At 58.7% G+C, this 44,497-nt stretch carries 56 protein-coding genes, 1 tRNA gene and 6 pseudogenes; 25 read left to right on the top strand and 38 right to left on the bottom strand.

The features are described from left to right. Positions 1 to 50: 50 nt before the first annotated feature. A tRNA-Met gene (locus DMO26_RS31220) sits at positions 51 to 127 on the top strand. 410 nt (positions 128 to 537) lie between these two features. Here DMO26_RS31220 and DMO26_RS31215 read toward each other — a convergent pair. The 10 genes and pseudogenes from DMO26_RS31215 to DMO26_RS31175 form a co-directional block, all read right to left on the bottom strand. Next, positions 538 to 1,068 (bottom strand): DUF4142 domain-containing protein, encoded by a 531-nt coding sequence (locus DMO26_RS31215; protein WP_117196198.1) that lies wholly within the window; start codon positions 1,066 to 1,068, stop codon positions 538 to 540. Positions 1,069 to 1,189: 121 nt separating this feature from the next. Beyond that, positions 1,190 to 1,633 (bottom strand): BA14K family protein, encoded by a 444-nt coding sequence (locus tag DMO26_RS31210; protein ID WP_117196197.1) that lies wholly within the window; start codon positions 1,631 to 1,633, stop codon positions 1,190 to 1,192. Positions 1,634 to 1,739: 106 nt separating this feature from the next. Continuing rightward, the gene (locus DMO26_RS31205) at positions 1,740 to 2,651 is read right to left on the bottom strand and encodes an NAD(P)/FAD-dependent oxidoreductase (protein WP_226951481.1); all 912 of its coding nucleotides are present in this window, start codon (positions 2,649 to 2,651) and stop codon (positions 1,740 to 1,742) included. A gap of 9 nt (positions 2,652 to 2,660) precedes the next feature. Next, a complete protein-coding gene (locus tag DMO26_RS31200) occupies positions 2,661 to 3,836 on the bottom strand; it encodes a zinc-dependent alcohol dehydrogenase (protein WP_117196196.1) in 1,176 nt (391 codons plus the stop codon). Next, positions 3,833 to 4,213 (bottom strand): SPW repeat domain-containing protein, encoded by a 381-nt coding sequence (locus DMO26_RS31195; protein ID WP_117196195.1) that lies wholly within the window; start codon positions 4,211 to 4,213, stop codon positions 3,833 to 3,835. The genes DMO26_RS31200 and DMO26_RS31195 overlap by 4 nt, the downstream gene beginning before the upstream one ends. Before the next feature lie 69 nt (positions 4,214 to 4,282). After that, positions 4,283 to 5,194: a PhnA-like protein gene (locus DMO26_RS31190; RefSeq protein ID WP_117196194.1), complete on the bottom strand. Its 912-nt coding sequence runs from the start codon at positions 5,192 to 5,194 to the stop codon at positions 4,283 to 4,285. 258 nt (positions 5,195 to 5,452) lie between these two features. Then, the gene (locus DMO26_RS33980) at positions 5,453 to 5,599 is read right to left on the bottom strand and encodes a hypothetical protein (RefSeq protein ID WP_162895138.1); all 147 of its coding nucleotides are present in this window, start codon (positions 5,597 to 5,599) and stop codon (positions 5,453 to 5,455) included. A 571-nt stretch (positions 5,600 to 6,170) separates the two neighbouring features. Beyond that, a pseudogene (locus DMO26_RS31185) lies at positions 6,171 to 7,184 on the bottom strand (fatty acid desaturase); the annotation flags it as partial. Continuing rightward, the gene (locus tag DMO26_RS31180; protein ID WP_264319380.1) at positions 7,181 to 7,423 is read right to left on the bottom strand and encodes a DUF4167 domain-containing protein; all 243 of its coding nucleotides are present in this window, start codon (positions 7,421 to 7,423) and stop codon (positions 7,181 to 7,183) included. The pseudogene DMO26_RS31185 and the gene DMO26_RS31180, both read right to left, overlap by 4 nt. Before the next feature lie 81 nt (positions 7,424 to 7,504). Continuing rightward, positions 7,505 to 8,578 carry a sensor histidine kinase gene (locus tag DMO26_RS31175; protein ID WP_226951480.1) on the bottom strand — a complete coding sequence of 358 codons (1,074 nt, stop codon included), beginning with the start codon at positions 8,576 to 8,578 and terminating at the stop codon, positions 7,505 to 7,507. A 183-nt stretch (positions 8,579 to 8,761) separates the two neighbouring features. Here DMO26_RS31175 and DMO26_RS31170 point away from each other — a divergent pair, with 183 nt between their 5' ends. Beyond that, entirely contained in the window at positions 8,762 to 9,502 is a 741-nt protein-coding gene (locus DMO26_RS31170) for a Crp/Fnr family transcriptional regulator (protein ID WP_117196192.1), read from the top strand. 18 nt (positions 9,503 to 9,520) lie between these two features. Here DMO26_RS31170 and DMO26_RS31165 read toward each other — a convergent pair whose 3' ends face one another. From DMO26_RS31165 to DMO26_RS31150, 4 genes are all read right to left on the bottom strand, one after another. Next, positions 9,521 to 9,916 carry a DUF6894 family protein gene (locus tag DMO26_RS31165; protein WP_117196191.1) on the bottom strand — a complete coding sequence of 132 codons (396 nt, stop codon included), beginning with the start codon at positions 9,914 to 9,916 and terminating at the stop codon, positions 9,521 to 9,523. 8 nt (positions 9,917 to 9,924) lie between these two features. After that, a complete protein-coding gene (locus DMO26_RS31160; RefSeq protein ID WP_117196190.1) occupies positions 9,925 to 10,425 on the bottom strand; it encodes a sigma-70 family RNA polymerase sigma factor in 501 nt (166 codons plus the stop codon). 45 nt (positions 10,426 to 10,470) lie between these two features. After that, on the bottom strand, positions 10,471 to 10,704 hold the full coding sequence (locus DMO26_RS31155; RefSeq protein ID WP_117196189.1) for a molybdopterin-binding domain-containing protein: 234 nt from the start codon (positions 10,702 to 10,704) through the stop codon (positions 10,471 to 10,473). A gap of 79 nt (positions 10,705 to 10,783) precedes the next feature. Beyond that, positions 10,784 to 11,152, bottom strand: coding sequence for a hypothetical protein (locus DMO26_RS31150; protein ID WP_117196188.1), 369 nt, complete (start codon positions 11,150 to 11,152; stop codon positions 10,784 to 10,786). Between the two features lie 199 nt (positions 11,153 to 11,351). Between DMO26_RS31150 and DMO26_RS31145 the strand changes: the two genes are divergently transcribed. The 3 genes from DMO26_RS31145 to DMO26_RS31135 all read left to right on the top strand — a co-directional run bounded on the left by DMO26_RS31145 (position 11,352) and on the right by DMO26_RS31135 (position 13,134). Next, a complete protein-coding gene (locus DMO26_RS31145) occupies positions 11,352 to 11,864 on the top strand; it encodes a ferritin-like domain-containing protein (RefSeq protein WP_117196187.1) in 513 nt (170 codons plus the stop codon). Between the two features lie 11 nt (positions 11,865 to 11,875). After that, positions 11,876 to 12,121 carry a DUF6894 family protein gene (locus DMO26_RS31140; protein WP_117196186.1) on the top strand — a complete coding sequence of 82 codons (246 nt, stop codon included), beginning with the start codon at positions 11,876 to 11,878 and terminating at the stop codon, positions 12,119 to 12,121. A gap of 86 nt (positions 12,122 to 12,207) precedes the next feature. Beyond that, positions 12,208 to 13,134, top strand: a complete 927-nt coding sequence (locus tag DMO26_RS31135) for a manganese catalase family protein (RefSeq protein WP_117196185.1) — start codon at positions 12,208 to 12,210, stop codon at positions 13,132 to 13,134. 151 nt (positions 13,135 to 13,285) lie between these two features. Here DMO26_RS31135 and DMO26_RS31130 read toward each other — a convergent pair. Next, a pseudogene (locus tag DMO26_RS31130) lies at positions 13,286 to 14,021 on the bottom strand (SDR family NAD(P)-dependent oxidoreductase). A gap of 228 nt (positions 14,022 to 14,249) precedes the next feature. Between DMO26_RS31130 and DMO26_RS31125 the strand changes: the two are divergent. Next, positions 14,250 to 15,143 (top strand): annotated as a pseudogene (locus DMO26_RS31125) (LysR family transcriptional regulator). Positions 15,144 to 15,305: 162 nt separating this feature from the next. Beyond that, positions 15,306 to 15,576 (top strand): annotated as a pseudogene (locus DMO26_RS34610) (type IV toxin-antitoxin system AbiEi family antitoxin domain-containing protein); the annotation flags it as partial. 19 nt (positions 15,577 to 15,595) lie between these two features. Here the strand turns inward: DMO26_RS34610 and DMO26_RS31115 are convergent. Together DMO26_RS31115 and DMO26_RS31110 are read right to left on the bottom strand one after the other, a co-directional pair. Beyond that, a complete protein-coding gene (locus DMO26_RS31115; RefSeq protein WP_117196184.1) occupies positions 15,596 to 15,847 on the bottom strand; it encodes a hypothetical protein in 252 nt (83 codons plus the stop codon). Positions 15,848 to 15,993: 146 nt separating this feature from the next. After that, positions 15,994 to 16,392, bottom strand: coding sequence for a BA14K family protein (locus DMO26_RS31110; RefSeq protein WP_117196183.1), 399 nt, complete (start codon positions 16,390 to 16,392; stop codon positions 15,994 to 15,996). A gap of 386 nt (positions 16,393 to 16,778) precedes the next feature. On the opposite strand from DMO26_RS31110, the gene DMO26_RS31105 reads away from it, so the two are divergent. Then, complete coding sequence (locus tag DMO26_RS31105) at positions 16,779 to 17,051, top strand: hypothetical protein (RefSeq protein ID WP_117196182.1); 273 nt, start codon at positions 16,779 to 16,781, stop codon at positions 17,049 to 17,051. Positions 17,052 to 17,056: 5 nt separating this feature from the next. Beyond that, on the top strand, positions 17,057 to 17,296 hold the full coding sequence (locus tag DMO26_RS31100; RefSeq protein ID WP_117196181.1) for a DUF982 domain-containing protein: 240 nt from the start codon (positions 17,057 to 17,059) through the stop codon (positions 17,294 to 17,296). Positions 17,297 to 17,725: 429 nt separating this feature from the next. Here the strand turns inward: DMO26_RS31100 and DMO26_RS31090 are convergent, their stop codons facing one another. The 3 genes and pseudogenes from DMO26_RS31090 to DMO26_RS31080 form a co-directional block, all read right to left on the bottom strand. After that, positions 17,726 to 18,100, bottom strand: a complete 375-nt coding sequence (locus DMO26_RS31090) for a hypothetical protein (protein ID WP_117196199.1) — start codon at positions 18,098 to 18,100, stop codon at positions 17,726 to 17,728. Positions 18,101 to 18,120: 20 nt separating this feature from the next. After that, positions 18,121 to 18,985: pseudogene (locus DMO26_RS31085) on the bottom strand (SDR family oxidoreductase). A 90-nt stretch (positions 18,986 to 19,075) separates the two neighbouring features. Further along, positions 19,076 to 19,582, bottom strand: coding sequence for a YciE/YciF ferroxidase family protein (locus DMO26_RS31080; protein WP_117196179.1), 507 nt, complete (start codon positions 19,580 to 19,582; stop codon positions 19,076 to 19,078). 211 nt (positions 19,583 to 19,793) lie between these two features. Here DMO26_RS31080 and DMO26_RS31075 point away from each other — a divergent pair, with 211 nt between their 5' ends. From DMO26_RS31075 to DMO26_RS31065, 3 genes are all read left to right on the top strand, one after another. After that, positions 19,794 to 20,891, top strand: a complete 1,098-nt coding sequence (locus DMO26_RS31075; RefSeq protein ID WP_117196178.1) for an extracellular catalytic domain type 1 short-chain-length polyhydroxyalkanoate depolymerase — start codon at positions 19,794 to 19,796, stop codon at positions 20,889 to 20,891. A gap of 887 nt (positions 20,892 to 21,778) precedes the next feature. Further along, positions 21,779 to 22,867 carry an AI-2E family transporter gene (locus tag DMO26_RS31070; protein WP_117196177.1) on the top strand — a complete coding sequence of 363 codons (1,089 nt, stop codon included), beginning with the start codon at positions 21,779 to 21,781 and terminating at the stop codon, positions 22,865 to 22,867. A 437-nt stretch (positions 22,868 to 23,304) separates the two neighbouring features. Next, the gene (locus DMO26_RS31065; RefSeq protein ID WP_117196176.1) at positions 23,305 to 24,327 is read left to right on the top strand and encodes a sensor histidine kinase; all 1,023 of its coding nucleotides are present in this window, start codon (positions 23,305 to 23,307) and stop codon (positions 24,325 to 24,327) included. A 43-nt stretch (positions 24,328 to 24,370) separates the two neighbouring features. On the opposite strand, the pseudogene DMO26_RS31060 reads toward DMO26_RS31065, so the two are convergent. The 3 genes and pseudogenes from DMO26_RS31060 to DMO26_RS31050 all read right to left on the bottom strand — a co-directional run. Continuing rightward, positions 24,371 to 24,688, bottom strand: a pseudogene (locus tag DMO26_RS31060) (Na+/H+ antiporter NhaA); the annotation flags it as partial. Positions 24,689 to 24,887: 199 nt separating this feature from the next. Beyond that, positions 24,888 to 25,322 carry a hypothetical protein gene (locus tag DMO26_RS31055; RefSeq protein ID WP_117196174.1) on the bottom strand — a complete coding sequence of 145 codons (435 nt, stop codon included), beginning with the start codon at positions 25,320 to 25,322 and terminating at the stop codon, positions 24,888 to 24,890. Beyond that, the gene (locus tag DMO26_RS31050) at positions 25,291 to 26,679 is read right to left on the bottom strand and encodes an MFS transporter (RefSeq protein WP_117196173.1); all 1,389 of its coding nucleotides are present in this window, start codon (positions 26,677 to 26,679) and stop codon (positions 25,291 to 25,293) included. Before DMO26_RS31050 ends, DMO26_RS31055 begins: the two co-directional genes overlap by 32 nt. A gap of 122 nt (positions 26,680 to 26,801) precedes the next feature. Here DMO26_RS31050 and DMO26_RS31045 point away from each other — a divergent pair, with 122 nt between their 5' ends. The 3 genes from DMO26_RS31045 to DMO26_RS31035 all read left to right on the top strand — a co-directional run bounded on the left by DMO26_RS31045 (position 26,802) and on the right by DMO26_RS31035 (position 30,297). Then, positions 26,802 to 27,701, top strand: coding sequence for a LysR family transcriptional regulator (locus tag DMO26_RS31045; protein ID WP_117196172.1), 900 nt, complete (start codon positions 26,802 to 26,804; stop codon positions 27,699 to 27,701). A gap of 330 nt (positions 27,702 to 28,031) precedes the next feature. Next, positions 28,032 to 29,090 carry an alpha/beta fold hydrolase gene (locus DMO26_RS31040; protein ID WP_117196171.1) on the top strand — a complete coding sequence of 353 codons (1,059 nt, stop codon included), beginning with the start codon at positions 28,032 to 28,034 and terminating at the stop codon, positions 29,088 to 29,090. 157 nt (positions 29,091 to 29,247) lie between these two features. Continuing rightward, positions 29,248 to 30,297 carry a class I SAM-dependent methyltransferase gene (locus DMO26_RS31035; RefSeq protein ID WP_117196170.1) on the top strand — a complete coding sequence of 350 codons (1,050 nt, stop codon included), beginning with the start codon at positions 29,248 to 29,250 and terminating at the stop codon, positions 30,295 to 30,297. Positions 30,298 to 30,388: 91 nt separating this feature from the next. Here DMO26_RS31035 and DMO26_RS31030 read toward each other — a convergent pair whose 3' ends face one another. The 3 genes from DMO26_RS31030 to DMO26_RS31020 form a co-directional block, all read right to left on the bottom strand. Next, entirely contained in the window at positions 30,389 to 30,592 is a 204-nt protein-coding gene (locus tag DMO26_RS31030; protein WP_117196169.1) for a cold-shock protein, read from the bottom strand. Between the two features lie 352 nt (positions 30,593 to 30,944). Continuing rightward, the gene (locus DMO26_RS31025) at positions 30,945 to 31,160 is read right to left on the bottom strand and encodes a hypothetical protein (protein WP_117196168.1); all 216 of its coding nucleotides are present in this window, start codon (positions 31,158 to 31,160) and stop codon (positions 30,945 to 30,947) included. Between the two features lie 20 nt (positions 31,161 to 31,180). Beyond that, positions 31,181 to 31,519: a DUF982 domain-containing protein gene (locus DMO26_RS31020; RefSeq protein ID WP_117196167.1), complete on the bottom strand. Its 339-nt coding sequence runs from the start codon at positions 31,517 to 31,519 to the stop codon at positions 31,181 to 31,183. A 343-nt stretch (positions 31,520 to 31,862) separates the two neighbouring features. On the opposite strand from DMO26_RS31020, the gene DMO26_RS31015 reads away from it, so the two are divergent. Next, the gene (locus DMO26_RS31015; RefSeq protein WP_162703068.1) at positions 31,863 to 32,054 is read left to right on the top strand and encodes a hypothetical protein; all 192 of its coding nucleotides are present in this window, start codon (positions 31,863 to 31,865) and stop codon (positions 32,052 to 32,054) included. Positions 32,055 to 32,197: 143 nt separating this feature from the next. Here DMO26_RS31015 and DMO26_RS31010 read toward each other — a convergent pair whose 3' ends face one another. The 3 genes from DMO26_RS31010 to DMO26_RS31000 form a co-directional block, all read right to left on the bottom strand. Next, positions 32,198 to 32,461: a DUF982 domain-containing protein gene (locus DMO26_RS31010; protein ID WP_113451344.1), complete on the bottom strand. Its 264-nt coding sequence runs from the start codon at positions 32,459 to 32,461 to the stop codon at positions 32,198 to 32,200. A 113-nt stretch (positions 32,462 to 32,574) separates the two neighbouring features. Continuing rightward, complete coding sequence (locus DMO26_RS31005) at positions 32,575 to 32,877, bottom strand: hypothetical protein (RefSeq protein ID WP_162895136.1); 303 nt, start codon at positions 32,875 to 32,877, stop codon at positions 32,575 to 32,577. A 427-nt stretch (positions 32,878 to 33,304) separates the two neighbouring features. Beyond that, on the bottom strand, positions 33,305 to 33,514 hold the full coding sequence (locus tag DMO26_RS31000) for a cold-shock protein (protein WP_117196165.1): 210 nt from the start codon (positions 33,512 to 33,514) through the stop codon (positions 33,305 to 33,307). Between the two features lie 682 nt (positions 33,515 to 34,196). Between DMO26_RS31000 and DMO26_RS33975 the strand changes: the two genes are divergently transcribed. Both DMO26_RS33975 and DMO26_RS33970 read left to right on the top strand, forming a co-directional pair. Next, positions 34,197 to 34,430 carry a hypothetical protein gene (locus DMO26_RS33975; RefSeq protein WP_162895135.1) on the top strand — a complete coding sequence of 78 codons (234 nt, stop codon included), beginning with the start codon at positions 34,197 to 34,199 and terminating at the stop codon, positions 34,428 to 34,430. A 55-nt stretch (positions 34,431 to 34,485) separates the two neighbouring features. Then, positions 34,486 to 34,626: a hypothetical protein gene (locus DMO26_RS33970; protein WP_162895134.1), complete on the top strand. Its 141-nt coding sequence runs from the start codon at positions 34,486 to 34,488 to the stop codon at positions 34,624 to 34,626. Positions 34,627 to 34,665: 39 nt separating this feature from the next. Here the strand turns inward: DMO26_RS33970 and DMO26_RS30990 are convergent, their stop codons facing one another. Next, positions 34,666 to 35,427, bottom strand: coding sequence for a hypothetical protein (locus DMO26_RS30990; RefSeq protein ID WP_117196163.1), 762 nt, complete (start codon positions 35,425 to 35,427; stop codon positions 34,666 to 34,668). Between the two features lie 651 nt (positions 35,428 to 36,078). Between DMO26_RS30990 and DMO26_RS30985 the strand changes: the two genes are divergently transcribed. From DMO26_RS30985 to DMO26_RS30970, 4 genes are all read left to right on the top strand, one after another. Beyond that, entirely contained in the window at positions 36,079 to 36,276 is a 198-nt protein-coding gene (locus DMO26_RS30985; protein ID WP_112759655.1) for a hypothetical protein, read from the top strand. Positions 36,277 to 36,342: 66 nt separating this feature from the next. Next, on the top strand, positions 36,343 to 36,588 hold the full coding sequence (locus DMO26_RS30980; RefSeq protein ID WP_117196162.1) for a hypothetical protein: 246 nt from the start codon (positions 36,343 to 36,345) through the stop codon (positions 36,586 to 36,588). Between the two features lie 115 nt (positions 36,589 to 36,703). Continuing rightward, complete coding sequence (locus DMO26_RS30975) at positions 36,704 to 36,997, top strand: hypothetical protein (RefSeq protein WP_112759652.1); 294 nt, start codon at positions 36,704 to 36,706, stop codon at positions 36,995 to 36,997. A 52-nt stretch (positions 36,998 to 37,049) separates the two neighbouring features. Next, on the top strand, positions 37,050 to 37,310 hold the full coding sequence (locus DMO26_RS30970; protein ID WP_117196161.1) for a DUF1488 family protein: 261 nt from the start codon (positions 37,050 to 37,052) through the stop codon (positions 37,308 to 37,310). A gap of 109 nt (positions 37,311 to 37,419) precedes the next feature. On the opposite strand, the gene DMO26_RS30965 is transcribed toward DMO26_RS30970, so the two are convergent. From DMO26_RS30965 to DMO26_RS33960, 8 genes are all read right to left on the bottom strand, one after another. Next, positions 37,420 to 37,686, bottom strand: a complete 267-nt coding sequence (locus DMO26_RS30965; RefSeq protein ID WP_162703070.1) for a DUF982 domain-containing protein — start codon at positions 37,684 to 37,686, stop codon at positions 37,420 to 37,422. A gap of 94 nt (positions 37,687 to 37,780) precedes the next feature. Further along, complete coding sequence (locus DMO26_RS30960) at positions 37,781 to 38,272, bottom strand: DUF982 domain-containing protein (RefSeq protein ID WP_205421288.1); 492 nt, start codon at positions 38,270 to 38,272, stop codon at positions 37,781 to 37,783. A gap of 386 nt (positions 38,273 to 38,658) precedes the next feature. Continuing rightward, entirely contained in the window at positions 38,659 to 38,829 is a 171-nt protein-coding gene (locus DMO26_RS33965) for a hypothetical protein (RefSeq protein WP_162895133.1), read from the bottom strand. 113 nt (positions 38,830 to 38,942) lie between these two features. Next, a complete protein-coding gene (locus tag DMO26_RS30955) occupies positions 38,943 to 39,152 on the bottom strand; it encodes a cold-shock protein (protein WP_112759261.1) in 210 nt (69 codons plus the stop codon). Positions 39,153 to 39,330: 178 nt separating this feature from the next. After that, a complete protein-coding gene (locus tag DMO26_RS30950) occupies positions 39,331 to 40,401 on the bottom strand; it encodes a fatty acid desaturase (RefSeq protein WP_117196160.1) in 1,071 nt (356 codons plus the stop codon). An 82-nt stretch (positions 40,402 to 40,483) separates the two neighbouring features. Continuing rightward, positions 40,484 to 40,864: a DUF6481 family protein gene (locus DMO26_RS30945; protein ID WP_117196159.1), complete on the bottom strand. Its 381-nt coding sequence runs from the start codon at positions 40,862 to 40,864 to the stop codon at positions 40,484 to 40,486. Positions 40,865 to 41,034: 170 nt separating this feature from the next. Further along, positions 41,035 to 41,244 (bottom strand): cold-shock protein, encoded by a 210-nt coding sequence (locus DMO26_RS30940; protein WP_112759266.1) that lies wholly within the window; start codon positions 41,242 to 41,244, stop codon positions 41,035 to 41,037. Positions 41,245 to 41,643: 399 nt separating this feature from the next. Further along, on the bottom strand, positions 41,644 to 41,799 hold the full coding sequence (locus DMO26_RS33960) for an Rmf/CrpP family protein (protein ID WP_162703028.1): 156 nt from the start codon (positions 41,797 to 41,799) through the stop codon (positions 41,644 to 41,646). Positions 41,800 to 42,586: 787 nt separating this feature from the next. On the opposite strand from DMO26_RS33960, the gene DMO26_RS30935 reads away from it, so the two are divergent. The 3 genes from DMO26_RS30935 (at position 42,587) to DMO26_RS30925 (ending at position 44,284) form a co-directional block, all read left to right on the top strand. Next, a complete protein-coding gene (locus DMO26_RS30935) occupies positions 42,587 to 42,814 on the top strand; it encodes a DUF4167 domain-containing protein (protein ID WP_117196158.1) in 228 nt (75 codons plus the stop codon). Positions 42,815 to 43,057: 243 nt separating this feature from the next. Beyond that, positions 43,058 to 43,318 (top strand): hypothetical protein, encoded by a 261-nt coding sequence (locus tag DMO26_RS30930; RefSeq protein WP_112759257.1) that lies wholly within the window; start codon positions 43,058 to 43,060, stop codon positions 43,316 to 43,318. Positions 43,319 to 43,360: 42 nt separating this feature from the next. Next, positions 43,361 to 44,284 (top strand): transglutaminase family protein, encoded by a 924-nt coding sequence (locus tag DMO26_RS30925; RefSeq protein WP_117196157.1) that lies wholly within the window; start codon positions 43,361 to 43,363, stop codon positions 44,282 to 44,284. Positions 44,285 to 44,497 lie beyond the last annotated feature (213 nt).

The following is a 44,497-nucleotide window of genomic DNA, read 5'->3' as shown; positions in this document are numbered from 1 at the left end:
ATAGAGGTTTGCGCAAACCGGATAAGCCGCACAGCGGCTTACCCAGATGGCGCGGGGTGGAGCAGCCCGGTAGCTCGTCAGGCTCATAACCTGAAGGCCGCAGGTTCAAATCCTGCCCCCGCAACCACTCTACAGCACGCTAGACCACGCTAATTTACGATAGTCTGCGACATGCTATTCCCTTGAATAGATAGGTTCAAATCATGTTCGGGCCGCTTCGAAGTGGCAGCGGCCCTGACATGTCTGTTGTGCCGAAAATTCGTAGATCATATGCGGGTCGACGAGTAACGGTTTCAGCCACGTAGCGCGGCGGCTTTGCACCCATGGAGCTTGGACGTATTGCCCGCGTTCCAAAAGGCCGAGCGCTCAGGATTACGGGGGTTGGGCACCCGGGCTGCAGGCCGGGCGAACTGTATCGCACGGACCTTCCCTTCTCGCCCTAACCTGTGCCAGTACATCCGTGGTCACCATGGGCGGAGCATATGAAGTAGCGGGTGGCGTCGGTCAGCCGGACTTGAGGCGGACGACTTTTAACTGCTACTTTTCCAAATCCTGAGCCATCTTGTAATGATGCTCGAGCGCCGGCAGTGTCTTTGCAGCCCAGGCCTTCAGTTCCGGATTTTCGCCACCTTCAGCATAGCGCTTAAAGAGATCCACCGCGTCCTCGTGCGCGTCGACCTGATCGTCGAAATATTCCTCTTTGAACTCGTTGCCAGAAAGCTTGGCCAGGCCATCGACCTCTTCCTTAAGATCTTCCGTCAGCGCTGTTACCGGAGTTCCCTTGACTTTGCCACCGGCGAGCATTGCCTTCATCTCAGCACTCGTCTTCTCGTGATCGGTAATCATCTGCTGAGCGAAAACTTTGGTCTGCTCGTCGCCTTTCTGCACTGCAAGCTTGCTCGATTCGATTTCGAACATGTCGCTAGCGGATGCCTGCATGACGAAATCCTCTGTCGAAGGTGCCCTGCCGATCAAGGAATTGGCGCCGGTGCTTTCCGCCGTCGACTGGGCGAATGCCGAAGCGGACGCCGCGAGGATGACGGCTGCGGTAATGATGATCTTTTTCATGTCGGTACTCCTTGTTGCGGGCGACGAACACGATAGGGTCCGAATAGTTCCGCAAGAACGGCGAGGGAAGCCGGCCCTGCTGAACAGGACGAGCTCGGATAGCTAAGCAGCGGTGCTTGGATCAGTTTGGCGAAACGCATTGCGCCCGAACGCCGGCGCGCGGGACGTAGGAATTGTCCGAAGCGCGGTATGACTGATAGCGATTTGCGCACCACTGAACATGGCTTGATGCGCCACCATTGGAGCGCGGCTGGTTCGCAATTGCCCCGCCAATAATTGCTGCCGCACCGAACGCGGCTAACGGATACCAGAAACCGTCCGAGTGGCGACGATAGCCCGGCCTGCGGTCACGATAGCCACGTTGTCCATTGTAGTAGCCCTGGCGGCGATATTCGCGGCGATCGCGCATGTCGCGATCCCGGCGAAACTGTACTTCCTCGACTTGGCGGTTTGCCTGGTCAGGTTTTGCGACAGGCAACGGAACAGCAAATGCTGTGGTCATTGACGTGAGGCTGATCGCCACAGCCAAGGTCGCTGCGGACAGCGCTTTAGACAAATTTCTCATATTGGGGTTTCCTCGGTTACGAGAGGTAACCTCCCGCAGACACTATGGTTCCCTGAGGATGCCGCCTGCGTTAAGTCTTCGAGAACTCAGCCCAGCGGTGTCTTTTTTAGGTTCGCAGCATGATCCGCTTTTCGCAAAGATCGTTTCGGATCGTCGTCGCGGCAACCGAGGCCTGACCCATGGCACTGCTGATCTGATCCAGCCCCAGCACGACATCACCAGCCGCATACAGCCCGGCGACGGTTGTCCTCTGATGTCGGTCGACCTCGACGCATCCGACCTGCGTTCGCTTGGCGCCGAGTGCTCCTCCAAGCTCCGACCGGATATCGGATCCCATTGCCGGGTAAATCGTCTCGAACGTCATAGATGCCGCAGGCAGGCCGACGGTAATTCGTTTTTCCTTCAACTCGATTCCGGTGATCGGACCTGAGAAAACTTCGATTCCATGCCGCGCCAGCGTGGCCAACTGCTCCCGGCTCAGGTCGTGAGTATCTCGAGGTGATATCATGCTGACTCGGGAGGTAAAGCTCCGCAGGAACAGCGCTTCGTTCAAGGCTCGTTCGCCGCTACCGACAACGCCGACATTCTTGTCGGTGATCTCAAAACCGTCGCAGATGGGGCAGTACCGGATCAAGCCTTTCTCCAGAGCCTCCGTGTGGAGGTCGTCCGGCATAGGTAGCCGATGGTTGATAACGCCGGTGGCGAGCAACACGGCGCGCGCCTCGACGGATTCGCCATCCGCCATTGCAATGAAACCGTCCCCATTCCTTTCCAGGGAGGTCACCTCGGCGGCCCGAAACTTTGCGCCATAGCGTTCGGCCTGGAGCTGCATCTGTCGCACGAGATCGCGCCCGGCTATGCCTTCTGGATAACCGGCGTGGTTGTGCGTGATGGGGATGGACGCAGCGCGGCCTTGACCGTGATCCAGGACGAGCACGGTCAAGTGGAAGCGCGCCAGGTAGATGGCGGCGGTCAGACCGGCTGGCCCGCCGCCGATCACAAGGCAGTCATACATCATCACGTCTAATCATGCGGTCAGCACCACCTTGATGCAGTTGTCCTTCTTGTCGCGGAAGGTTTCGTAGAGGGCGGGCCCGTCCTCGAGCTTTGCCCGGTGGGTAATGATGAAGCTCGGGTCGATCTCGCCCTCTTCGATGCGGCGCAGGAGGTCGAGCGAGTACCGGTTGACATGAGTCTGGCCGGTTCGGATGGTCAGGCCCTTGTTCATCGCCGCGCCAAACGGGATCTTGTCGAGAAATCCGCCATAGACGCCCGGAACCGAGACGATCCCGCCGGGGCGGCAAGCCATGATCGCGGCGCGCAAGGCGTGTGGCCGGTCCGTGCCCAGCAGTGTAGCTGCCTTGACCTTGTCGATGACGGCGTCGAAAGACGCGGTGGCATGGGACTCTGCGCCAACAGCATCGATGCATTTGTCGGCACCGTGACCGCCCGTCATTTCCTTAATCCGGTCGGGAATGGTCGCATCCTCGTCGTCGAAATTGATGATCTCCGCGCCGGCCTGCTGCGCCAGCGCGAGGCGCTCCGGTACGTTGTCGATCGCGATGACACGGGCCGCGCCCTGCATCAGTGCGCTCTTGATGCAGAACTGGCCAACGGGGCCGCAGCCCCAGATTGCGACGATGTCGGAAGGCTCGATCTCACAGTTGGCAGCCGCCATCCAGCCCGTTGGGAAGATGTCGCCGAGAAACAGCGCCTGTTCGTCGCTCATGCCGTTCGGAATGACGATCGGCGAGACGTCGGCATAGGGCACGCGGACATACTCCGCCTGGCCGCCGGCATAGGCTCCGGTAAGGTGAGAATATCCGAACAGGCCCGCTGTCGGATAACCGAAAGCTTTCGTCGCGTTGTCGGCGTTGCGGTTGGTCCTTTCGCAGACAGACCAGTTGCCCTTGAGGCATTGCTGGCACTCACCGCAGCAGATGGTGAACGGCACGACAACCCGGTCTCCAACCTTCAGCTTCTTGTTGTCGCGGCCGACTTCGACCACTTCGCCCATGAATTCGTGGCCGAGGATGTCGCCCTTTTCCATGAAGGGGATGTATCCGTCCATGAGGTGGAGGTCGGATCCGCAGATCGCACAGGCGGTCATCTTGATAATGACGTCCCGGCCGTCCTCAATCGTCGGTTCCGGAACGCTATCGCAGCGGATATCGCCTTTGCCGTGCCAGCAGAGAGCTTTCATTGGATGATCTCCTTGTTGTCGTTGTGTTCGGCTGTCCCGGTCGCACGGATTTCCGTGGTCGCCACGAGGACGAGCGCGGCTACGCCGATGAGATAGTTGGGCCACCGGAGGTCCGGCGGGAAATCGAGGAGTGATGGCAAGGCCAGCATCGCGACGGCAAACACGATGTCCAGCAGCAAGTGGAAACGAACTCGAAGGTATCTGACCGCGCCAAGTTCGTAGTCCGTGATCAGGCTATAGAGAATGGCAATGACCCCCAAGGCAACCAACGTCATCCTCGTGGCGCCTTGGAGGCCCAGCACAAACGGCAGCGCGATGACGACGATACCCACGATATAGTCGATCACGCCATGCACGAGCGTAGGTATAAAGCGCATTTACTTCCTCCTTATGTCGCGAGTGAGTGTCGCGACGACGATACTGGGGCCAGTGCCCAGGTATGGCGGTCAGACAGACCGGCGGCCGGATGTCTCCATCGTGAGGACAGCGCGCTTTGTACCTGCCACTCCTCCGAACCATGATGCAGCCGCACCAAGTGCGAGGGCTAGGAACCCGAGGATGGCACCCGTCGAGACCGTCGTGGCTGCGACCTCGGCTGCGTTGACCGCCTGTTGCTTCGCTGCCGCCATGTTCTCGCGGTAAGTCTTTTCGTATTGTTCGACCTGGGTGCGCGCTTGGTCGACCGGAATGCCCTGTGCCCGCGAGATCGCGTCAGCGGCGCGCGTTCTCGCATCTTCAGCCGTTGCCTGATCTCCAGTCATGGCCGCCTGTACGGCCGAGACTGCCGCATCCTGAAGCGCCTTCGGATCGCTTCCCGTCGAGCCTCGGATCTGACGTTCGATGCCGGCCATGGGATCGGTGGCGCTCGCGAGCGAAGGTGCTGCGGTCATTGCCGCCGTCGCGGCGGTCTGCCCTACGCCGCCGATAACGCTGGACAGCCCGTTGAACGCGCCGCCGATCAGAGCGCCGACGGAGGTCGTCAGCATGTAGAGAACGACGAGAGTCGTGACCGCCCAAGTCGTCACGCCGTGATAGCCACCGGTCGATTTGCTGGGGCGACCAGAAAGTCGGCTGGCGAAATAGCCTCCCACGAAAGCCGCGACGATACCGGCAACCACGAACCAGAGGCCTCCGGCGATCGAAAACGTCGTTGCTTCCAGATTGTCGGAGGTGGCCGGATCGAGAACTGCTGCGCCGATGCCGACCCCGAGCAGATTGAGGAGGAACTGGATCGCGAGTGCGATGACGACTCCGGCGAAGATCGCGCCCCACGAGACCTGGTTCAACGCGGCCGTGGCCGAGGGATCGAGCGTATGGACCGTATCGTGGTGGAGATGAGTGGAAGTGGGTAGGGTCATCGGAGTGCTCCTGATTGGCTCCGCCATTGCGGTGCTCGCTAACCCGGCGCAGCCCGGCGAGTTCCATACGACTTTAAAGGAAAACGTCAGAAGCGAATTTCTTTGGGATTGTGTCGGAACTCCCTCATCGCAAGGGCCACCCGATGACTATTCCCGCCCGTTTCAATCGCGCGCGCCTGAACTGTGTTTATTGTCCGAAGATTTTACGGCCGCGGCATTCGGCGGCCAGCGCGTTGGTTTCACGTCGCTTCGCCACGATCAGCCATCTTTCTCGTTGCCCAAACGGTCGGCGGCCTTTCGCATTTGCTGCTCGGCTTGCTTCTTTAATTTTTCGCGGTTTTCGTCAGCGGTTTTGGGATCGCTGCGTGCCGCATCGCTTGTCGGATCGGTTTTTCTTTCCGTCATGAACAATTCCTTATCGCTGCGTTACAAAGGGCGCACGCAGGCCCTGGCCCTGGCGTCAATCGTCGCTCATCGAGGGAAGGTGGACTTCGACCTCCTGGCGTTGCTTGTCATCCATCGTCTCGATATTCTCTTTCCAGAATGCTTCCGCCTCAGCGGGCTCGTCCTCCCACTTTCGGGTGCTGACGATATTGTCATCGACCTTCGCGCGGCGGCGTCCGCCGAGCCGCAGATATTCTTCAGCCAATTTCAAGGACGGCGTTTTTTCGTCGTCGCGCTCGCCGCTCGCTTCCGGTTTGCCGTCAGTACCGAGGAGTGCAAGCAAAGCATCTCGTTCAGGTGTAAAGGGCTCCCGGGCTAAAAAGGTCTCCACGGGCGTTCGTGTTTCATGGCCGCCCGAGGGCAGATTGGCTTTGTGGAGAACAAAGCTTTTCCCGCTGGCCGCGTCTTTTTCGAGCAGCCATCGATCGCCATTCGCGCTGGCTGCAAATTCCTGCAATTTGTCCATGATGATGTCCTTTTGATTGATGTGGGCCGGATCGGCGGAAGGCGCTCGCTGATAAATCCCCTCTTCGGCCTCACGCAACGAAATCAACCGTTGCGCAGCTTCGTCCCAGAGAACGAGTTTGACGCAGCCAAGGCTTTCGCGAAGGCTGATCCGTCCAATATCTGCAAGTTCCGGGTAATCGCGCAGCACCTCCGGCAACCTGTAGAACGGTACCCGGCTCGACAGATGATGGACGTGGTGCATGCCGATATTGCCAGTCATCCATCGCAGCGGCCGAGGTAGATCGTAGTGCGAGGCGCCATGCATGGCGGCATGCGGGAACGCCCACTCCGGCGGCCTTGACCAGTGCGTATCTTCGAACTGGTGTTGAACGTAAAAAAGCCAAACGCCTGCCGATCCGGCAAGCAGCACGATCGGCAGATGGATCAGCAGGAAGGGAACGATACCGACAGCCCAGACAAGCAGGACAGCGAGTGCCGCGACGACGGCGTTGGTCGCCATCGTGGAAATCCACGGCAACGCGCCCGACCGCATCATGCCGAACGGCAATCTTTGCTTGATGAGAAAAAGGAAGGCGGGACCGACGCCGAACATGACGAGAGGATGGCGATACAGGCGGTAGCCGAGTTTTCCGCGAGGCGTCAGCGCGCGGTATTCAGCCACCGTCAAGGTGGTGATGTCGCCCACGCCGCGCTCATCGAGATTACCCGCCGAGGCATGATGTTCGGCATGGGCCCGGCGCCAGTAATCGTAAGGTGTGAGCGTCAGGACGCCGAGAGCGCGCCCGGTCCAATCGTCCCATCGCCGCCGGGCGAACAAGGAGCCGTGCCCGCAGTCATGTTGCAGCATGAAGAGCCGCAGAAGGAAACCGGCCGCGGGCAGCACCAGGATTAGGCCAATCCAGTAATTGAAATGAATGGCAGCCCAGGCCGCCGCCCAAAGGACGACAAACGGAATAAGGGTTACGGCCAGCTCATAGAGGCTTCGGCTCACGACGGGCTTTCGATAGCCGGAGAGGATCTTGAGCCAGGCTTTTTCGGGATCGCCGCCGCGGAGGCCGGCTGTCATCGTCGCGTTCATGGTCGATTGGCGTCTTTCTGTTCGGCAGCGCTGCGAAAGAAGTGTTCGGCGTGCTGGAGGTCATTTTCCGCGCCAATGCGATCGCCGGCGGAGATCTTGAGTTCGGCAAACTGCAGATGCTTCTTCTGTCGGTCTAGCAGATGTTGCCGGGACGGCGTGGCACTGCCTTTAAGGCGAGCTATATGTCTGTTGTTCATGAACATTCGAGCCGCGAGGCTCGCTCCTGATTGTTGAAAAATTCTTAGGCACTCTGCGGCAGGCGATCCGATGGAGCTGCCGCGGCTGAGCCTGCTGTCTTTGGTGCCTATGCTCGCAACACATCAAGAAGTGGGTTCCAAAGCATCCGCTTCCGTCTGGTATGTGCCGCTTAGGACAAACCGCACGCCATCGGGACAGTACGTCGTTTCGCCCTTGCCGGAAAAATAGGATGCGACGATCTGGTTCGTCAGGCGGGAGCCGAATCCGGTTTTCTTTGGTGGCGTCACTGGAGGCCCGCCTGTCTCCTGCCAAACAAATTCGAAACCGCGTGAGCCGGACGTCTCCCAACTGATCTTTATACAACCGGTCTCGTTCGACAGCGCACCGTATTTGAGTGCATTGGTCGCAAGTTCGTATACGGCAAGAGATAGGCCGATACCCTGTTGCGTCGAGACATGAAGCTTCGGGCCAAACACCTTGAGGCGTCCCGGGTCGTCCAGGTGGGCGTTCATGCTCTCGGCAACAGTATCTGCCACACTCACGTCGACAGGCGTTTCATTCAACATGTTCTGGGCTTTTCCAAGAGCTGCGATTCGGTGGGTAATCGTCTCGCGCGCCTGGTCGAGCGTTTCGGCATGTCGAAGCGTGGCGCTGATCACCGCGGTGGTCACAGCCATGGAGTTCTTGACCCTATGGACGAGCTCCCGGCGAAGAACCTCTTGCGCACGCAGGCTACGGACCATTGGCGTTGTGTTGACGGCAATGTCGATAAGGCCGGCAACATTGCCGTCACCGTCGTAAAGCGGGCTGTAGGAAAACGTCCAGAACGTCTCTTCCTCGTATCCATTGCGGTCCATGACGAGACGCATATTTTCGATATAGGTGCCTTTGCCGGACAGAGCTTCATCGACGAAACACTTCACATCGTCCCAGACGTCCGACCAGATCACTGAAAAAGGCTTACCGAGCGCGCCTTTTTCTTTCCCTCCCAGGAAAGGTTTATACGCATCATTGTACATTATATTGAGATCACTTCCCCAAAAGAGGCAGATCGCGTGACGCTGATGCAGCATCATCTGAATGACGGTCCGCAATGCCAGAGGCCAGGAGTCGATCGGGCCCGCACTGGTCTTGGCCCAATCGTAATTACGGATGGCCCGAGCCATATCACCTTCCGTCAGCAGGAAATCAGTCATACCCAATTCCAGTCATCGATAAGGTGAAACAGACGGGAGCATCGAACGTTTATGCAAAATTCCCAGAAGCGGCGAGGCAGCTTCCAATGATAGACATCGAAAGTTCTCGGCGCGTTCACATAGTTAATAGTCAACACGATTTTCGGGTGGTTTATCCCGCCAAACGACCATGAAGGGCTCGCCGTGCCGAACGCATTCATCAGTAAGCTGGAGAGCTTTGAGCCGCTGCATGCCGACGACCGGGCATGGCTGATTTCGATCTCGAACCGCACCAGGGAAGTGGGTGCCGACCAGGACCTGATCAGCGAGGGCGACAATCCCGAGAACGTGCTCCTGATCCTCGACGGCTTCGCCATGCGCTACAAACTGACTTCGACGGGTCGAAGGCAGATTTTCGCTTACCTTATCCCCGGCGATTTTTGTGACCTCCATGTGGCGCTGCTGAAGACGATGGATCACAGCATCGGCACGCTCAGCCCCTGCCGCGTCGCATATCTTTCGCCCAGCATCGTTCTTGAGATGACCGAACGGAGACCCGCGCTTACCCGCGCGCTTTGGATGTGCTCGCTAGTGGACGGGGCGACGTTGCGCGAATGGCTTGTCAATCTCGGACAACGTTCGGCTCCGCATCGCATCTCCCATCTGTTCTGTGAACTGCACGAGAGAATGAAGGCAGTCGGTCTCACAGACGACGGCTCGTTCGAACTTCCCCTGACGCAGTCGGAACTCAGCGACACGATGGGGCTGTCGGTCGTGCATGTGAACAGAAGTCTCAAGGAGTTGCGCGAGGCGGGATTGGTTAGCCTCAGGAATGAGCGAATCCTGATCCCGAATGTGCAGCGGCTGAAAGACTATTCCGACTTCGATCCGAGTTATCTGCACCTGCGCTGGCCAAACCCCGGCAGGGACGTTTCCGCGAAGTGAACGTCCGGATCCCGGCGCCTACAAACCATGGCGATCGACAGACAGGTTCACGCCAAATACGATTGAGCCGTCTGTGTCGGTTACGATCATCTGCCAGGCTTTGCCTTTCCACCTGTGCTGACCGTCGCTGAGCATCTGTCCTGCCGCGCGGATCGCTTCGGTCCGGACCTGATCCATGTCGGTAAGCTCAAGGCCAACGTCGTCGAGAATGGCTTTGCCATTCATGATATGAAAGAAATATCGCTTCATTTGACGAAGCTCCCTGAAATTGGCGGGAGCGCACTGTCTCTCTGTCAACAGCTGGCCGGATGGGGTGCCGATGATCAGGCACTTAGATACGTAAAACCCGGTATTGACCAGCACATATGATACGTTCGAAACGTTATCGTCCTTGCCGGCAGCGTTGCGTTTCATGACGATCGCTAGTTGACGCCGCCCATCCGCTGGGTCAGCGCAAGACGCGCCCGGTTGACCCGGCTCTTTATAGTACCCACTGGACAGCCGCAACGAAGTGCCGCCGCCTCATAGGTTTCTCCGTCGATCAGGACGGCGTCGAAGGCGGAGCGGTGGTCAGGCGAAAGAGTAGCGACGGCTGCCTCAAACTCGTGCATTCGAACCGCCCACTCCTGTGGAGGGGGCACAGAGGCGCGCAGGGAGACGCACTCCTCGATCCCCGCAACCTCCCGCGTTCCCCTGTGGTAACGGGTGCAGAACGTATTGCGAAGAATGGTAAAGAGCCATGATCTCAGCCCAGTGCCCGGTTCGAATTTTTCGATGTTGGCAAGGCCGCGCAGCAGCGTCTCCTGGACGAGGTCGTCCACTTCACTCTGATCGCGCGAGAACCGCCTTGCGAAGTTGCGTATCTCGGGAATAAGCCTGATCATGTCGGCTCTGACGACGCTGTCGGTGTCTGCGGTTCGCATGGCATCTCCTGTGACGGTTCTCGGCGAACTTCCCACAAGAGGTGATCAACCGTGGGGGAGGGCGGCTAGGTGGCGGCGGGCGATCCGACCGGTCATCTCGGCAAGTTTGTCTTCGTCGATGAGACCCTTCCTGTAGAGCCGCAGTGCGATCCTCGCGACGTCCTGCGGGTCGAGGTCTGAACCGCCGGTTTGCGCCATCGTCATCCGGTGTGCGGACATCATGACGTCGAGATCGTCAGGAAACAAAATGCCGGGGAAAAAACCAAGGTGTGTGTGCATCTGAACGCTCCTGCCTGGTCGGCCTTGCGGTCGGCGCAACCAAACCTACGCTTCTCCTCTTGGCGCTCAATCACATATGTTAATGTCTCACGGTGTCGTCAGGATCGAGCAGCGCGCTCAGGATGGCATTCATCGCCTCGGGGCGGGACGAAAGTTCGAAACCGCTATATCCCGGTTCGATCTGGGAGGTTGTTGCGAACACCGATGGGATGGAGAGTTCATCGAGAATGTCGGTCAGCGCGATGAGGACGTGGGTGTCGTAGGCGAGATCGATCACTGCACCGTCACCGAAGTTCCTCTCAAGAGAATGGAATGCGTCGATGGATCCGATCGGGCCAACGAGGTCGATGCCGGCCCGATCCCAGGAAGCGGCGATTGGGGGGGTAACGTATCCCTCCGGTCCGAAGGCAAGAATTCTTATTTTGCGCATCGCGTTTGCCTTGCCCATTGCCGAGAATCAAACAGTCCGACGACGTGACCATTTCAGCCGCCTGAACACAAGGATCGGGTGAGAGTTCCACGAGCAATTATTGTATCGCGGGGCGCAGAGGACCAATCTTTTCAGGGAATATTCCAAGCTCGACGGGGAGATGGAACAACGACGGTGGAAGGAGGTTCGTATTCGGCAACCAGGAGAGTTTGAGCAAATGTCAGCAAACGAGACCCGGGCGATCTTCGTCGCCGGCATGAAAAACGCGCACGCAATGGAGAACCAGGCGCTTGCGATCATGAAGCCGCAGGTCAAGCGGATCGAAAACTATCCCGAAGTCGCGGCGAAGCTTCAACAGCATATCAGCGAGACCGAAGGGCAGATTCTTCGACTAGAGGAAATCCTGACAAGTCTCACCGAGGATCATTCCTCGCTGAAGGATATGGCGCTTTCATTCACCGGTGCGATGGCCGCGATTGCCCACACGGTTGCGGGTGACGAGATCATCAAGAACTCGCTCGCCAATTACGCCTTCGAGCATTTCGAGATCGCTGCATACAAATCCCTGATCACAATTGCCGAGCTTAGCGGTCATGCCGGTCTGGTGCCGTCCCTACAGGCGAACCTTGACGAGGAGCTCGCCATGGCAGCGTGGCTGGATGAAAACCTGCGGGCTGTCACGATCAAGTTCGCATCGCTGAAGGAAGCCGGCGCAACCGCCAAAGTGTGAGCCTAGAAGTCATGAGCCGCTATTTTTTCGATCTGCACAACGGTGATGGCGAGGTCGCGGACGAGAATGGGGTCATCCTCAATTCGGAGGCCGACGTACCTCACGAAGTGGCGCGAATCTTGACCGGCATCGCCATGGAAGAATTCACCCACGAAGATCGGCGGGGCGTCATCACAGTTAAGGTCCGGAATGCCGAAGGCACGTCGATCTCCGTCGGAACGTTGACCTTCACCTATGAGACCCTCGATCGCCCATGATCGAATGTTCAAAAATTGCACTCGCCATGGAACTCGCCGTTGTATGCCTTGTTCGCCGACCCGCTCATAACTGAAAGGAACATCCCATGTTCATGAGAGTCGACAAGCTGCAGGCCAACCTGCCAGCTCCGAAACGGGCAGACCCCAACGCGGCCGCAGCGCTGCAGGAATTGCTTGGGGGGAAATATGGCGAGATGTCCACCCTCGGGAACTATATGTTCCAGAGCTTCAACTTTCGCTCCAAGGAGAAGCTACGTCCGTTCTACAGTCTCGTCGCGAGCATCACCGCGGAAGAACTCGGCCATGTCGAACTCGTCAGCAACGGTGTGGCGATGCTGAACAACGGTCCAGATATTCCGGACGGCGACGCGGGCGATGGCGGTGACATCTCCGGCGCACCGTGGGAAGGTATGAAGGACATCCGCCTTGCGGCGGCCTTCCTCTCCGGCGGCGGCGGCGCGATGCCCGTCAACAGCAATGGCGTGTCTTGGAATAACGACTTCATCACCACGACCGGCAATGTCGTCGTTGACCTCCTGCACAACTTCCATCTCGAGTGTGGCGCACGTCTCCACAAGCTCCGCGTCTACGAAACGCTATCCGACCCAACGGGCCGCGAGGTCTGCGGATATCTGCTCGTACGCGGCTCGGTTCATGCGCATGCCTATGCGCTGGCACTCGAGAAGATCACCGGCGTTGACGTCAAGAAGTTCCTGCCGACACCGAACATTCGCCTCGGCAACATTCCCGAATGCCAGAAATATCTGGACGAGGGTTCGCATCGTCGCCTCTACACGTTCAGCCCGAACGACTACAAGGAAATGTCGGGTATCTGGGGCAATGGCGAGGTTGCCCTGCCGCTAGATCCGCCAGGGGAACTGGAGGTCGTCGACGGTATGCCTGAAGGCGGCAAGATCCATCAGCTCGTCGGCGTGCCCTCAGCGTTTACGCCGGACTACGCACCGGAAGAAATGTTCGAGATCGCCGAAAAGCTTTATAAGGCGTCGCGCTGAAAACAATGCGGGGGGTAATACCCTCGCATTCAACCCGCGCATGGCGTCGATTTCACGACCTTGCCGTGGGACGATCAATGTGTGTCTCCTTGAGTTTTCCGCCCCGGTCGGGGCGTCGAGTATCGAATGGAACCCGTCCAGGCGTTGCGCGTCAGAGTTGGGCCAGGCCGCCGTCGACGGCGACTTCGCTGGCGGTCATGAAGCTGCTGTCGGACGATGCGAGAAAGGTGGCCACGGCCGCGATCTCCGCCGGATCGGCCATGCGCTGCAGCGGAGTCATCGCGCCGTAAGCCTTCTGGCCTTCCTCGCCGAGTGCTTCCTTCGCGAGCTCGGTCGCCGTCGCCCCGGGCGACAAGCACGTTAATCCGGATGCCCGTGCCCTTCAGGTCCTCTGCCCAGGTCCGCGCGAGATTGCGCACGGCCGCCTTGCTCGCGCTGTAGGCCGTAAACCCCGGAGCGCCCGTGGTGCCGGCGCTCGATCCGGTCAGGATGATCGAACCGCCCAGGCCCATCAGCGGTAACGCCTTCTGGACTGTGAAGATCGTACCCTTGACGTTGGTGTCGAAGGTTTCGTCAATGTGCTCGGCGGTGATCTGGCTGAGAGGAAGCGGGCTTCCCGCACCGGCATTGGCGAAGACGATGTCGAGGCTTCCGCGCTCGGCCTTCACCGCGGCGTAGAGTCGGTCAAGGTCGGCTTCATTCGAGACAGACCCCTTCACCGCACGAGCATTCGACCCAAGGTCGGTCACAGCGGCGTCGAGCGCTTCCTGCCGACGGCCGAAGATGAAGACGAAGGCGCCCTCTTCGATGAATCGCTTTGCTGCGGCGCGGCCGATGCCGGTGGCGCCGCCGGTGATCACGGCGGTCTTTCCATTCAGTCTTGTCATGTCTTAGGTCCTTCGTTTCGCCAACTCGGGTCTTGGCCGTGCGGAGAGGTCGTCCGAGAACCCCAAAATGGGTTCGCGAAAAGTCAGGCGGTGAGTGCGGAATTGCGCACATCGGTGGTGCGAAAACGATCCAGGCAGATGGTTGAACGCTACGTCTATCGCGCACGCGCTGGCTAGGTGTGTTAGAACCCGCTTCGGAGGCCGCACCACGCGGCGCGGGAATGGACTATGATCGACTGGGATGACGTCCGCTACTTTCTGGCCGCGGCGCGCGGAGGCTCAGTGCGGGCCGCCGCCAAACGTCTCGGAGTGAATCACGCAACCGTGCTGCGACGCATCGCACAGCTTGAGGAGCGCCTTGGCGCCCAGATGTTCGAAAAGCTCCCTACGGGCTACCGCCTGACGCCTGCAGGCGAGGAGGTCCTCGATTTGGCGGAGCAGATGGAAGCGTCGTCGCATCAGCTCGAAACGCGCGTCTTCGGGCGCGACCAAAGCGTGCGCGGGCTCCTGCGCGTGACGCTGCCGCCGCCCCTCGAAGCACATATGCTCATGCCGGACTTCGCCGATTTCGCGCGTCTGCATCCGGAGATCGAAATGGAAATCCTGTCATCCGGCGAACTGGCAAACCTGACCAACCGGGAGGCGGGCGTGGCGATCCGCGTCGTCTACGATCGCGAGGCCCTGCCGCTCAATCTTCACGGGCTAAAGGGGCCGGAGCTGTTCGGCGGCTTCTACATGTCTCGCGATCGGCTCGCCGAGTGGCGTGCAGGCCCACCGGATCCCAGGTGGATCGCCATAAGTGGTCATGGAGTACCGGACTGGACCCGCGAGGGAGAGGCCCGCACGATTGGGGCCTAATTCAAGACCATGGATTTCGAAACCCAGATCGCGGCGGTGCGGCAAGGTATCGGAATCACGGCGCTGCCATGTTTCGTCGGAAATGCCGATCCCCTATTGGAGCGGGTGCCAGACACCGGCCTGCACCTGTACGGTCCGGTCTGGCTTCTCACTCAGGGGGAGACACGCAAGACGAAGCGAGTGCGGCTCTTCACCGAATTCGTATCCCGCAGACTCGCCGCCTACGCTCCGCTTCTTGCGGGGCTGTCCATATCGCGGGACTGACTTCCGGTTCCATTCGCCGCAAATGGCTCGGGAAACTGCTGCTTTGGGCATTGGCATTCCCAAGTGGGACAACTGCGGAGTGGCGCCCTCCGCGAAATTGAAACTTAGGCGGATGGTCCGCTTCCGGCGCCTTTTCGGCCGGCGAGATCACTGCATAATGGCCGCTTCGTGCGTGTCACCGAAAGACTGCTCAATGAGCGCGTAGAGATCCATGTCATCGAGGGTGTGCCAGTAAAGGTCTTTGGGATCGTCAAAACAATCGCAGACTGTTTCCGATATCGCAACAAGATCGGCCTGTCAGTGGCGATCGAGGGCCTCCAGGAAGCGCTTCACCAGCGTAAGGCCACGGCAGGCGAAATTGCCAGACAGGCAGAGCGCAGCGGGGTCCACGGTGATCCGGCCATATATCGAGGCGCTGACCGCCAACGGCTAAAGAGATCAACAACGCCCGCTCATTCCGTAAGGTTCTTCTCAGCCTTTCGACGGATTTCGGCGCGATTCCTAGTATTGACTCTGTTCATGAGATGAGCGGCGATATTGCCGCCGCACTCCTCCGAAAGGTCTTTTGTGCTGTAACCCTCCGCTTTAGCCTGATCGCGCAGGATGGCGGCTTGCTGCTCGAAATCCGACAACTTATTGGAGAATCCGGGAGAAGTTGCCATCTCCTCGTATTTATCGTCGAGCCAATCGTTGATCGTTTTCATTTTTCACCTGTAGTTTCTTTATGTTGCGGGGGCAGCCTGACGTCCAACCGATGCCTGATATTGGCTGGCTAACAGCTTCGCCCTGAGTTTCGCCGACAATCGCCCCGTCATCGCCGACGGGGGCGGTCGCCAAAGAACGGGCACCGTTAGCGGCAGGCGCGACGCGGGCCGGAGTAGGGTTGATAGGTATTGTCCGAAGCCCTGTAGGAACGGTAGCGCGAGGCGCAACTGCTGCTATCCTGGCGCTGCGGAGCGATCGCTCCGCCGATAATGGCGCCTGCAGCCAGGCCCCCGATAATCGCGCCGGCATTGTTGCGGCGATCGCGACGGTCATATCGACGATCGTCGCTGTAACGCTCACGCCGATCTCTTTCGCGATAGTAACGACGGTCGTTGCGCCTATCGTCGTAGACACGATATTGAATTTCCTGAGCGTCCGAACTCACGAACGTTGCCGATGAAACGATGGCGGGGAGCGCTTGGGCCGGTGCGATGCCGGCAAACCCCGTCATGAGTGAAACCACTACTACCATCAATTTCTTCATCACATTTTTTCCTTGTTATGACTAGTATATGGTGACGAATTCAATTTTTGGTAGTGATAACTCGACCTTTAGCTGTTTTTGTCGTGCCTGAAACGCTCCAGCCTTAGCCCCCGGTTATCATGAAAAGGAGTTTGTTAAGTATCCGCACTAATGATCCGGGATGGTTGCTGGCTTGTAATTGACGCGTTGCCGCCCCATATCAACTCTTGATGGCATCCTTGAACGGGCGCTGCTGTTGAGGGTTTATCCCTGGCCCCAAAAGAGGAGGACGACATGTCTTCCAAGGCCAACCATCTACGATCTTGGTACTATGAGGGCTTGGCACCGAAAGCGTGTGCCGGCTTGAGCGTGGGTATCCTCCTCTACATTCTGGGGAGCGGTTTTCTGTGGTCATAGTTCTTTCCGCCAAAACGGCATCCGTCAATAATGACATCCTGCGTCGAGTCCTGAAAAAGGGGCGCTATGCGACACTGGATCTGAAGGCGCGCATCGGAGCCGATCATCCCGAAGAGGTGGTCATCGTTCAACGCATTCTGGACGGCATGATTTCGCCGGAAAACTATCCGCCCTCACCAAAGACGCGAAAACGCAGCCGCCGAGGCGAAATCGCATCATGGGAGAATGAGGGCGGGTCAATTGATCCCAAGGCCAGGGAGTAGCGGACATGCTGACAGGCCCCTGGGGTAGCCCGGTTTGGATCGGTGACAGCTCGATCAATAGCCCCTTGCAGGCACATGGCTTCATGATGCACGAATGGCCGAATGCCAAAAACTTGACGTTTTCCGCGGCCCACCTCGCCGTACTGGCGGCGCTCGACGGTCGTCAGTCGGCAGAGGAAGCACGGATGCGATTTGTCGCCGCGGTCCTGGATGCGGAACTGGATCGCCGGGGCTCAAGGCCATGACGACCCGAACCAGTGTCGAGGCAGTGACTTTCCACAACAGCTTCCGGCTTCCCGGAATGGACCGCGATCATCCGCCAGGCGTTTTCGGGGTCCAGATCACGGAAGAGCCTCTAAACTTGACGTGGGAAGCGTATCATCGAACGATGACTCTGATGCTGACGTCCGGTGGGATCATTGAAGCGATAGACGTCCCGGCCGAAGATCTCGAAGCGGCTCTTGCGGCGGATGCTCCTCATAGCTGATTGAGACGGATAAAGGATTTCGGGCACGGGGATTCGGATATTCAAACCAGTCGGCCTCGATGACTTCTCGGCAATTAGCATCGGTTTGCAATATGCGCAGAAGTCTCCGAAATGGCGTTATAGCCAAGGCATATTCCGTGAGCGGGGGGAGCAATTTTGGAACCTGCCCGCTGAGCAGCCAGACGTCTCAATCATATTTTAGAGTATTCTTCAGATCTCTCAGCTCTTCCCGCGGGTCGATCTCGTGGCTTCCACTGGTCTCGGCCCGGGTGGCCGCCTCTCTATAGCCGATATTTGTCTCGGCGATCACCTTGTTGAGCTCGGAAATCTGTCCTTGCAGTTCATAAGGCATGCAAGTGCAGGTTATGGTGTCTCCCGCGCTGACGGCCTTACGCCTCATCATGCCGGCTTTCGTCTGCCATGCTTCGTTGAACATGTCGGACCAGGCCGCTGGTGCTTCAGCCGAGAGGCGAAGTACCATGCTGGTTAGCGGCCCTTCGTTGGCAAGGCCGGACGCCGCATCGCTCAGTTCAACGATCTTGATGTCCTGGAATTCTGTCATGTTGCGCACCTCCGTTAACATCAGATCATGATCTCGCCACCGGTGACGGGAATGACCGCGCCGGTTATGTAACTTCCCAGCTCGGAGGCCAGGAGTACATAGGCACCCGCCAGTTCGGTAGGTTGGCCAGCGCGGCCGAGCAACGTCTGCTCGCCGAATTTAGCCGCCTTTTCCGAAGGCATGGTCGACGGAATGAGCGGGGTCCAGATCGGACCGGGAGCAACGGCATTCACGCGAATACCCTTCTCCGCGACCATTTCGGCAAGCCCGGCGGTGAAGTTCGAGATCGCACCCTTGGTGGATGCGTAAGCCAGGGAGCTGCGGCGACGGCTGCCGCGACTGGATCGACGTCGTATTGATGATCGCGCTTCCTGGCTTCATATGCGGAATCGCCGCCTTCGACAGAAAGAAGGGCGCATAGATATTGGTTTTGAAGGTCTCGTCCCATTCGGCGGCAGTGATATCCGCGATATCCCCATAGGTGCGCTGGAATGCGGCGTTGTTCACCAGGATGTCGAGATGCCCGAGCACATCGACAGCGCCTTGGACCAACGCTTTGCAATGGTCTTCCGATTTGATATCGCCGGCAACGACAACAGCCTTACTGCCGGCTTCCCTGACCCATTTCGCGGTGTCGGCGGCATCCTCGTCTTCGCTGAGATAGGAAATCAGGATGTCGGCGCCTTCTCGTGCGAAGGCAATCGCCACAGCCTTTCCGATACCGGAATCGGCACCGGTGATGAGCGCAACCTTGCCTTCCAGCTTGCCATTGCCCTTATAGGAATGTTCTCCATGGTCGGGGATCGGGTGCATCAGCTTGGTCTCGCCGGGTGGGTCCTGATGTTGAGCGGGGTGCGGGGGAGTCGGTCTGCGGGTGTCGGTCAAAGGTTTAAAATCTCCAGCTCAGGACCAAGCGACGACTAAAGGGCAGAGCAAGCCGCCCGGAAGGCCACCTGCTCTGCGATATCCGGCAGCTTAACTGGCTTTTTTCTGCGAGCCCTTCGGATTAGCCGAAGCTTCACCGAGCGCCGTCAGCTTTTGGTCGGTTGCGATCTCTTCCTGTAGATTAGCGTCGAGGAGCGGGATTGCCTTCTGAAGGCCAAGCTGGCCGGCCCAGGATTTCAACGTACCGTAGCGTGCGATCTCGTAGTGTTCCACGGCCTGCGCCGCGGAGATCAGACCCGCGTCGAGCGCTGCTGTTCCCTTGTATTCCTCCATGATCTCCTCGCCTTCGGCAAGGATACCCTGGATAGCTTCGCAGGTCTTGCCACGCGCCGGCTTGCCGAGAAGCTCGAAGATCTGCTCCAGACGTTCGATCTGGCCCTGGGTTTCGTCACGGTGTTGCAGAAAGCCGGCTTTGCCCTTTTCAGACTGCACGGCACGCGCCATTTTCGGTAGCGCCTTCAGAATCTGTTTTTCGGCGAAGTAGATGTCTTTGAGAGTATCGAGGAAGAGATCATCAAGAGTTTTTTCGGTAGCCATCTTTGAAATCCGATCAATTGTTGGAAAGCAGTGGCGACTTAACCTTTGATCGCCTTTAAAGTTCCGGATGCTGCCGAAAGTATTTTCCCTCCACACCATGAGCGTCCCGCAGTGCGCAGCTCAGATAATGTGTGCGGTGCAGCAACGTATTGGAAGTCGGCGCGTTAACGATCGCGCATCGCCGCCCTGGCGGATGTAAAAGGATGATTCAATGCGGTCCATGTCCGATACACTAGCCCGACTTGCAAAACTGCGGGCCGTGCAGCAACCCGCCTGGCCGTCGACATCGAAACTGGTTGATCTCGGCCCCTTCGGCTCCAATCCTGGCATGCTCGAGGCCAGAATTCACGTCCCATCGGAGCTGGCAGAGCGTCCCGGCATGGTGATCGTTCTTCATGGGTGCGCCCAGACTGCGGCAGCCTATGAGCACGGCTCGGGATGGTCCCGCCTCGCCGACGAATACGGTTTCGTCGTGCTCTATCCGCAGCAGACGACACAGAACAACGCGAATACCTGCTTCAATTGGTTCGTGCCGGGAGATATTCGGCGCGGTGAAGGCGAAGCCCTGTCCATCCGCCAGATGATCGACACTGCGGTGAAATTTCATCACATCGATCCCGCCCGCATCTTCGTGACCGGATTGTCGGCGGGAGGCGCGATGGCGAATGTGATGCTTGCGACCTATCCGGGAGTCTTCGCGGGGGGAGCGGTTATCGCCGGTCTGCCGTATGGCTGCGCCAGCACGGTGCCGGAAGCGTTCAACCGCATGCGCGGCCATGGTCTGCCAAGCCGTGCAAAGCTTCAGAGCCGGCTTCGCTTAGCCTCGGATCATGACGGACCCTGGCCGGCGATATCCGTCTGGCATGGAACGGGCGACAATACCGTGGTGCCGTCGAATGGTCAGTCCATCGTGACGCAATGGCAGGGTGTGCATGGGGTGGATCCCGGCGATGCCAGCATCCACATGGGGGAGGGGCATACAATTATATCGTGGAAGAACCCCCAAGGCATTGTTGCCATAGAACACATCGCGATTGCAGGCATGGGGCACGGAACGCCGATCGATGTGGCCGGAGGATACGGCAGAAGCGCACCATATATGCTCGACGTCGGGTTTTCCTCGACACTCCATTCCGCGCGGTCCTGGGGATTGACGCCTTCTTTCGAAAAGCGGAATCCAAGAACCGTCGACATCCCGAGCGGGACCACTTCATTATCCGCCGCCAAAGTGGTGAGGCCTCAGGCGGAAGCGGGCGGAATCCAGAAGATCATCGAAGACGCTCTCCGGTCGGCCGGGCTGATGAAATGATCACAGCGTACGCCTTGAGTACGCATGTCCGTGGCGGTGCATCACTTAACGCCTGGCAGGCTTGCCCTCGCGGGGCTCAGTAGATGCGTCAACGGCCGCTTCATCACCGGGGTGACTCTTGTCCTTACCGGGATTTTGATACGGCTGCTGGTCATGCTTTTTCGTGGCCTGCGGGTCAGACTTTGGGTCGTCCGGCATTGCGTATCCTCTTCGCGGCGGGACCGGCTGGGGCTTTACCCAGCCGACACATCAATCAGCGCTTATCCTGCTGACCTTGACGCCGGTCATCAGGCTTCGCTTTGACGCCGGACTTTTCGTCAGGACGGCTCTTGTCCTGGCCGGACTTCCTATCGTCCTGCTGGCCGGGCTGCGGAGTGCTAGGCATTTGCTTTACTCCTCGTCGCGAATTGCGACAAATACCCAACAACCTTGTGAGCCACTTGTTCCGAGGCATCCCGGCAAGGCGTGCAGGTGAAGATGGTTGCTGCGTGGGAACGTTCAAATTCCGGGCGGAAGAACTTCCTCAGGGTTCCGGATGTGAATATCGCTGCTCAGCAGCGCCCCTTCTTCGTCACATATGCGGATACTCCAAGCGCTAATGGTTCTGGACGGCGGATGCGCGCGGCCGCTAGTTGTAAAATGGCGTCGTGCGCTTCATCCTCAGCGCTACTTAATTGATCATGCTCCGTTCGCTCGGGAGATCGAGGGGCGCGGTAAAATCGCGGTCTTCTCTGTTGGCTGCATGCGGATCTTCATTCGCTTGAACACCTTGTCGGCGGCTTCGTCGTCGCTTAGTTGTAAGCGACCGACCGAGTGAACTGGAAACCCCTATGCCCGGCGTGAACGATGCGCGGGCAGGTGCTAGGCGACGGCAAGACTGATTGGTCATGATATTCCTTGGTAAGCCAATCGAACAGATTATGGGGGCGGGCGCCCTTCTTCTGCTTGCGCTTGGTTGCGCTCTTATCCTTCAGCCTTTCCTCTCAGCGATCCTGTGGGCGGCGATCATATGTTTCTCAACATGGCCCATCTACCAGAGGTGTGAGCGGGTCGTCGGCGGCAATAAAAGCCTGGCGGCCGCCGTGATGACGCTACTGGTTGCCCTCGTTCTCGTCGCACCGTTCGCCGTGATGGTGCCGACGTTAACAGACAGCGTAGGCAATCTGCTCACGGCGGTGAATCAAGTTCTCGAGCAGGGGCCTCCAGCCCCACCGCTTTGGGTCGCAGGACTCCCGGTCGTTGGCGAGAACGTGGCCGCCTATTGGGAGAGCTTCGCCCACGATGCGCCCGCGTTCGTTATTGAACTCAAGAAACTGATCGGGCCTGCCACAAACCTGGCGGTAGCCAGCGGAGCGATACTTGGCGCCGGGCTCCTGGAACTTGGGCTGAGCGTGTTCATCGCCTTTTTCCTCTTCCTTCATGGTCGGCAGATGGCAGCCTACGTGCGCGCAATCGGCGAAAGATTCGCCGGCCCCCGATCCCGAAAACTCCTCATGGTTGTCGGCGCGACTGTGAAAGGCGTCATTTACGGCTTGATCGGCACGGCCCTCGCCCAGGCCGCCCTGGCCGGCATTGGTTTCTGGATCGCCGGTGTGCCTCAGGCGCTATTGCTTGGTTTCCTTACGTTCGTCCTGTCGTTCGTGCCTGCGGGGCCCCCGCTTGTGTGGGGCTCGGTAGCGCTATGGTTTTTTGTCCAGGGGGCCGTTTGGTGGGGCCTGTTCGTCGCAGCATGGGGCCTGCTCCTCGTCAGCAGCATCGACAACGTCCTCAGGCCCTATGTCCTCGGCAAGACCAACAGTCTGCCCGTGCTGCTCGGTCTTTTCGGATTTCTTGGTGGTGTCATTGCCTTTGGCTTTATCGGAGTATTTCTAGGCCCCACGCTGCTGGCGGTCGCCTACAGCCTGTTCCTGGAGTGGCACGCGGCCGAGGTCCAGGGCAACAAACACTCCACGTCGGCGCCTCCGGACACTGATTGACTCATTTTGGGCCGTGGCCTAGTCAATCCCTCAGTGGGACAATATTCGGCGCTGACTTATATGTGGAACGGCCCGGTTGGCAAGGTTTTTCAGCGTAAATCGCCGCCGGACGGTGCAGTCATATGTTCGGCCTATCAGCGCGGTCGAGGTAGCTGAGTTCTTCTCTCCGATGAGATTTCCGGAAAAAGGGGTGACTTAAAGACTGCGTTGGCGGGATGTTCTGGGGGATGTATGGCTGCATCCGGATCGACTTTGCGGTCCACGCCTGCAGGGGTTCAGTTGGGCAGTCACCATAAAGTGCTTCAATGAGATGATTTTACCCTTCCATCCGTGATATGGTCCGTCGGCGCAGCCTCACTAGAACAACGCGTGAGCTTGCGCCGCCCCCGGGGAAGGCTTTCGCTGTGCGAGCCTCCGGGCCCGAAGGGACTACCATCATGGACAAAGTTACAGAGCATCCTGAAGGCGCCCTCAATCTCGCCCTCGCCGTGGTCGCATCTTCAAGCGCCCCTCTTTTACTGCTCGATGGCGACTTGACGATCATCGCCGCCAGTACCTCATTCTACCGCGAGTTTCAAATCGATCCCGAAGCCGCGCCGCGCCGGAAACTTTCGGAACTGGGAAACGGAGAGTGGAACAGGCGGCAATTGTCGTCCCTTCTGCAGGCAACGGCCTCTGGCAGCGCCAGTATCGATGCTTATGAAATGGAACTGAAACTGAAAGGCCAAACGCCGCGCCAGCTCGTGCTGAATGCCCAAAAGCTCGAATACGGTGATGGTAATTTAGGGCATGTCAGGCTGCTGGTTTCGGTGCTTGACGTCACCGATGCCCGGCTTGCCGAGAAATTCAAGGATGATCTCGTCCGGGAGAAAGCGATCCTTCTGCAGGAGGTCCAGCATCGCGTTGCCAACAGCCTGCAGATCATCGCAAGCATATTGTTGCAAAGCGCGCGCAGGGTGCAATCCGAAGAGACCCGCACCCACCTTCAGTCGGCACATCGCCGGGTGATGTCGATCGCGGCTCTTCAGCGGCAGCTTGCTGCCTCTAGGCTTGAGGACGTCGAACTACGCCCCTACATGACGGAGCTATGCAAAAGCCTCGGCGCATCGATGATCATGGACCCTGACGAGCTTTCCATCGAGGTCAATGTCGATGACAGCGTCATCACCGCCAACGTCTCGCTCAGCCTTGGTCTCATCGTCACGGAGTTGGTCATTAATGCCCTCAAGCACGCTTTCCCTGCTCATCGAAGCGGAAAGATCGTCGTAGATTATCATTCTAACGATGCCAGATGGGCGATGTCGGTCAGCGATAACGGCGTTGGAATACCGTCCGATCCAGATAGTGCGAAGCCCGGACTAGGGACGGGCCTCGTCGAGGCAATGGCAAGACAGCTCAATGCGGAGTTCCGGGTTGAGAAGGCAAATCCCGGAACGCGAGCATCGATCACGCACGGGTGAACGGGGCGACTTCCGGGCGCAAGCCGACTGAATGATTTCAGGGATAGGTGGACAGGCCGATGAACAGGCTCATGGTAAACCCGATGCCGCACAAAAGAGCCGTCCCGGTCATCTGTCCCCAACTCGCCTGCCCCGGCAGGTCCGCGAGATCAAGCTTCACCAGGACGGCGACGGTACCAAGGACGCTGACCAGCTTGCCAAGAAAAAGCCCGGCCGCAACGCCAAGGGTGAGGGGCTCCGGGAGGACGGCGAGGGACGTTCCCGAGAAGGATACGCCGGTGTTTGCGAAGCCGAAGATCGGCACGATGATAAACGCGACTGGCTTATCGAGGTGATGCTCCAGGTTGTACAGAGGGGCCTCTCTATGACACTATCCCTGCACGATGGCCGTGACGATTATAAGCGGGGCCTTCCGGAAGTTCACGGTTGCCATTCGATTCCATTATGCGGCCGTCTCAGCCGACGATGCTTACGCCGCCAGTTTCGGTATCTCGCGCTCGACCAATCGCAGGAATCGGGTGTTGCGAGCCCCCGCAACCACGCTACAGCACGCCTCGCTGCTAGAAACTGCGATCAATCGCTAAATCCCCATCAAGAAAGATAATCCAAATTCGCCGGGTGCAAAACAGGTGTCGGCGGAAGATTTTGAGAGCGTTCCGGCCTGACGATGTTAAATTGCTGCGAGCCCAAAGTCCGGATGAATCCTTGAAATCATCAGGATGCCGTGACGAAAGGCATTGCTCGATGCTGAGAAGATCGAGATTGATCGCCGCTGCGATATCGTGGAGGAGGGCCCCCTCCATTCGCTGCTCTACAAATCTTTCGAACTTGCCTTCCTCGAATCCGGAACTGTTGTTCCCGGTCAATTGGAAGTTGAAGCCCCGCTGATTGGAACTTGCGAATTCGCAATCTGGAAAGGGGAACGTCCTCCTTCCCCCACAGGCGACTGCGGCGCGGCTTCCTTCAAGCCGGGCCGGGTTGTCCCACCACTTCATAGCGTGCCCGGCTCAGGCTGACCAGGCTGGCGATTGCCGTGCAGCCGGCGGAGATGACCACCGCAAATTCGAGCGCGGCGGAGAGCGGCAGCGTGGCGAAGATGATTGACATCGTGATTCCACCCAAAGTCTGGCCGAGAAGCCGTGCGGTGCCCTGCATCGCACCTGCCGCGCCGTTTCTCGCTTTCGGTGCGGAGAGAAGTAGAATTCGGTTGTTCGGTGTCTGGAACAGTCCGAATCCGAGGCCGGCGATCACCGTGCCGACCAGAAATGCGATGCCTCTCGGATCGGGCGGGCTGAGAGCGGCAACAAGGAGGCCGGCACTCAGCAGCATCCCGCCTGTGGCGCAAAGCCATGCGGTCTTGACGCGGTTTGCCAAACGTCCCGAAACCGGTGCGATGATCGCGGTCGCAATGGGCCAGGGCATCATGTAGAGCCCGGCCAGAACCGGTGTCATGTGCAATGTGTGCTGAAGATAGAAGGGTAACGCGATGTAGCTCAGCATCTGGCCTGAAAAGCAGGATACCGAGGCCATGACCGCCACGCGGAATGCCGGTGCCGCCAGGAGATCCGTCGGAATGATCGGGGCGTCGCTGTGGCGTTCCAGGCGCAGCAGGATGAAAAGGCAAGCGACCGAGGCGGCGACGAGGATCGCGCCGCTGACCGGCGCGGTGGCTATCTGGTCCGTGCCGCAGAAGAACAGGATGAACATCAGCGTGTTGGCCAGCAAGGCCTTCGCGTTCAACTTTCGCTTTTTGCCCTCGACTTGTCCCAGTATGCCGCCGCCGATGAGAACGACGGCGCCGAGCGGTATATTGACCGCGAACAGCCAGGGCCAGGTCGTGACGGAAAGGATGGCGCCGGCAATGCCGGGGCCTGCCGCGGAAGAAATGGCGATGACCATGGCGTTGACGCCGATGATCGGACCGAGCATGTGCTGCGGCAAGGCCGAGCGCAGGTTCAGCATGGCGAGCGCCATGATCGCGCCCGCGCCAAGACCCTGTACGAAACGGGCGAGGATCAGGACGGGAAGATTGCCCGCGAAGGCGCAGGCCGCGGAAGCCGCGGTGAACAGCGCGACGCCGATCAGGAAGACCCGCCGCGCGCCGTAGATTTCACCCAGCGCGCCACAGGGAAGAAGGGCGACCAGCACGGCCAGCTGATAGGCAGAGACGACCCATACGGTGCTGTCCGCCTGCGCATGCAGCGAGAGCGCGATCGACGGCAGGGCGACATTGGCAATGGCTCCGTCCAGGACGACGAGAACGGCTGCTGAAAGTATGAATGCGATGGCCAGGTACCGTCGAGGCGATGCCAGGCCGTCCTTTGAAATCGGTGCGGTGGAGGTGAGGGACATTGAGGAACTCCCAAATCATTTGCCGTATGTCCGACTAGTTAGTCCCTGCCGAATGCCCGCGCCAGACGCAAGAGAATCAACTGACTGTTGCGTGTGACGCCATGCTTGAGTAAAGGAGAATGATGTCCGATCTCGACCTCAATCTTTTGGTGGCGCTGGATGCGTTGCTGCAGGAAAAAAGCGTGTCTGCCGCCGCGCGCCGGCTTGGCCTCAGCACGTCCGCCATGAGCCGGACGCTGTCGCGGCTGAGGGCGAGGCTAGGCGATCCGATCCTTGTGCCGGCCGGGCGCGGCATGGTCGCGACGCCGCATGCCCTGGCGATTGCCGCCGACGTGCATTCGTTGAGGGAAGCCGTGCAAACCGTGCTCAGCCCGCCGTCGGCCGTCGATATCCGGAACGTGCGGCGCCATTTCACCATCCGTGCCAATGAGGCATTCGTGCTTATCTTCGCCGCGGACCTGAGCGCCGCCGTGGCGAACGCGGCACCGGGGATAAGGCTTCGGTTTGCGCCGAGGTCGGACAAGGACGTTCAATCCTTGAGAGACGCGGCAGTGGATCTGGACATTGGCGTCCTGCCGCCGGAGAGCGGGGAACTGCGTTGCCAGACCCTTTTCGAAGACCGATACGTCGGTCTCGCAAGGACAGGTCACCCGATTTTCGAGGCCAAACAGATCACGGTCGAAAGCTATGCAGCCTGGGGGCACGTGGTCTTTTCACCGCAGGCGGATTTTGCCGGTCCGGTTGACAGGGCGCTCTCGGAACTCGGCGTTTACCGCGATGTCAGACTGATCGTGCCAAGCTTTCCAGGGGTGATCGCGGTTACGGCGGCATCCGATTTGATCGGCGCGATTCCGAAGTCGTATCGCAAATCCGCCGCGACAAGCCAGATCAGGACATTCGACCTGCCGGTCGCCGTGCCGGGTTTCGACATCGTACAGGCGTGGCACCCGCGGATGGATGCGGATCCTGTTCATCGTTGGCTGAGGGCGCTGATCTTTGAGACGTTCAAGTCCATGAACTGAGTGCGTGGCGGGCCAAAGCAAATACTTCGCCCGTGTTCCGCGGGAGTGAATCAGCGATCTCGTTCAAGGCAGCAAGGAGTTTTTCAACGCAACCGGCGCATAAGGCCATTGGGCGGTAACGACAACCGCCGTGTCCAGCGTTTGTTTCTCTTCAAGACCTTCAGATGCCACGCTTGTCTCGGCGGAACAATCGAGTTCCGCTTGCAGCCTACAGGCAGTGAAATTTTCCGAACCGTTTGGGTCCGCATCGCTTCCCGGAAGACATTTACTCCAAACGAAGCTCGCGGGACGGACCTGTTGCGCAATCTCTCGATGCGCTAATCTTGGCCGATGAAACTCAGCCAGACCATACGGTTCTGCACCTCTGCCGACGGCACCCGGATCGCCGTTGCGTCGTGCGGGAAGGGACAGGTGATCCTGCGGGCGGCTCACTGGCTCAGCCATGTCGATCATGATGTCGAAAGCCCGATCTGGCGGCCTTGGCTGCAGATGCTTTCGGCAGGCAACCGGTTTGTCCGCTACGATCCGCGCGGCTGCGGCCTTTCGGACCGGCATGTCGCGGATCTTTCCATTGACGCGTGGCACGCGGACCTGAATGCCGTGGCGGCCTCGATCGAGGAACCGCGTTTCGTTCTCCTCGGTCTTTCGCAGGGCGGCGCCCTCGCTATTGCATACGCGCTGAAGCATCCCGAACGGGTATCGCATCTGGTGCTCCTGAATGCCTATGGCCAGGGTGCGCGGACACGCGCGCAGACCGAGGCCGAGCGCCTGGAGGCCGAGACGCTCGTCAACCTCATCCGCATCGGCTGGGGCCGCGACAACCCGGCGTTCTGCCGGTTCTTCACCAACCTCTTCATTCCGGACGGAACACCGGAACAGCATCGCTGGTGGGGCGATCTGGAGCGCGTGACGGCAGCACCCGACGTTGCCGCGCAACTGCTCTGGCAGATGCAGGGGCTCGATGTGCTGGAACTTGCGACGAAACTCCAGATCCCGACGCTGGTTGCGCACAGCCGCGGCGATATGCGCGTACCGTTCGACCAAGGCTGCAAGCTCGCGGCTGCGATCCCCGGAGCACGCTTCATCCCGCTCGAGAGCAAGAACCATGTGCTCTTGCCGGACGAACCGGCCTGGGCCGTCTTCCATGCCGAACTCGCAACCTTTCTTGGACGGGATCGACCCGTACGATCGCGCTCAGTTCGCGATGCCGGCCTGACACCGGCCGAGGCTGAACTTCTCGACCTCGTGGCGGAGGGGCTCGACAATCGCGCGATCGCCGAACGCCTTGGCAAGAGCGTGAAGACCGTGCGCAACCAACTGTCGATGATTTTCAGCAAGCTCGGCGTTCACAACCGTTCGCAAGCGATCGTCATGGCGCTTTCCGGGTAGCGAGCTGCGTCGACGCCGCCTTCGGGACAATTGCCCCTTCTGCTGGACCTGATTCCCTACCTGCGCGGGACAACCGCCTCATGCCCACCGGCGCGACGGGTTTCATCCTGGAACCGATGGGGGCAGGAAGCCACCCGCGAATCAGGAGGAATTCGACATGACCCAACTCAACGAAACGGTGCTTAATGAACTCGTGGGCCGCATTCTCGGCGATCTCGGCGGTGCGGTCAGCGTGCCGCTGGTGCGGATCGGAGACGCGCTTGACCTTTACAAGACCCTCAGGGAGATCGGGCCGGCGAGTGCCGACGAGCTTGCCGAGGCCGCGGGATGCGCGAAGCGCTATGTGCGCGAGTGGCTGGCGGCGCAGGCGGCTTCGGGCTACGTGCATTACGAGGATGGCCGGTTCTCGCTCACGCCCGAGCAGGCCTGCGTGTTTGCCGAACCCGATAGCCCGGTCAACCTAGTCGGCGCGTTCGATACGGCGGCCGCGATGGTCGAAAACCAGCCGAAGGTGCAGTCCGCCTTCAAGACCGGTCGGGGCGTGGCCTGGGGGGATCAGGCCGGCTGCATGTTCTGCGCCGTGGCGCGACTGTTCCGGCCCGGCTACGTGAATGCCCTCGTGCAGGACTGGCTGCCTGCGCTCGATGGGGTCGTCGACAGGTTAAAGGCGGGTGCGGCCGTGGCCGACGTGGGGTGCGGACATGGACTGTCGACGATCCTGATGGCGCAGGCGTTCCCGAATTCCCGGTTCACCGGCTACGACTTCCATGCGGATTCGATCGCCGCCGCGACCGCCCACGCCCGGGCACACAGCCTGACGAACGTGCATTTCGAAGTGGGCCGGGCGCAGGACTTCGACGGACGCGACTTCGATCTGATCACCTGCTTCGACTGCCTGCACGACATGGGCGATCCCAAGGCCGCGGCGGCGCACATCAGAAAGGCGTTGAAAAAAGGCGGCACGTGGATGGTGGTCGAGCCGATGGCCGGGGACACGCTCGAGGAAAACATCAACCCGGTCGGGCGGCTCTACTACTCCGCCTCGACAATGATCTGCGTTCCGACCTCCCTGGCGCAGGAGACGGGGCTCGCGCTTGGCGCTCAGGCAGGAGAGAAGCGATTGACGGAGGTGATCCGGTCAGGCGGGTTCACACGCGTCCGGCGAGCGGCTCAGACCCCGCTTAACATGGTGCTGGAAGCAACCTGACGACAGGTGAAGGCGCACCCTGTCCAGCAATGGGAGGGCGCTCCTTCATCTGATGATCGCTGTTGGGATAAAGGGTGTCGCTGGGCCGAGATCAAAGCACGTTGACGTTTTCGGCTTTTGACTTTCCGGTCTTGCGGTCCTGGCCGAGTTCGTAGCTTACCTTTTGTCCTTCTCGCAAAGAACCGCCTCGCTGCAGAGCAGAGACATGCACGAAGACATCCGCCCCTCCGTTCTCGGGAGTAATGAATCCAAAGCCTTTGTCCTCGTTGAAAAACTTTACAGTTCCGGTCGGCATAAAAGCTCCTGATCGCTTGCGCGGCGCCGGTGCCGCGCTGGGAGCCTATAGCGCATTGGGTGAGCTATCAATGGCTTGCACAATGCGCTGAGGCAGGGCGCCTCCAGGAAACCATCGGCGTTAAGACCCCCCTGTTGGCGATTCCTGCCCGAGCCGCCCGATCTCCTCGTCTTGGCGGGTCTTGTCGAGACGATCGAAATACGCGCCGATCGGGCCGATCCGCTGATTGCGTGTGAACAGGAGATGAGAAGCTTGAGACGCGCGGGTTGCCCAAGCAGCGAGGTCGCGGCACATACCGCATCTCTTCCCGATGCCACGCCCGCGGATAAGAAATGTCGCCTACCGGCAAATGTCAGGAAAAATCTTCGCCAGAGAGCAGCGCCAGCAATTGACGTGGATGGCGAACGCCGTGCTGAAACAGGCTGATCAACTCAGCGGCCAACCACTCCGCGCGCACAGTGTTCTTGCCGATATCTCGGCTTTGGCAGATTTGGTCAAAAACCTGCTGAAGCATCTGTAGCTCGGCTTTGTCGACGGCTTTCGCCGAAGGGAGGCGGTTTTCAAGCATCCGAATTCGGTACCCGATGGCTAGTGATGTCCGGACACGATTATGTCAGGATCGCCACCAGCGCTGCACTCCGCCGATGTTGCGGTCGCTGATGCGTTGCCAGAGGAACGGATGTCCTCGATCTCCGCGAGCATGCCGTTCTTTTTGAGGAACCGTTCGAAATTGTCGCGGACGGCATCCGGTGGGAACCGACCGGCCACGGCATCCCGGCATGCCTCCAGGATTGCCTCACAGGTGATATCCCGCTTTTCCTCCGGCCAGTCCTCCAGGAAATCGAAGATGTCATCCAGGCATTCAATTTCTTGAATAAAGCACTTTCTTTTCACGAAAAGAGGGCGGTCAAACAGATTACTCGCCATTGCGGCCTCCTACGCGATCCGATTTGACGGCCATGATCTAGGAGGACGATGTTGCATCTTCAAGACGGTGATAATTCCACACGGCAACAAAAAAGGCCGGGGCGAAACCGCACCGACCTTCCTCATCATCGCTAACCCACCAGTGCCAGTACATCCGTGGTCAAAAGTCTGAAGCGACGGCGGTAATTCCCTTGGGGGGTGGAGTCGCTGATCAAATCAGGGGGGTATAACATGCAACCGTTGTGAAGAACGCAAAGGACTCGCGATGTCCTGCATGGTAGATTTCCGAAGATCGATGAACGCAAAGACCGCTTCGGCCGTTGCCATCCTTCAGGAGGATCGCATGGCGGATATGACAGCGCGGTACGCCGTTCGCGAGGAAATAGATCGTAGCTGGACCGTCTATGACGTCTTCACGGGCCTGCCCGCCAAACCATCGACATGGTTTCTTGTGGACCTGTCCGAAAAACAGGCTGAAATGTACTGCACCATTGTTAATGCAAAAGATGCGGCTCGCCGCAGCGAGCATGACTGATTGGCCCCCTCGTTCATCGGGGCGAGGTTTTCGATAGTCATGAGATGCCGAGGGGTCTGCTTTTCGTCGGCAGGCCGGCTTACCGCCAAATGCCGCATTCCTGATTGGAAAGCCGATGGCGCAGATGCCATCGGCGACGCGGTTCACTTCGACTTCATGCGAAGTTCGCCACAGGCGGCGAAAAAGTAAGCTCGGGATTTATCCGGATCCTGCTTATGCGTGAGAGCCGCACGGCAGGATTCGACAGCCAATCGGTAAAGCCCACCCGACCGGTGCTCGAATTTTTCTTGAAGGAATTTAAGAGCCTCGGCGGGACCGTAGATGGCTTTGTCCTCCAGTCCGTCACGCTCTACGAAGACAGGAAGCTGCCACTCCATCGAGAAGCTGACCTTGATCACGGAACCCACAACTCATCCTTTTCGGTTGCGTCACGATAATTTCGCGGCCCTATCACCGGGAAGTTGATTGGGCATCCGCACTTGGCAGGGCCTGCACCTGCGGACGAACTGTGACCCATGGATTAGCCATTCCGATGAAGGTCGAGATTCTCGCGGCACCGGTCCAGAGTAGCCTGGAGCATATCAACTCCAAGCTTGAGGCCTTCGGCTTCGGCTTCGATCGAGATACCTTCGGAAATGGTATTTTTTGCTCCCAGGAGAAGTTCGTTCTCAAGCTCATCGAACCAGGAAGGGCTTTCGTCCGCCTGGGCAGCACCGAGCTTTTCGATAACCGTCTGCAATGCAGGCTCGAGCATTGCCACTACGGCACCCAGGTTCAGAACGGTGAACTCTCCTGAGAGAGGAGCAACCACTCGATCTGCCATTCTTTTCTCCTTTTGAATGAGGAAATATGTCGTGCGCGAGGAGGGGACACTAGCTCAGCCAACTGGCCGAGGATGTAGGTGCGGGGAGCCCGCAATCGGTACACGGGTGTAGATCAGTCAATGAAATCGAAAGATCGTGGTTCCAAACCAGCAGGCACGACTTCGCTCACCATGGCAGCTATCCGGCCAGTCGGAGAACTGGGCTCGACGGAATGCCCGAGAAGCTTTGACGCTGCATGAAACGGATCGTCTGCCTCTACTTCGAGAATGGTCCCAGCAGGGATGCCGGGGCGATCGGTATCATCGAGATATGTCTGGACCAGATATGTCGCCACAGTCGTGCCTCGAGTAAAGTTACCCATCGCCAGGGTTTTGGGCGGCAATCCTTGCCAGCACAGCCGCGGCCAAAGACGGAAGTGGCCCCGGTTTAGGCCATCTGCAGGTTTTCCGCGGTTACCTTGCCGGAACGCTTGTCCTCGACAAGGTCGTAGCTGACTTTCTGGCCTTCGACGAGATTGGTCATGCCAGATCGCTCGACAGCGGAAATGTGAACGAACACATCTCTGGAGCCGTCAGAGGGCTGAATGAAGCCGAAGCCTCTCGCGGTATTGAAGAATTTTACGATGCCATTGTTCATGACGATTGTCCTTTCAATATTGTCTGCCAGCCGCCGGCGGCATGCCGGCTTCGAAAGGATCGATTTTGAAAGGAAAGATCAGCTCGTGCGCGATGTGCGCAAAAACGAAGCTCGACAAGCAATCTCGATACTTTGATTGGTAGGTTTGAACTGTGTCCCTAGGAAGGCGGGCCGATCGCGTGGCGTTACCTTCGTCAGAGGGACGATGAAGTGTAGCTATCCTGGGTCTCTGCGTCCCGATCACCAGCGCCCAATACTGCGATAAGGGCGTCACGTTCCGGGCCGAACGGCTTCATGTTCAGAAGCGCCCGCGCGGCCGTCCGTGTTTCATGACCTCCGGACGGCTCATTTCCCCGGTGAAGAACGAACGCCTCATGGGTCTCGTTATCTCGGCCGAGGAACCACCTGTCCCCATTGGAGCTCGCAGCAAATTCGTGAAGCTTGCTCATTGGCATATCCTCTCTGTCATGACGATATGGCGTCGGCTTTAGAAATTGCGAATTTTTATTCGATTACTGGCGGGACGCCTTTTGACGCTGGAGCCTGCGCTTGGAGTTCCAGGCCCGCGCTTATCCGTTGCTTTTGCCCGGACATGAGCGCATGCTGCAAACTTCAGCAGCCATTTTGAGGGCGCTGCTGCTTCAGGGCTTCCATACCCTGGCCCCAATGAAAGGAGGACGTCATGTCTTCCATCCTCCACCCAAAAAGCACTGCTCGTAATCTGGTCCGGATTAGCGGATCGGGATACCGGGAGAATATCGAACTTGGAAAAGCCGATGAACGCACGCGGCGGGCGGACGCTGCCATCAGCCGCTTTCAAGCTGGTGTCACCGGAGCGGGTATCACGCTGTCCTGTCTAGCCGGGCGTTCTGGATTGGGCGAGCGCAGGGACACAGCACCGCCTCTGCAAAATTGATGCATCTTGTTACCGGAAAGCAAACCCTACAAACCATCGCACGGGAGAGGCAGGAATGGCCAAGGGCCAAATGCGCAGCAATCGGGAAGCTCGAAAACCGAAGAAGGACAAGAGTGCGATCCCGGTGACTACAGCCCTGGGGGCACAGGTCAAGCTTGCCGGTAACGGCGTTGGCCTGAGGAAGAAACAGAAATGAATTTGCCGAGGAGGCGCCGGTACAGCGCCTCCGCTGTTTTCAATCCATCATGCAGACATCACCGCGGAGCTGGTACGGACGATTACAGTCCCAGCCGTTGCCCGTCGAGTTGAGATGCGCGTTTTCGGGAAGCTTGATCTGTAGGCATTCATCGGTCTTCATTTCGAAGCCTCGGTCGCATTTCCATTTCTGCCCGTAGGGCGCGTCGACGAAGATAGCGTTCTCCGGAACCTGCACGGCGATACACGCCTGATCCTTCTTCTCAAAGCCTCTATCGCACCTCCACTCGTCTCCGCTGGTTGTCAGATAGGCATGGGCAGGGACTTCGAGCTTGAGGCATGCCTGTTGCGTTGCGCGATAACCTCTTTCGCATTCCCAACCGGATCCTTGGGTGTTATCCGACAGGAACGCGTTCTCCGGGACTTTAATAAGGTCGCAGCCCACATTGCTTTGGCGGTATCCACGCGGGCATCTCCAGCGGTCGCCGGAATACGGGTCGAGATATGCGTTGGCCGGAATTTGGACGGTGAGGCATTGATCGCCCTTTTCAAGAAAGCCGTAATGGCAATCCCAGCCCTTGCCATAGGAAGAGTGCGTCAGAAACGCGTTGTCCGGAAGTTTCACCTCGAAGCAGGCGTCATCCTGCCTTCGAAAGCCACGATTGCATTCCCAGCCGGAGCCGTAACGGCTTGCCTGGGCATTTTCGGGCACCGGCCTTGCGGTCTGGCCGAACGCCCCCGATGCAAAATGCAGGAGAACGGTTATCGTCAGGGCCAGCGCCCTGTAAGATGATTGACGCATGAGTTTGCCTCCAATAGGCCTGCGGCTGTGATCTCGAGGTCCGAAGGCCGAGACACAACGCTGATAGGCAGGAAAGAGCGAAAGAACGATACGGTTGCGAAACTACCAGAGCCTTGGCTTTTTCTCGGGAGCTTTCACGGGGATAGTGGGCGCCGGTGATATCTCGGGACCGACAAGTGATGGGCCATGAAGCCGCCGTCTCTTGCGAACCATGGGAAAGGCTTTCTGGCCCTTCCGATTTCCTGGATTTTGCTTGCTTTCGCAGTTCGCCTTCAGGAGCATTTTCTGGAAATAAAGCAGGAAGCTGGCATGTGAGGATCGGGACGACATCGCGTCCTCCTCTTGTCGGGGCTAGGGCGCGCATATGTCCCTCAGGCGGCAGCGCCCTGACCAGTTGCAGCCGACATAATACCCTGGACTTCATTTCTGCCTTTGGCAAGCAAGGCTTTGACTATTCATGCAGCGCCTTGAAAGAGGCGCATTACAACGTTATATAAACTGCACGTTTTCAGCCTTTCGGCTACCTGATCCTCCCGGCTGCGCCGGTTGCTTGGCAAACCCTGATTTTGCGAACGTTGCGAACTCCGCCGTACTGGCTGGAGCGGTTCGTGCCGGATGTTTTCGTCCGGCAGCCACACTGAGGATGCCATCATGATCAACATCACCCGCCATGCCGCCGAAGGCCTGTTCAAACGTTCAGGCCCCGAAAACGGATCCGATGCCGCGAAGCTGCGAGATTTTCGCAGCAGGCAAGCTCTCCGGAAGCGGGAGATGAAACTTGCCGAGATGCAGCAGCGTCTCGAAAGACGGGTGGCGGGCACGGTCGCCCCGGCTTCGTTCTTCCGCTGATACGCAGGATGGGACGGTGAAGATCGACTGTCCTCGACAATCCCTCCAATCACAAGGAACAGGTTTATGGCGTTTTTCGACTACAGTGCCGGCGCGGGGCTTTACCCATGCAAGACGATCAAGAGGAAAAGCCGCCTCCGCTACAAAAGGTTCGATTCCGCCGCCGAAGCTCTTCGCTTCGCGATCGAGGACATGCCGGTCGCTCTCCTTCGAGGGTCCGTTCTCGAAGTCGAGGAAGCGCGTTTCGATGGCGTGCAGATGCGCAAACTCTACGAAGCCGAGGCATATCCGCTGATGCGCCGGAAGTCGTGAGGCGGCGGTGCCGACGCGATCTGCCTGGCCGCTATGTTTGCATGATCCTTCGAGCGCAGCGGTAGGACCATAGGCGACAATTTTCCATATCTTCTACCCATGCAAGGACTGAACATTGAATACGATCACGCTTACACCCGCCCAGATCAGGGGCCTGAAGCTCGCCAAGGAAGGCGACCTGTTTCCGCGGGAGGCAAATAAATGGACACATCGCGATGCCTCCGTCACCTACGCAAAGAACGACCGGTTTCGGGAACGGCCGCAAAAGGTCAGGTTTCTGACGTCGGCGACGTTGGACACGTTGCTGGGGTTCGAGCTGCTGCGCAGTCTCGATTCCGACGGGGGGACGCAAGAGGCCGCCCACGGTATCACCATGGCCGGCAAGATGTGGCTTCTGAAAAACAAGTAACCTATCGAGAGCGCCGGTCCGGCGTTCCGAGTTTTTAAAGCGGAGGAGCGTCATGACCCTTCTATTTCCGAACAGGAGCCGCAGCTTCGACGACGTGCGCCAGGTGGTGCGGTTTCTCGGCTATGACGGCATGTTTGAGGTTCGATTCTTCGTGGAGGTGGCGGCGCTTGCAAAGACGCCGGCCGGCATGTCGGAGACGGATTATCTCAGGGCCTTCGATGCGGCTCGCCCCGATATTCAGGAAGCCGCGACGAGACTTTATCACCCCAAGCGCGGAACGACCTATACGCTTACGGCTGCGGATCTGAGCTAGCCTGTGACCTCCGAAGCCGCGCTCGAGGAGGCACTTGCCAGCGATCGGCAGGAGCAGGAATAGCTCGATCGGGATGGGAGGTCTCCGGTCCGTAAGTATTGGTTTACGGCTATCTCAGGCGAAAGTCCGCCTGCGCGCATGCGGCGATGAAGTCATCGCGCATTTCCTCAGACGTGATCAAGCCTTTCAACGCATCGTAGCAACGATGACGTGCTCTCCAGTAAGGAAATCCTGTCTGGATAGCCCGATTATCGCTCAGATATTGAAGAGCATCTTGAGGGCCGCTTATCTTTCGGGTCGGCTCATCTCCAACGGCGACATAAACCGGCACTTTCCAGCGTATCCTGAATTCAATCCGTATGATGTCCGAATCCACGGTCACTCCATAGTTATCGCCAGTATGGCGCCGTCGGCTCTGGGACGGATTGTGGAACTGCTCATCTTTGAATGCCGCGTCGTTAGGGGCGTCCCTAATTCAGGCACGCCTCCTTGACCGCTCTATCGAAAGAGGCGCGGGCTTCCTGGGGCGTCTGGCGCCCGTCCAGGGCCGCCAATATCGCCATATGTGCCAGCGCAAATTTCGCCCCTTTCACATGCGGCCAGTGATTCATCATGAAGCGATGCGCCTCCAAAGGACCGATGATCGAAGCATTCCCGATCTTGACCGGCGGCATCCATCGTACGGTCGACAGCATGTTCTGACCCTCGGCCGGCTGAATTGAACCACCCTCGTTCTCTGAAGATGCGAGCGCGGCAGGCTCAGCACGCTTACGAGACAGCGAAGGAGAATCCTCCGGTGAGATCGTGGCGGATCGAATGCGATCGATAAGAGTGATTTCTCGCAGGTGATTTGCGCCTGCGACAGCTTTCAGGTCAGTCGTGGCATAACGGGCACGCTTCAGGACGCCACGTAAAATATGGCTGTCGTTGGAAGGGCGACTGGCATCATGGGCTCTCACCATAGCCATCCCTCCGCCAACATGGACATGACGAGGGCAAAGCTCAGGCCTGCCATTATCTTGGGGGCGACGATATCGTAGAAATTGTACAGAAAATGCCGGGGCATGGAAGACATGTCGTCCTCCTCGATTGGGGCTAGGGCACTTTGGCCGCCCTTACGGCAACGCCCGTATCAGTTGCTGCCGATAGTGGATGATGAAGGGTAATTAAGTCTTAACAAAGACCCACCTGGCCGTTTCTCTGGCGAATATTGAGCCAATGTTAGATTTCCACGGATTATCGTCGCGATGGTACTCGGGAAATAGGTTTCAACGGATCAAGCGGTCCACCGACAAAGAAAACCCGCCATTTCTGGCGGGTCCATGTTCCGACCGGAAGGCAGAGCCGGTCAGCTCTTGCCGCCATTTCTGCGGCTCTTGTCCAGCTTGCCTTTCGCCGATGATGTCTTGGCATCGTAGCCCTGGCCGAAATTCGTGCCGCCGAGATGCCCGCCACCGCTGGTATTGGCGATCTGGCGTTCCGCCCTCTTCAACTGCTGCTGTGCGTCGGTCTTTTTCATGAAAATCGCTTTCGTGAGAGAAAAATAAAAGGCCGGGTGAGAACCCGACCTTCTCCGAAGCTTCTACGATCTGTGCCAGTACATCCGTGGTCAAGGACCGGAAGCCTGATGGATTAGGCAGCCTGAAGGTTTTCGGCCGCGCTTTTGCCCGAACGCTTGTCCGCCACGAGGTCGTATGTGACCTTCTGACCTTCGCTAAGGTAGGTCATGCCCGCGCGCTCGACGGCGGAGATGTGAACGAATACGTCCTTGGAGCCGTCGGACGGCTGAATGAAGCCGAAGCCTTTTGCCGTGTTGAAGAATTTGACGATACCACTGTTCATGCCGATTTCCTTTCAATCGTAAGCGTTCGCAACCGGCCGATTGCCGGATGCGGTCATCATCGAGTTTGAGAGGGAACAGCTCGGGCACCCGTGGTGCGAAAACATAGCTCAACAAGCAAAGTCGATGGGATACCTATAGGCTTCAACTGTGGTGAGAACAAGGTGTATGGGCAATTAATTAAGGTTGTATCCGGAGATTGATGTCGCAACCTGACAGCACGGCCGCCTTGGCGGCACCCCGGAACGAGACCAGCTTGTTGCTCCGTTCGTCCCAGAGCACGAGCCTGACGCATTGCAGGCTCTGCCAAAGAGTTATGCGGCCGATATCCCCGAGCTCGGGATGGTCACGCAGTACCTCCGGTAGCCTGTAATAGGGAATCCTGCTCGACAGGTGATGGACGTGGTGAACGCCGATGTTGCCGGTGATCCACCGGAGCACCGGCGGCAGGTCGTAATGGGAGGCGCCATGAAGTGCGGCCTCGGGAAACTGCCATTCCCCGGTCTTCGACCAATGCGTCCCCTCGAACTGGTGCTGAACGTAGAACAACCATACCCCGGCCGCCCCCGCGATGAGCACGACCGGCAGATGAATCAAAAGGAATGGAACGAGGCCGACGGTCCAGATCATCAGGGCGGTCAAAATTGTGATCGCCAGGTTCGTAGCCATGGTGGATATCCATGGCATGGCCCCGAAGCCCATCATGCCAAAAGGCAGGCGCTGCTTGAGGAGAAAAAGCCATGCGGGTCCGATGCCGAACATCACGAGCGGGTGCCGGTAGAGCCGATAGGCAAGCCGTCTCGCCCAGGAAAGGGAATAATATTCGGCGATGGTCAGTGTGGTGATGTCGCCGACGCCCCGCTCGTCGAGGTTTCCTGCAGTGGCATGGTGACCGGCATGCGCCCGCCGCCAGTAATCATAGGGCGTCAGGGTCAGCACGCCGATGATACGCCCGGTCCAGTTGTCGAAACGCCGGCGGCCGAAGAACGAGCCATGCCCGCAGTCATGCTGGATCATGAAGAGGCGCAGCAGAAAGGCGGCGGCCGGCAAGACGAGGATCAGCCCCAGCCAAAAACCCTGGATAACGGAGATATAGGCTCCGGCCCAGAAGGCTGCGAAAGGCAAAATCGTCACGAGAAGCTCAAAAACGCTCCGCCCGGAATGCGGCTGCCGATATTTCGAGAGGATCTTCAGCCAGGCCCCGGCATCGTCTCCGGTAGGTTCGATAGTCGAATAGGCGTGGGCGGTCATCGAGTTCCACTCGTTTTAGGCCCTCGACGTGAGCGCCACCGAAGCGGGTTGTCCTGCCGCTCCCAGGCACGTATTTCGGCCGTCAGCCCTGACGGGCCTTTCGGGCCGCGTAGCGGCGGTCGCGTTCGGCCTTGCGCGCGGCTTCGTCGGCCACGACGCGGGAAATGCGATCGTTGATCTCCAGTTGCCGCGCTTCCGCAGCAGCTCTCTCATCCGCTTCCGCAGCCGCCGTCAGCGCAGCCGCTTCGATCAGGATGCGCTCGTTTTCCGCGGCCTTCAGGGCGTCGCGTTCGGCACGGCGAGCCTCCCTCGCTGCTGCGATGGTCTCGCGTGCGGCACGCCGTTCCTGCATAGCGGGGTCGCCCAGTTTCGGCGCGGACGCAAATTTCGCCAAAAGCTCGCGTTTGGCATCTGCCGAGGTTTTGCGGCGTTCCGCAAAGCTGTTGTCACCTGGGTGTCTCAATCGTGTCTTCCTCGTCAACAGGCCGTCAAAGGCCGGTATACAGGCCCGCCGGAGTTCGCGCGGATATCCGCGCCGGCCATGCCGTTAACGGAAAAGGCCAGACAATCGCCTGGCCTTTGCAAACTTTTGCCGTCATGCCGGTACATCCGCGGTCACGACGAGCCAAAGCTTTAGGCGGCCTGCAACTGGCCGGCGGACATCTTGCCCGACTTGTGGTCGCGTTCCAGCTCGAAACCGAGCTTCTGGCCCTCGACGATGGAGCGCATGCCCGCACGTTCGACGGCAGAGATGTGAACGAAGACGTCGGCGCTGCCGTCGTCAGGCTGGATGAAGCCGAAGCCCTTGGTTGCGTTGAACCATTTAACTGTGCCAGTGGTCATAACGAACCCTTTCATAGCAACATTGATCTGTCCACCGGGCGACGCACGGCGGATGTTTCGACTTTTGAGAGGGAAAATTCGTCAAGAGGCGCGAGGCGCAGCCAAAACAAAATATCGGCAAACAAAGTATCGATAGTTTTCAGATACACCATGCCAGCATGACAGTCAACTTGTTGTTTCGGGATTGGCCATTTTGCTACTGTAGGTATACATAGGCGGAGCGCATCTATCTGGCAGCCCTGGTAATTAGCATCAGGCGTGTTCACGGCTGACAGGGGTATGCACTATCTCCACGGAAGCATTGAAAGTTGGAGCGATCGTGTTTTGTCCTGTCTTGAGGCATTGCGAGCATGGCAATGGCACGCGACAGCCGGATTCTGAACGGAACATCGAAGGATGCTATCTCTTCGGGTTGCGATATCCGCTCATCCAGATGTAGATGCGCTCCGGTGTCTCGTCGCCGAGATACGGGCAAGCGCGCATGTTTCTTCCGAGCGCGGCCGCATCCTGCCCCTCCTCGAATATCGTCTTTCGCTGGTCTGTGGTCAGGATCATGGACTAGAACCAACGACGGATGCGGGTGTTCCCAGCTTTTCCCGAAAGCAAAGAAGGGAGGCCGGACCTATTGCGACGTTACCCCGGCCTCGTCTCCGTCCGTGCCGCTGTGTCAGCTTGCGGACCCTTCGCCTTGCGGCATGGATACAGATAGCGCAGGTGGGGACAATGGTTAGTAGTCGTCCCAATACCGAAGGATGCTGACCAAGGCCTGGATCAGAAGCGCGCCTTGGATTCATGGAACCGCTCAAATCCGGCGACACTTGGCTTACAACATTGCGTGCGGCTTTTTTTGCTTCTTCGTCTTCCGGATCGTTGGACATCAACTTGCTCCGAGTGATGATCCCTTCAACTTCTTTTCGGATCTTTTGCCGGAAACTGGCCTCTCTATCGTCACTGAGGTAATTCGTGTGAATTTCGATTGAATTGAGCGTGGAACTGCAGATGCGGGCCGACGACCGTGAAAGAGCCACATTACCTCCGTATGGAAGATGTGTTGAGCGTTTCTTTGACAGCAATGGTAGAGAGCCGCCGGATTCTTTCCTCACTGAAATTCACTGAACGCTGCCACCCCCCACCGCTCGACGCGTGGGTCGGCGTGATTTCCTGCCCGCATATAGCTACCATTGCAGGTCCGTGCTGCAGCGTCCCGCCTCTCTAGCGTGGACCACACAGCCTGCCGCCGACTGACCTGATCCGCGGGAAATAGCGAGCAAATCGAGAGGTGACGGCGCCTCCCCCTTTTGAACCTTACAGGAGCAGGCCGCGATGGCCTCGAAATCTTTCCATGAACAACAAGCGCCTCCACCCAAGCTATTCCGATAGGGTAGTCGAGAAGCTGCCTGCACGCCCGGCCCCCCGCAATGACAGGGATTTTTACGAACATTACCTCGCACTCGCTCTAGAGAAAGCGTCAGCCGGTGATCGGATCGAGGCTGAAAACTATTATCAGCACGCCGAACACTATTTTCGAAGCGCGGCAGTCCATGGTCCCGCTAAGTCGGCCGATACATAAGCCCAGTATGTGAGGGAGAAACGAACGCGCGAGGCAGACAATGGAACCTCTACTATTTTGTCCTGTTTTTCATAGCGATGATGCGGTTGATTCTTGGCGCGTGGGTATTCCGCATCATGTGGAGGAAAGCTCAAGATCACCGCACCTTCCGGCGCGGGTAAAAAGTAAGAGAGGCGTGCGAGCAAAAGAGGTCCCGCATCGGCATCGGGGTGCCGGACAATCCGATACAAATGGAGAAAGCCAATGAGCCACACCAGCACCCGTACGGTCACGTTTCAGAAACCTTTCCTGCTTCCGGGAATGGAGGCTCCACATGCTGCCGGTAGTTTCGAGCTTCAGACTGAGGAGGAGCCAATCGACGTGATGTGGGAGGCCTATCACCGAAGGCTCACGATCATGCTCACGTCGGCGGGACGTGTAGAGGCGTGGCCGGTCAGCGAGATCGATCTGAAAAACGCACTTGCGGCGGACCAGGGGCCAGACACCCACGGTGGTCAGCTGTGAGTCGCATGTTGCAGCGGGAAATCTCGTAGTGATTGACCCCATATGACAAAGCTTACGGTTCGACATCGCACGACCTACAGCTATCGCCGGGAAGTGGAGCTTGCGCCGCATCGCCTGATGCTTCGGCCTCGAGAGGGTAGGGATTTACGTCTGCTAATCCACGAGATATCGACGGCGCCGAGCTCGGAGGTAAGCTGGTCGACGGATGTCTTCGGCAATGCCGTCGCCGCAGCTGCCTTTCGAACACCCGCCGACATGTTGGTCATCGACAGCTTCGCCGAGGTAGATTTGACCGCACCGGCGTGGCCGATCTTCAATATTGCCGCCTCCGGCGCAACTTATCCGTTTCGTTATTCCGAAGACGAGTGGACGGATCTCGGCGCCCTCGCAGTCAGACAATATCCGGACCCGTTCGACAGGCTTGAAATATGGGCGCGGGGTTTTGTTGCGGGCAGTTCGACCGATACACTTTCGCTTCTCCTGGACTTGAATGCCGGCATCTCGCTGTGGATCTCCTATCAGAGCCGCGATGACGAAGGCACGCAGTCGCCGGGGGAGACGCTCGACCGGGGGTGGGGCTCGTGCCGGGATCTTGCGGTTCTTTTCGCTGAAGCTTCGCGATGCCTGGGTTTTGGCGCCCGCATCGTTTCCGGCTATCTATTCAATCCCGTCGGGGGCCTTGAAGGCTCGCCGGATAGGGGCTCGACGCATGCCTGGGCAGAGGTCTTCGTCCCGGGCGCTGGCTGGATTCCCTTCGACCCCACCAACCGAAAAATGGGCGGCGAGAACCTTATTCCTGTCGCGATCAGCCGGGATATCAGCCAGGTAGTGCCGGTGGCAGGAAGTTTTGTCGGTCCGTCGGATGCCTTCGCATCCATGCAGGTGGACGTCGAAGTGCTTTCCGGCAACGTCTCAGACATGAGCCAAGCGAAGAATGGCAACCACCAGACCATCGCGGGCGAATGATTCTTCAATCCCAACACGAGGAGAATGCCTATGGCACAAGAACCCACTGAATTTGCGGTAAGCGCCAACGGCGACCGATGGTTCCTTGCGGATTCCGACGTGAAGCCGGCCGCCATTCCGATCAAAGACCGGCCACCATTCCGATTTGAAGCCGGCCACCGTTCCGATCAAAGACCGGCCAGTTTTCGGCACTGAACATTACCTCCTGGGTCA

This window comes from Rhizobium terrae, assembly GCF_003425685.1.
GTDB classification, from domain to species: domain Bacteria; phylum Pseudomonadota; class Alphaproteobacteria; order Rhizobiales; family Rhizobiaceae; genus Neorhizobium; species Neorhizobium terrae.
This window is presented reverse-complemented; position numbering and strand designations above follow the sequence as displayed.

Coding starts and splice junctions, on each gene's coding strand:
- DMO26_RS31215 (WP_117196198.1), bottom strand. CDS start 1,068: ATGAAAAAGATCATCATTACCGCAGCCGTCATCCTCGCGGCGTCCGCT.
- DMO26_RS31210 (WP_117196197.1), bottom strand. CDS start 1,633: ATGAGAAATTTGTCTAAAGCGCTGTCCGCAGCGACCTTGGCTGTGGCG.
- DMO26_RS31205 (WP_226951481.1), bottom strand. CDS start 2,651: ATGATGTATGACTGCCTTGTGATCGGCGGCGGGCCAGCCGGTCTGACC.
- DMO26_RS31200 (WP_117196196.1), bottom strand. CDS start 3,836: ATGAAAGCTCTCTGCTGGCACGGCAAAGGCGATATCCGCTGCGATAGC.
- DMO26_RS31195 (WP_117196195.1), bottom strand. CDS start 4,213: ATGCGCTTTATACCTACGCTCGTGCATGGCGTGATCGACTATATCGTG.
- DMO26_RS31190 (WP_117196194.1), bottom strand. CDS start 5,194: ATGACCCTACCCACTTCCACTCATCTCCACCACGATACGGTCCATACG.
- DMO26_RS33980 (WP_162895138.1), bottom strand. CDS start 5,599: ATGACGGAAAGAAAAACCGATCCGACAAGCGATGCGGCACGCAGCGAT.
- DMO26_RS31175 (WP_226951480.1), bottom strand. CDS start 8,578: ATGACTGATTTCCTGCTGACGGAAGGTGATATGGCTCGGGCCATCCGT.
- DMO26_RS31165 (WP_117196191.1), bottom strand. CDS start 9,916: ATGAAACGCAACGCTGCCGGCAAGGACGATAACGTTTCGAACGTATCA.
- DMO26_RS31160 (WP_117196190.1), bottom strand. CDS start 10,425: ATGCGAACCGCAGACACCGACAGCGTCGTCAGAGCCGACATGATCAGG.
- DMO26_RS31155 (WP_117196189.1), bottom strand. CDS start 10,704: ATGCACACACACCTTGGTTTTTTCCCCGGCATTTTGTTTCCTGACGAT.
- DMO26_RS31150 (WP_117196188.1), bottom strand. CDS start 11,152: ATGGGCAAGGCAAACGCGATGCGCAAAATAAGAATTCTTGCCTTCGGA.
- DMO26_RS31145 (WP_117196187.1), top strand. CDS start 11,352: ATGTCAGCAAACGAGACCCGGGCGATCTTCGTCGCCGGCATGAAAAAC.
- DMO26_RS31140 (WP_117196186.1), top strand. CDS start 11,876: ATGAGCCGCTATTTTTTCGATCTGCACAACGGTGATGGCGAGGTCGCG.
- DMO26_RS31135 (WP_117196185.1), top strand. CDS start 12,208: ATGTTCATGAGAGTCGACAAGCTGCAGGCCAACCTGCCAGCTCCGAAA.
- DMO26_RS31115 (WP_117196184.1), bottom strand. CDS start 15,847: ATGAAAACGATCAACGATTGGCTCGACGATAAATACGAGGAGATGGCA.
- DMO26_RS31110 (WP_117196183.1), bottom strand. CDS start 16,392: ATGAAGAAATTGATGGTAGTAGTGGTTTCACTCATGACGGGGTTTGCC.
- DMO26_RS31100 (WP_117196181.1), top strand. CDS start 17,057: ATGCTGACAGGCCCCTGGGGTAGCCCGGTTTGGATCGGTGACAGCTCG.
- DMO26_RS31090 (WP_117196199.1), bottom strand. CDS start 18,100: ATGACAGAATTCCAGGACATCAAGATCGTTGAACTGAGCGATGCGGCG.
- DMO26_RS31080 (WP_117196179.1), bottom strand. CDS start 19,582: ATGGCTACCGAAAAAACTCTTGATGATCTCTTCCTCGATACTCTCAAA.
- DMO26_RS31075 (WP_117196178.1), top strand. CDS start 19,794: ATGCGGTCCATGTCCGATACACTAGCCCGACTTGCAAAACTGCGGGCC.
- DMO26_RS31070 (WP_117196177.1), top strand. CDS start 21,779: ATGATATTCCTTGGTAAGCCAATCGAACAGATTATGGGGGCGGGCGCC.
- DMO26_RS31065 (WP_117196176.1), top strand. CDS start 23,305: ATGGACAAAGTTACAGAGCATCCTGAAGGCGCCCTCAATCTCGCCCTC.
- DMO26_RS31055 (WP_117196174.1), bottom strand. CDS start 25,322: ATGAAGTGGTGGGACAACCCGGCCCGGCTTGAAGGAAGCCGCGCCGCA.
- DMO26_RS31050 (WP_117196173.1), bottom strand. CDS start 26,679: ATGTCCCTCACCTCCACCGCACCGATTTCAAAGGACGGCCTGGCATCG.
- DMO26_RS31045 (WP_117196172.1), top strand. CDS start 26,802: ATGTCCGATCTCGACCTCAATCTTTTGGTGGCGCTGGATGCGTTGCTG.
- DMO26_RS31040 (WP_117196171.1), top strand. CDS start 28,032: ATGAAACTCAGCCAGACCATACGGTTCTGCACCTCTGCCGACGGCACC.
- DMO26_RS31035 (WP_117196170.1), top strand. CDS start 29,248: ATGACCCAACTCAACGAAACGGTGCTTAATGAACTCGTGGGCCGCATT.
- DMO26_RS31030 (WP_117196169.1), bottom strand. CDS start 30,592: ATGCCGACCGGAACTGTAAAGTTTTTCAACGAGGACAAAGGCTTTGGA.
- DMO26_RS31025 (WP_117196168.1), bottom strand. CDS start 31,160: ATGCTTGAAAACCGCCTCCCTTCGGCGAAAGCCGTCGACAAAGCCGAG.
- DMO26_RS31020 (WP_117196167.1), bottom strand. CDS start 31,519: ATGGCGAGTAATCTGTTTGACCGCCCTCTTTTCGTGAAAAGAAAGTGC.
- DMO26_RS31015 (WP_162703068.1), top strand. CDS start 31,863: ATGGCGGATATGACAGCGCGGTACGCCGTTCGCGAGGAAATAGATCGT.
- DMO26_RS31005 (WP_162895136.1), bottom strand. CDS start 32,877: ATGGCAGATCGAGTGGTTGCTCCTCTCTCAGGAGAGTTCACCGTTCTG.
- DMO26_RS31000 (WP_117196165.1), bottom strand. CDS start 33,514: ATGAACAATGGCATCGTAAAATTCTTCAATACCGCGAGAGGCTTCGGC.
- DMO26_RS33975 (WP_162895135.1), top strand. CDS start 34,197: ATGTCTTCCATCCTCCACCCAAAAAGCACTGCTCGTAATCTGGTCCGG.
- DMO26_RS33970 (WP_162895134.1), top strand. CDS start 34,486: ATGGCCAAGGGCCAAATGCGCAGCAATCGGGAAGCTCGAAAACCGAAG.
- DMO26_RS30990 (WP_117196163.1), bottom strand. CDS start 35,427: ATGCGTCAATCATCTTACAGGGCGCTGGCCCTGACGATAACCGTTCTC.
- DMO26_RS30985 (WP_112759655.1), top strand. CDS start 36,079: ATGATCAACATCACCCGCCATGCCGCCGAAGGCCTGTTCAAACGTTCA.
- DMO26_RS30980 (WP_117196162.1), top strand. CDS start 36,343: ATGGCGTTTTTCGACTACAGTGCCGGCGCGGGGCTTTACCCATGCAAG.
- DMO26_RS30970 (WP_117196161.1), top strand. CDS start 37,050: ATGACCCTTCTATTTCCGAACAGGAGCCGCAGCTTCGACGACGTGCGC.
- DMO26_RS30960 (WP_205421288.1), bottom strand. CDS start 38,272: ATGGTGAGAGCCCATGATGCCAGTCGCCCTTCCAACGACAGCCATATT.
- DMO26_RS33965 (WP_162895133.1), bottom strand. CDS start 38,829: ATGAAAAAGACCGACGCACAGCAGCAGTTGAAGAGGGCGGAACGCCAG.
- DMO26_RS30955 (WP_112759261.1), bottom strand. CDS start 39,152: ATGAACAGTGGTATCGTCAAATTCTTCAACACGGCAAAAGGCTTCGGC.
- DMO26_RS30950 (WP_117196160.1), bottom strand. CDS start 40,401: ATGACCGCCCACGCCTATTCGACTATCGAACCTACCGGAGACGATGCC.
- DMO26_RS30940 (WP_112759266.1), bottom strand. CDS start 41,244: ATGACCACTGGCACAGTTAAATGGTTCAACGCAACCAAGGGCTTCGGC.
- DMO26_RS33960 (WP_162703028.1), bottom strand. CDS start 41,799: ATGATCCTGACCACAGACCAGCGAAAGACGATATTCGAGGAGGGGCAG.
- DMO26_RS30935 (WP_117196158.1), top strand. CDS start 42,587: ATGAACAACAAGCGCCTCCACCCAAGCTATTCCGATAGGGTAGTCGAG.
- DMO26_RS30930 (WP_112759257.1), top strand. CDS start 43,058: ATGAGCCACACCAGCACCCGTACGGTCACGTTTCAGAAACCTTTCCTG.
- DMO26_RS30925 (WP_117196157.1), top strand. CDS start 43,361: ATGACAAAGCTTACGGTTCGACATCGCACGACCTACAGCTATCGCCGG.